This is a genomic window from Segatella copri (assembly GCF_015074785.1).
In the GTDB taxonomy this organism is placed as follows: Bacteria; Bacteroidota; Bacteroidia; order Bacteroidales; family Bacteroidaceae; genus Prevotella.
Genome location: NZ_CP042464.1, coordinates 2,797,056 through 2,854,726 on the forward strand (window position 1 = coordinate 2,797,056; position 57,671 = coordinate 2,854,726).

Annotated in this window: 49 protein-coding genes, 2 tRNA genes and 1 pseudogene (1 of these 52 only partly in view); 19 read left to right on the forward strand and 33 right to left on the reverse strand. The window is 44.1% G+C overall.

Annotated features, from left to right (window positions below; translation table 11 throughout):
* A protein-coding gene (locus FO447_RS11585) for an enoyl-ACP reductase FabI (protein ID WP_006848080.1) crosses the window boundary here: on the forward strand, positions 1 to 827 show its 3' portion. 31 nt of this gene lie to the left of the window's left edge; only the last 827 of its 858 coding nucleotides appear in the window; its start codon lies beyond the left edge, outside the window; its stop codon occupies positions 825 to 827.
* 74 nt (positions 828 to 901) lie between these two features.
* Here FO447_RS11585 and FO447_RS11590 read toward each other — a convergent pair whose 3' ends face one another.
* Positions 902 to 1,909 carry an endonuclease/exonuclease/phosphatase family protein gene (locus FO447_RS11590; protein WP_200756458.1) on the reverse strand — a complete coding sequence of 336 codons (1,008 nt, stop codon included), beginning with the start codon at positions 1,907 to 1,909 and terminating at the stop codon, positions 902 to 904.
* A gap of 56 nt (positions 1,910 to 1,965) precedes the next feature.
* Between FO447_RS11590 and FO447_RS11595 the strand changes: the two genes are divergently transcribed.
* Positions 1,966 to 2,037 (forward strand) — tRNA-Arg (locus FO447_RS11595).
* A 146-nt stretch (positions 2,038 to 2,183) separates the two neighbouring features.
* Here FO447_RS11595 and secDF read toward each other — a convergent pair.
* From secDF to FO447_RS11610, 3 genes are all read right to left on the reverse strand, one after another.
* Entirely contained in the window at positions 2,184 to 5,201 is a 3,018-nt protein-coding gene (gene secDF / locus FO447_RS11600) for a protein translocase subunit SecDF (protein ID WP_117587233.1), read from the reverse strand.
* Positions 5,202 to 5,320: 119 nt separating this feature from the next.
* Positions 5,321 to 6,418, reverse strand: a complete 1,098-nt coding sequence (locus tag FO447_RS11605; protein WP_118140406.1) for an endonuclease/exonuclease/phosphatase family protein — start codon at positions 6,416 to 6,418, stop codon at positions 5,321 to 5,323.
* 6 nt (positions 6,419 to 6,424) lie between these two features.
* Positions 6,425 to 7,363 (reverse strand): rhomboid family intramembrane serine protease, encoded by a 939-nt coding sequence (locus tag FO447_RS11610; protein WP_118064749.1) that lies wholly within the window; start codon positions 7,361 to 7,363, stop codon positions 6,425 to 6,427.
* Between the two features lie 228 nt (positions 7,364 to 7,591).
* Here FO447_RS11610 and FO447_RS11615 point away from each other — a divergent pair, with 228 nt between their 5' ends.
* Entirely contained in the window at positions 7,592 to 7,867 is a 276-nt protein-coding gene (locus FO447_RS11615) for an HU family DNA-binding protein (protein ID WP_006848085.1), read from the forward strand.
* A gap of 108 nt (positions 7,868 to 7,975) precedes the next feature.
* Here FO447_RS11615 and FO447_RS11620 read toward each other — a convergent pair whose 3' ends face one another.
* The 13 genes from FO447_RS11620 to xerA all read right to left on the reverse strand — a co-directional run bounded on the left by FO447_RS11620 (position 7,976) and on the right by xerA (position 20,848).
* Complete coding sequence (locus FO447_RS11620; protein ID WP_200756460.1) at positions 7,976 to 8,779, reverse strand: gluconate 5-dehydrogenase; 804 nt, start codon at positions 8,777 to 8,779, stop codon at positions 7,976 to 7,978.
* 168 nt (positions 8,780 to 8,947) lie between these two features.
* Positions 8,948 to 9,763, reverse strand: coding sequence for a FecR family protein (locus tag FO447_RS11625; RefSeq protein WP_200756462.1), 816 nt, complete (start codon positions 9,761 to 9,763; stop codon positions 8,948 to 8,950).
* 112 nt (positions 9,764 to 9,875) lie between these two features.
* Positions 9,876 to 11,093 (reverse strand): DUF4249 domain-containing protein, encoded by a 1,218-nt coding sequence (locus tag FO447_RS11630; RefSeq protein ID WP_200756463.1) that lies wholly within the window; start codon positions 11,091 to 11,093, stop codon positions 9,876 to 9,878.
* 22 nt (positions 11,094 to 11,115) lie between these two features.
* A complete protein-coding gene (locus FO447_RS11635; protein ID WP_234698998.1) occupies positions 11,116 to 13,866 on the reverse strand; it encodes a TonB-dependent receptor in 2,751 nt (916 codons plus the stop codon).
* A 24-nt stretch (positions 13,867 to 13,890) separates the two neighbouring features.
* Positions 13,891 to 14,412, reverse strand: coding sequence for an RNA polymerase sigma-70 factor (locus FO447_RS11640; RefSeq protein ID WP_200756464.1), 522 nt, complete (start codon positions 14,410 to 14,412; stop codon positions 13,891 to 13,893).
* 84 nt (positions 14,413 to 14,496) lie between these two features.
* Positions 14,497 to 14,567: transfer RNA gene (locus FO447_RS11645), tRNA-Gln, on the reverse strand.
* A 66-nt stretch (positions 14,568 to 14,633) separates the two neighbouring features.
* On the reverse strand, positions 14,634 to 15,935 hold the full coding sequence (gene tyrS / locus FO447_RS11650; RefSeq protein ID WP_117693279.1) for a tyrosine--tRNA ligase: 1,302 nt from the start codon (positions 15,933 to 15,935) through the stop codon (positions 14,634 to 14,636).
* A gap of 63 nt (positions 15,936 to 15,998) precedes the next feature.
* Positions 15,999 to 16,250, reverse strand: a complete 252-nt coding sequence (gene yidD, locus FO447_RS11655) for a membrane protein insertion efficiency factor YidD (protein ID WP_040553354.1) — start codon at positions 16,248 to 16,250, stop codon at positions 15,999 to 16,001.
* Positions 16,250 to 16,693: a ribonuclease P protein component gene (gene rnpA, locus FO447_RS11660; protein WP_117693277.1), complete on the reverse strand. Its 444-nt coding sequence runs from the start codon at positions 16,691 to 16,693 to the stop codon at positions 16,250 to 16,252. Before rnpA ends, yidD begins: the two co-directional genes overlap by 1 nt.
* A 21-nt stretch (positions 16,694 to 16,714) precedes the next feature.
* Positions 16,715 to 17,464 (reverse strand): uroporphyrinogen-III synthase, encoded by a 750-nt coding sequence (locus FO447_RS11665; RefSeq protein WP_117587228.1) that lies wholly within the window; start codon positions 17,462 to 17,464, stop codon positions 16,715 to 16,717.
* 6 nt (positions 17,465 to 17,470) lie between these two features.
* Positions 17,471 to 18,496: a DUF4271 domain-containing protein gene (locus tag FO447_RS11670; protein WP_118253667.1), complete on the reverse strand. Its 1,026-nt coding sequence runs from the start codon at positions 18,494 to 18,496 to the stop codon at positions 17,471 to 17,473.
* 3 nt (positions 18,497 to 18,499) lie between these two features.
* A complete protein-coding gene (gene metK, locus FO447_RS11675) occupies positions 18,500 to 19,774 on the reverse strand; it encodes a methionine adenosyltransferase (protein ID WP_200756465.1) in 1,275 nt (424 codons plus the stop codon).
* A gap of 117 nt (positions 19,775 to 19,891) precedes the next feature.
* Positions 19,892 to 20,848, reverse strand: coding sequence for a site-specific tyrosine recombinase/integron integrase (xerA, locus tag FO447_RS11680; RefSeq protein ID WP_022121521.1), 957 nt, complete (start codon positions 20,846 to 20,848; stop codon positions 19,892 to 19,894).
* Positions 20,849 to 20,972: 124 nt separating this feature from the next.
* On the opposite strand from xerA, the gene aroQ reads away from it, so the two are divergent.
* Positions 20,973 to 21,407: a type II 3-dehydroquinate dehydratase gene (aroQ, locus tag FO447_RS11685; protein WP_006848094.1), complete on the forward strand. Its 435-nt coding sequence runs from the start codon at positions 20,973 to 20,975 to the stop codon at positions 21,405 to 21,407.
* A 29-nt stretch (positions 21,408 to 21,436) separates the two neighbouring features.
* Positions 21,437 to 22,075 carry an O-methyltransferase gene (locus FO447_RS11690; protein ID WP_118079558.1) on the forward strand — a complete coding sequence of 213 codons (639 nt, stop codon included), beginning with the start codon at positions 21,437 to 21,439 and terminating at the stop codon, positions 22,073 to 22,075.
* 97 nt (positions 22,076 to 22,172) lie between these two features.
* Here FO447_RS11690 and FO447_RS11695 read toward each other — a convergent pair whose 3' ends face one another.
* The 11 genes from FO447_RS11695 to pckA all read right to left on the reverse strand — a co-directional run bounded on the left by FO447_RS11695 (position 22,173) and on the right by pckA (position 33,739).
* A complete protein-coding gene (locus FO447_RS11695; RefSeq protein WP_200756466.1) occupies positions 22,173 to 23,402 on the reverse strand; it encodes an FtsX-like permease family protein in 1,230 nt (409 codons plus the stop codon).
* Positions 23,403 to 23,488: 86 nt separating this feature from the next.
* Entirely contained in the window at positions 23,489 to 23,824 is a 336-nt protein-coding gene (rbfA, locus tag FO447_RS11700; protein ID WP_006848097.1) for a 30S ribosome-binding factor RbfA, read from the reverse strand.
* A 30-nt stretch (positions 23,825 to 23,854) separates the two neighbouring features.
* A complete protein-coding gene (gene murI, locus FO447_RS11705; protein ID WP_117693273.1) occupies positions 23,855 to 24,691 on the reverse strand; it encodes a glutamate racemase in 837 nt (278 codons plus the stop codon).
* A complete protein-coding gene (locus FO447_RS11710; RefSeq protein ID WP_006848099.1) occupies positions 24,688 to 25,242 on the reverse strand; it encodes an OmpH family outer membrane protein in 555 nt (184 codons plus the stop codon). Before FO447_RS11710 ends, murI begins: the two co-directional genes overlap by 4 nt.
* 114 nt (positions 25,243 to 25,356) lie before the next feature.
* Positions 25,357 to 25,842, reverse strand: a complete 486-nt coding sequence (locus FO447_RS11715; protein WP_006848100.1) for an OmpH family outer membrane protein — start codon at positions 25,840 to 25,842, stop codon at positions 25,357 to 25,359.
* Positions 25,843 to 25,934: 92 nt separating this feature from the next.
* Positions 25,935 to 26,447: an OmpH family outer membrane protein gene (locus FO447_RS11720; RefSeq protein ID WP_022121518.1), complete on the reverse strand. Its 513-nt coding sequence runs from the start codon at positions 26,445 to 26,447 to the stop codon at positions 25,935 to 25,937.
* An 11-nt stretch (positions 26,448 to 26,458) separates the two neighbouring features.
* Positions 26,459 to 29,095, reverse strand: a complete 2,637-nt coding sequence (locus FO447_RS11725) for a BamA/OMP85 family outer membrane protein (RefSeq protein ID WP_200756467.1) — start codon at positions 29,093 to 29,095, stop codon at positions 26,459 to 26,461.
* A 51-nt stretch (positions 29,096 to 29,146) separates the two neighbouring features.
* On the reverse strand, positions 29,147 to 29,899 hold the full coding sequence (locus tag FO447_RS11730; protein WP_181992728.1) for an isoprenyl transferase: 753 nt from the start codon (positions 29,897 to 29,899) through the stop codon (positions 29,147 to 29,149).
* Positions 29,896 to 30,612 carry a DUF6089 family protein gene (locus tag FO447_RS11735; protein ID WP_153087301.1) on the reverse strand — a complete coding sequence of 239 codons (717 nt, stop codon included), beginning with the start codon at positions 30,610 to 30,612 and terminating at the stop codon, positions 29,896 to 29,898. The genes FO447_RS11730 and FO447_RS11735 overlap by 4 nt, the downstream gene beginning before the upstream one ends.
* Positions 30,567 to 31,925 carry a DUF6242 domain-containing protein gene (locus tag FO447_RS11740; protein ID WP_200756468.1) on the reverse strand — a complete coding sequence of 453 codons (1,359 nt, stop codon included), beginning with the start codon at positions 31,923 to 31,925 and terminating at the stop codon, positions 30,567 to 30,569. The genes FO447_RS11735 and FO447_RS11740 overlap by 46 nt, the downstream gene beginning before the upstream one ends.
* 200 nt (positions 31,926 to 32,125) lie before the next feature.
* Complete coding sequence (pckA, locus tag FO447_RS11745; protein ID WP_118151705.1) at positions 32,126 to 33,739, reverse strand: phosphoenolpyruvate carboxykinase (ATP); 1,614 nt, start codon at positions 33,737 to 33,739, stop codon at positions 32,126 to 32,128.
* A 397-nt stretch (positions 33,740 to 34,136) separates the two neighbouring features.
* On the opposite strand from pckA, the gene upp reads away from it, so the two are divergent.
* Positions 34,137 to 34,796, forward strand: coding sequence for a uracil phosphoribosyltransferase (gene upp / locus FO447_RS11750; RefSeq protein ID WP_022121512.1), 660 nt, complete (start codon positions 34,137 to 34,139; stop codon positions 34,794 to 34,796).
* 585 nt (positions 34,797 to 35,381) lie between these two features.
* Here the strand turns inward: upp and FO447_RS11755 are convergent.
* Entirely contained in the window at positions 35,382 to 37,043 is a 1,662-nt protein-coding gene (locus FO447_RS11755) for a nucleoside kinase (RefSeq protein ID WP_118151711.1), read from the reverse strand.
* Positions 37,044 to 37,214: 171 nt separating this feature from the next.
* Between FO447_RS11755 and FO447_RS11760 the strand changes: the two genes are divergently transcribed.
* The 11 genes and pseudogenes from FO447_RS11760 to FO447_RS11810 all read left to right on the forward strand — a co-directional run bounded on the left by FO447_RS11760 (position 37,215) and on the right by FO447_RS11810 (position 51,817).
* Positions 37,215 to 38,924: a Na/Pi cotransporter family protein gene (locus FO447_RS11760; protein ID WP_022121509.1), complete on the forward strand. Its 1,710-nt coding sequence runs from the start codon at positions 37,215 to 37,217 to the stop codon at positions 38,922 to 38,924.
* Between the two features lie 257 nt (positions 38,925 to 39,181).
* Positions 39,182 to 40,177: an NAD-dependent epimerase/dehydratase family protein gene (locus tag FO447_RS11765; RefSeq protein WP_118079572.1), complete on the forward strand. Its 996-nt coding sequence runs from the start codon at positions 39,182 to 39,184 to the stop codon at positions 40,175 to 40,177.
* On the forward strand, positions 40,168 to 41,187 hold the full coding sequence (locus FO447_RS11770) for a phosphatase PAP2 family protein (RefSeq protein ID WP_118151713.1): 1,020 nt from the start codon (positions 40,168 to 40,170) through the stop codon (positions 41,185 to 41,187). The genes FO447_RS11765 and FO447_RS11770 overlap by 10 nt, the downstream gene beginning before the upstream one ends.
* 53 nt (positions 41,188 to 41,240) lie before the next feature.
* Positions 41,241 to 42,575 carry a tRNA (N6-isopentenyl adenosine(37)-C2)-methylthiotransferase MiaB gene (gene miaB, locus FO447_RS11775; RefSeq protein ID WP_200756470.1) on the forward strand — a complete coding sequence of 445 codons (1,335 nt, stop codon included), beginning with the start codon at positions 41,241 to 41,243 and terminating at the stop codon, positions 42,573 to 42,575.
* 86 nt (positions 42,576 to 42,661) lie between these two features.
* Positions 42,662 to 43,647, forward strand: a pseudogene (locus FO447_RS11780) (IS982 family transposase).
* A gap of 98 nt (positions 43,648 to 43,745) precedes the next feature.
* Entirely contained in the window at positions 43,746 to 45,599 is a 1,854-nt protein-coding gene (locus tag FO447_RS11785) for an ABC transporter ATP-binding protein (protein WP_200756472.1), read from the forward strand.
* A 41-nt stretch (positions 45,600 to 45,640) separates the two neighbouring features.
* Positions 45,641 to 46,567 carry a lysophospholipid acyltransferase family protein gene (locus FO447_RS11790; protein ID WP_200756474.1) on the forward strand — a complete coding sequence of 309 codons (927 nt, stop codon included), beginning with the start codon at positions 45,641 to 45,643 and terminating at the stop codon, positions 46,565 to 46,567.
* Entirely contained in the window at positions 46,564 to 47,622 is a 1,059-nt protein-coding gene (locus FO447_RS11795) for a CDP-glycerol glycerophosphotransferase family protein (protein WP_117728788.1), read from the forward strand. The genes FO447_RS11790 and FO447_RS11795 overlap by 4 nt, the downstream gene beginning before the upstream one ends.
* Before the next feature lie 4 nt (positions 47,623 to 47,626).
* A complete protein-coding gene (locus FO447_RS11800) occupies positions 47,627 to 48,700 on the forward strand; it encodes a pyridoxal-phosphate-dependent aminotransferase family protein (protein ID WP_200756476.1) in 1,074 nt (357 codons plus the stop codon).
* Between the two features lie 57 nt (positions 48,701 to 48,757).
* A complete protein-coding gene (locus tag FO447_RS11805; RefSeq protein WP_118200951.1) occupies positions 48,758 to 50,104 on the forward strand; it encodes a Gfo/Idh/MocA family oxidoreductase in 1,347 nt (448 codons plus the stop codon).
* 147 nt (positions 50,105 to 50,251) lie between these two features.
* Positions 50,252 to 51,817, forward strand: coding sequence for a DUF6056 family protein (locus tag FO447_RS11810; RefSeq protein WP_147330148.1), 1,566 nt, complete (start codon positions 50,252 to 50,254; stop codon positions 51,815 to 51,817).
* Positions 51,818 to 51,870: 53 nt separating this feature from the next.
* Here the strand turns inward: FO447_RS11810 and FO447_RS11815 are convergent, their stop codons facing one another.
* The 4 genes from FO447_RS11815 to FO447_RS11830 are packed head-to-tail and all read right to left on the reverse strand — an operon-like array spanning position 51,871 to position 56,142.
* A complete protein-coding gene (locus tag FO447_RS11815) occupies positions 51,871 to 52,671 on the reverse strand; it encodes a glycosyltransferase family 2 protein (protein WP_117728781.1) in 801 nt (266 codons plus the stop codon).
* Positions 52,672 to 52,682: 11 nt separating this feature from the next.
* Positions 52,683 to 53,471: a glycosyltransferase family 2 protein gene (locus FO447_RS11820; RefSeq protein ID WP_200756478.1), complete on the reverse strand. Its 789-nt coding sequence runs from the start codon at positions 53,469 to 53,471 to the stop codon at positions 52,683 to 52,685.
* Positions 53,468 to 54,241, reverse strand: a complete 774-nt coding sequence (locus FO447_RS11825) for a lipopolysaccharide kinase InaA family protein (RefSeq protein WP_117693243.1) — start codon at positions 54,239 to 54,241, stop codon at positions 53,468 to 53,470. The genes FO447_RS11820 and FO447_RS11825 overlap by 4 nt, the downstream gene beginning before the upstream one ends.
* A complete protein-coding gene (locus FO447_RS11830; RefSeq protein ID WP_200756480.1) occupies positions 54,238 to 56,142 on the reverse strand; it encodes an RNA-binding domain-containing protein in 1,905 nt (634 codons plus the stop codon). The genes FO447_RS11825 and FO447_RS11830 overlap by 4 nt, the downstream gene beginning before the upstream one ends.
* A 216-nt stretch (positions 56,143 to 56,358) precedes the next feature.
* On the opposite strand from FO447_RS11830, the gene FO447_RS11835 reads away from it, so the two are divergent.
* Complete coding sequence (locus tag FO447_RS11835; protein ID WP_117693239.1) at positions 56,359 to 57,345, forward strand: glycosyl transferase family 90; 987 nt, start codon at positions 56,359 to 56,361, stop codon at positions 57,343 to 57,345.
* 61 nt (positions 57,346 to 57,406) lie between these two features.
* Positions 57,407 to 57,616, forward strand: coding sequence for a hypothetical protein (locus FO447_RS11840; RefSeq protein ID WP_147329657.1), 210 nt, complete (start codon positions 57,407 to 57,409; stop codon positions 57,614 to 57,616).
* Positions 57,617 to 57,671: the final 55 nt, after the last annotated feature.

Sequence of the window (57,671 nt, forward strand, 5' to 3'; positions counted from 1 at the left end):
GCATCATCTTCGGTGCACTCAATGAGGAATCAATCGCTTGGAAAGTAGCTGTAAAGGCTGCTGAAGAGGGTGCTACTATCGCACTTAGTAATACAGCTATGGCTTTGCGTATGGGTACGCTGGATAAGCTCGCTGAACAGATCAACGCTCCTATCATCGCAGCTGATGCGACTAGCGTAGAAGACTTGGAAAAGGTATTCACAGAGGCTCAGGAGAAACTCGGTGGCAAAATCGACTTCGTGCTCCACTCTGTAGCTATGAGCCCTAACGTTCGCAAGCATCGTACATACGATGACCTCGACTACAACTTCCTGAACAAGACATTGGACATCTCTGCTATCTCTTTCCACAAGATGTTGCAGGTAGCCAAGAAGTTGGATGCTATCAACGAGTGGGGTTCTGTAGTAGCTCTCACATACGTAGCTTCTCAGCGTACATTCTTCGGTTACAACGATATGGCTGATGCCAAGAGCATGCTCGAAAGTATCGCCCGCAGCTTCGGTTACATCTATGGTCGTGAGAAGCACGTGCGTATCAACACCATCTCTCAGAGCCCTACAGCTACAACAGCAGGTAAGGGTATCAAGGATATCGAGAACATGATGGACTTCGCCGACAAGATGTCTCCACTCGGAAACGCCGTAGCAGAGGATTGCGCTAACTACTGCGTGATGATGTTCTCTGACTTCACCCGCAAGGTAACTATGCAGAACCTCTTCCACGATGGTGGTTTCTCATCAATGGGTATGAGCCTCCGTGCCATGAACCAGTATGCTAAGGATATGGCTCCTTATGAGGATGAGAACGGTAATGTTATCTACGGATAATCAGGCAGAAGAGAAAAAATCTCACTAATATACAAACAGGTATGTTCAGTAAAAATCTGAGCATACCTGTTTTTTTATTCATATCCACCCTCTATCTTAAACTTGGCAACAAGCGGAAGATGATCGCTGTATCCACCCAAATATCGTGGACCGAGATAGGTGCGGAAAGGTTTCTTTCCGCCATATTTCTCATCATCTTCTAAGAGAAATGGCAAATCTCCTATCTGACAACTCATCTTAAGCCGGGAAAGCGAAGGACTGAAGAGTATCTGGTCAAGGCTTCGCCAATCTCCATGCCAGCGATAAGTAGCCTTGGCACCATGAGAGCCTTTGACGCCAACAGATATATTAATAAGGTGATGCTGATAAAGATAACGAAGAGCCGGAGAATCGGAATAATCGTTGAAATCGCCGGCTACGATAATCCTTGCACTATCATTGAGCGCATAGATAGAATCTACAGCAGAAGCCAACTGGCTGGCTACCTGCAGGCGGTAGGGACGCGAAACCTGTTCGCCGCCACGCCGGCTAGGCGCATGCAATACAAAGACATGAAGCGTATCATCATTCATAATCCGCCCCGAAGCGTAGAGAATATCTCTCGTAGGGCGAGTATCAGGCAGCGGCTTGATGCGGATAGACCGGAACTGTATAAGCGCAAAAGAAGATGGCTGATAAAGTAAAGCCACATCTATGCCTCGTTCATCAGGCGAATCGGTCATCACATAATCATAATTCACACCGCGAAGAGCTGAACGCCGGGTTAAATCAAACAGCACACTATCGTTCTCCACTTCGCAAAGCGCCACAAAATCGGGAACATGCCAGGACTTCTCCGAGGGTCTTGAAGGATTATCTGGGGAGGCGGTACCAACAAGCGACAAATCTTCATAACCCAAAGCTACTATAGTCTTGGAAAGATTTGCCAGCTTGCGCCAATAGCGATAAGGCGTCCACTTGTAACTGCTCTGTGGCAGGAATTCATAGTCATTCTTCAGCGAATCATGCTTCGTATCGAAGAGGTTTTCGCAGTTCAACTCCACAAAAGTGAGGAAACTTGATAAGATGAGAGTGAAAAACATAACATTTTATTTTGTATTGTCAACGATTTGATGTATCTTTGCAGTCGGTTTACAATGGTCCTATAGTTTAACGGATAGAACGGAGGTTTCCTAAACCTTTGATCCGAGTTCGATTCTCGGTGGGACCACGTACTTTCCTTATCATTCCAGAGATGATAAAACAATAAAGGTCGCTCCTGACAATCAGGAAGCGACCTTTATTATTTTTATATTCTTTCCAGTATCTTTCTCTATCCGACATACATCAGACAGAGAAAGAATGAAGAGTTTCTGATTACTTAACTTCTGCAACCTCCTCAGCTGGCTCTTCCTTAATCTTACGACCAAGAACGATGTAAGCCATTGGAGATGCAATGAAGATAGATGACAATGTACCGAATACAACACCCAGGATCATTGCGAATGAGAAGCTGCGGATGCTGTCACCACCGAGGATGAAGATACAGAGCAACACGAGCAATGTAGATGTAGATGTATTGATGGTACGAGCCAATGTCTCATTGATAGATGCATTGAAGAGCTGCTGACGGTCGCCCTTAGGATGCAACTTCAAGTTCTCACGGATACGGTCGAACACAACCACCTTATCGTTGATAGAGTAACCTACCACGGTCAGGATAGCACCGATGAAGGTCTGGTCAATCTCCAATGAGAATGGAACGAGACCCCACAGGAGTGAGTAGAAACCGATTACTGTCAAGGCATCAAATGCCAAAGCTACAGTAGAACCTACAGAGAAGGCCACGTTGCGGAAACGTATCAGGATGTAGAGGAAGATAGCAATCAATGCGAAGAGCACACTATAGATAGCACCCATAGTGATATCCTTAGCTACAGAAGGACCTACCTTTGTACTACTGATGATAGAACCACCCTGACGAACATCTGGGTTCTTGAATGCCTCAACACTCTTCTGAGATACCAGGTTAGCCTTCTTCAAGGCATTGTAAAGGATAGTCTCAGCCTCATCGTCAACAGTTGGACTGTTGCTCTCAATCATATAGTTGGTAGATACACGGATAGTCTTACCGTCTGTACCGATAGCGATAGCGCCAGTAGTTGCCTTGGTGCCGTCTGCATTAACGAATGCATCACCAAGAACGGTACGAATCTGCTCAGGCTCTACAGGATTCTCGAACTGTACTACATAGTTACGACCACCAGTAAAGTCGATACTCTTACTCAAGCCACGAACAAAGAAGCTACCGATGAATACCACAGCTGCTACGATGGCAACGGTGAAGGTAGTCTTGTACATAGACATGAACTTATACTTCTTGCCCTGCATCAGGTTGTGAGAAACTGGAGTATCAAACTTGCAGTGCATCCACTTATCGTGGTTCAACTTATAATCGTAAACCAGACGAGTCAGGAACACAGCAGTGAAGAATGAAACTACGATACCGATGATCCATGTAGTAGCGAAACCACGGATAGGACCTGTACCGGTAGTCAACAGGATAACACCAGTAATCAAAGATGTCAAGTTAGAGTCGAAGATAGCAGAGAAAGCGTTGCCATAACCGGCAGCTACAGCCTGTTTCATACCCTTACCGGAGCGGAGCTCCTCCTTGATACGTTCATATATAAGCACGTTGGCATCCACGGCAGTACCCAGAGACAAGACCATACCGGCAAGACCTGGTAACGTCAGAGCTGCCTGGAAGGACGTCAGAATACCCAACGTGAAGAATACGTTGACGAGCAAAGCCAGGTTAGCCATCATACCAGGAATGACATTGTACATCATCACCATGTAAACCATCAGGAGTACGAAAGCTACAACGAATGATACAATACCCATCTGGATAGACTGTGCACCGAGTGTAGGACCTACAACCTCCTCCTGAACGATACGTGCAGGAGCTGGCATACGACCAGACTTCAATGTGTTAGCCAAGTCCTTGGTATCCTCGATAGTGAAGTTACCGGAAATCTGAGAGCTACCACCATCAATCTCGCCGTTTACACGAGGAGCAGAGTAAACTACGCCATCCAGAACGATAGCAATAGCCTTACCTACGTTAGCCTTGGTCATCTGAGCCCACTTACGTGCGCCCTCAGTATTCATCTTCATGCTAACAACAGGTGAACCCATCTGGTCGAACTCGTCCTTAGCATCGGTAATTACATCACCCTCCAGTGGAGCACGACCTGTAGTGGTAGTAACCTTCAAGGCGTGAAGCTCAAAGATATTCTTAACCTTCAGGTTATCAGCTGGCTTAGCACTCCAAAGCAGACGCAAGTCTGATGGCAAAACGCGCTTAGCCACAGCAGAGTAGATAATCTTGTTGATGGCAGCAGTATCGCGAACGCTAGCATAACCAACAGTGCTCAAACCACCACCGAGCTGCAAACGAGCCAACAATGGGTGAGCCTTGATAGCAGCAGCATTCTGAGCATCCTCGCCTACCTTGCTTGCAGCATCGTCCTTCTTCTTGATAGAGAACTTAGCCTCAGCCTTCTTAGGCTCAGCCTTAGCAACTTCCTTCTTAGCTGCTGCAGAATCTGCTGCAACTGTATCGTTCTTCTCCTCACCATTATCACCATTTGCGATACGGGTATCAAGCTGCTGGAGATAAGGAGCGATTTCCTCTGAGTTGTATGTCTCCCAGAACTCAAGGTTAGCACTACCCTGGAGCATCTTACGCATACGCTCTGGCTGGCTGATACCTGGCATTTCTACCATGATACGGCCCTGCTGACCTTCCAACTTCTGGATGTTAGGCTGTACAACACCAAACTTATCGATACGGGTGCGGACAACGTTGAAAGAGTTGTCGATAGCATCCTGTACAGAAGCGCGGATAGCCTTCTCTACCTCTGCGTCGCTGCTCTGAGGAGAAACCTTGCCCTGCAACTGCTGGGTAGCGAACACTTCTGCGAGTTTATGACCTGGTGCGCTCTTATGATAAGCGTTAATGAAAAGTGACACGAAGTCACCACCGTTAGCTTCTTCCTGAGCTCTAGCTTCCTTCATGGCATTGGTAAAACCAGCGTCGGTCTTATGATCGGCAAGGTTTTCAAGTACATCAGGTACAGAAATCTCAAGAATTACATTCATACCGCCCTTAAGGTCAAGTCCAAGACCAATCTGAGTCTCCAAGCAGTTCTGGTAAGAATAAACACCTAAGTACTTAACAGAATCCTTATAATCCTGCTGAGCAATAGGATCTTTAATCTTTGCAGCCTCGCTGTCATAGTAACGTGTGGCAAACGAGAATGACAAATAGAAGATACTTGCGAGGGTCAGTAAGACGGCTACACAAATTACAATTCCTTTGTTTTGCATTTCTATTTATTGTTATTAATTATTTGTTTCTTTTCAATTGCTTTTAGGGATTTTTTCAAAAACCTCCATAAAGTTGTGCAAAAATAAGCATTTTTTTTCTTATATAAGAATAATTTGCTCTATTTTTGCTTTTTAGGGCGCATTTTTAGCTTACAAATGATAGGATAGTGGTCTGAAACGGCGATTTTATCATCAATTTTACATTCATAAGGCTCCCAATCGTCTGAACACATGATATTGTCAATGCGAACAAAAAAGCCTCCATGATGATAGCTGATACCCGGTCCGTTACCACTTGCAATGTAGCAATCCGTCAAATCTTTAGCTATCGTACGATGAGCATAAGAGATAGGACCATCATTAAAGTCACCGCACAAAATAATACTCTGTTCTTTATGCTGCTGAATGTATTTTGCTACAGCCTCAGCCTCAGGAGCCCGTTTCTTTGTTGCCTCGGCAAGTTTTACAACGAGCAGTTTGGACGTTTCTTCTGCAGTATCAACCTGCAATTTTCCGATAACCAGATTCTTGAACTGGCGTCTGTCCTCTAAACTTAAGCCGGTTGTTTCCAAATGATTATTGATGAGAAGGACCTCTCTATCTTTCACTTTCAGACGATACGCCACACTCATATTTCCTTTCGATTCATAAGGAATTCGCTCTTTTGAAAGAATAGGGTATTTACTGAGCAACATAAGACAATTTCCACCATTTATGTGCATCGTAGTATCCTGATAAGCATACATCGGCTTGAGCATACTATCTATCTGCTCAACATTCCGGGAAGTAGGACATGCTTCCTGCAGACAAACAATATCAGCATCCTGCTCCTGCAGATAAGCAATACAGATATTAGTTCCTTCGGCATCCTCAGTCTGTGCACCAAAATTCCAGGTATTATATGATAGAACTTTGATACAACCTTTTGGAGTTTCGCCAGAAAAGTTGATTGGCATATACTTGCGGACAGGAACAAAACAGATCAAGAAGCCTAAGAATGGAATAATGGCATACTTAGACCGGAAGAGCAACCAGAAAAGCAAAAAGCCTAAGTTAACTATAAGAAAAACCGGGAAAAGTAAGCCAAGATTAGCCAATGCGGCGAACTTTTCTGGCTGAAAGAAGTCAGAAAAGCCCACCAGCAACATGATAATGATAGTTGCCACATTAGCACCAGCTACCATCTTATATGTAAATTCCTTAAATCCTTTAAACATAGTTTCCTACTTATTACTCTGATCAAAGAGCATCTGCTTTTCACTCTGAGTCAAGCTATCATAACCGCTTTTCCTTATCTTATCCAAGATCCTATCTATCTCTTCCTGAGATACGACCTTTTCATTGGTCTTACATTCAGCATCCTGTTCATAAGTCGGATTATAAGATTCATTCTTGGTATAAGTAAAATGCGTTCTACCAGCCCGACGCTTTCCGCCGAACATACCTTTCAACTTATCGAATGCATCAGCAGAATTAGACTGATAGTAACCATTACCAATCTGCTTACGCCAATAACGGATCAGGAAGAATCCAAAGACCATACCTCCCAAATGGGCAATATGAGCCACACCGTCATCAGAGAGAGAGAATGTTGAAACCAATTCAATGACAGCATAGCCTATCACGAAGAATTTAGCTTTAATAGGAACTGGCAACGGGAAAATGAAGAGACGCTCGTTTGGATAAATCATACCAAAGGCAAGCAATATGGCATAAATAGCTCCTGAAGCACCCACGGTAGTCCATAGGTTCAGATATTGCTCCATTGTTATTCTGGCTCCATTAACACTAACATAATCATAAGCTGCCATATCCTTTGCCACATAGGTAATATACTGTGCAGCTTCCTGGAACAAACCTGCTCCCACTCCACACGCTATGTAATAAAAAAGGAATTTCTTTGGTCCCCAAACTCTTTCAACCACACAGCCAAACATCCATAAGGCAAACATATTAAAGAGAATATGCTGGAAACCACCATGCATAAACATGTAGGTAACTAACTGATAAATATGGAAATCGGATGCCAGGAAGAAATGAAGCCCAAACATATCTGTCAGGCCAGAACCGCCACCCATACTCTTGTCCATCAGCATGCATGCCAGGAATGCTACTACATTCACTATCAGCAAATTCTTTGTTACAATTGGAATATTGCGCATAACTTTATTTCTATAAACAGTTTAATAATCTGAATAATATTTGTATTTTGGCGACAAAATTACGAAAAATATCCGTGAAAACACCAAAAAATAGACTTATTACACTTAAATTTCAATAATTTCATCACTTTTCTGCTTTTTTTATTTGAACTTTCACAAGAAAAAGCTATATTTGTAAACGAATTCAACTAAGAAACAACAATATTATTCATTTAATAACGAAAAATTATGAACAAGACAGAATTGATTGACAAGATTGCAGCAGGTGCTGAGATTACAAAGGCACAGGCTAAGGCCGCTCTTGAAGCTACAACAAACGCATTGAAGGAAGCCCTCATTGCAGGTGACAAGATCCAGTTGGTAGGTTTCGGTACATTCAGCATTAACGAGCGTCCTGCTCGTGAGGGTATCAATCCAGCTACTAAGGAGAAGATCCAGATTGCAGCTAAAAAGGTTGCTAAGTTCAAGGCTGGTGCTGAGCTTGCAGATGCAATCAACAAATAATTGTAAAGATTATTTTAATTATAAATATAGGGCAGTCCTTTATGGCTGCCCTATATTTTTTTTATTCTATTCAAGTTTATTCAAATTTAAATCTTCATGTTTGATCCTTTATTTTGGCTGCTTTCCGATATATGCCAAGATACCACCATCTACATAGAGAATGTGACCATTCACTGCATTAGAAGCATCTGAAGCCAAGAAAACAGCAGGACCAGTCAACTCTTCTGGTTCCAACCAGCGACCTGCAGGAGTCTTTGCACAGATAAAGCTGTCGAATGGATGACGGCTACCATCTGGCTGACGCTCACGGAGAGGTGCTGTCTGAGGAGTTGCGATGTAACCAGGGCCCAAGCCATTGCACTGGATGTTGTACTCACCATACTCTGAGCAGATGTTACGTGTCAACATCTTCAAGCCACCCTTGGCAGCTGCGTATGCAGAAACAGTCTCACGGCCCAGCTCGCTCATCATAGAGCAGATGTTGATAATCTTACCATGACCCTTCTTGATCATACCAGGGATAACTGCCTTAGATACGATGAAAGGTGCAGTGAGGTCAATGTCAATAACCTGCTTGAAGTCATCTACAGACATCTCTGTCATAGGAATACGCTTGATAATACCTGCGTTGTTTACCAAAATATCAATAACACCAAGTTCCTTCTCGATGTCAGCTACCATGTTTTTCACCTGTTCCTCGTCTGTTACATCACAGATATAACCCTTTGCCTCAATACCCTTTGCTTTGTAATCTGCAAGAGCCTGATCCATGTGGTGCTGGCTGCGGCAATTGAAAGCAATCTTAGCACCAGCTTTGGCATAAGCCTCAGCCATAGCAAACCCGATACCATAAGCGGCACCTGTAACGAGGGCTACTTTACCCTCTAATGAGAATAGTTTATTAAAGTCCATAATTTTATTTTTTATAAATTGTTTGATTTGTTACGAGGGCAAAGATACAAAATAATTTTGAATATCACCCTAAATCAATACGAAAGATGCACCCTTTTTACTTATTTTCTCATTTTATTGACTGCTTTTCCTAAGTTTGTCCCTTTTTACTATGTTTTATTCACACACTTATCTTATCTGAACACCCAATGTTTCTTCTATTACTTGGATGACCTGTTGGATGGAATTCGTATCAAAATCACCCGTCAGACGCTTGCTCTCATCAGAAGCCGTATAGCTTGTACCAGATAATTTAGAAAGTTCCTCCAATACTTCGGATAATGGAGTATTGTCGAAATGCAGGCGATGGGTAGCCCATGCCACATCATTGATATCGTAATCAGCCAACAACTCTGGCTGGGCAGCCCCTTTCAACAGACGTGCCCGCTTGCCTTTAATCAGGAAGACACCATCTTCAGAGTTACGAGCTGTGAAAAGCACCTTTCCGCTGGTTACCATCACTTCGGGAGCATCCGTTCTTTCATCCACCATAAACTGGGTACCGAGCACTCTTACGTGTCCATGCTCTCCCATCACATCGAAAGGATGCTGTTCATCATGCTTCACCTGATAATAGATGCAGCCCTTCATCTCCACCTGTCTGCAATCATCTTCCTGATAGGAAAGAGAAGAATGAGGCATCAACGAAACCTTCGTTCCATCAGGCAGATGATACGCCACTACTTCTGAATCAGCAGAAAGCGTCACCGTCTTTGGCTGCAAAAGCGTATAGGCTCCTATGGTGAAGATCACCAGAATAGATGCAGCCACAGCTATCCAGCGGATGCGACGCATGCGTAAAGATACAGTTGCAGCATGCGAAACCTCTTCATCAGCGATGCCAACCCGAGCCTTCACTTTCAGCAAAGCCTTCCTGGTATCCAGCTTGCTCGGCTGAAAATACTTCAGCACAAATTCCTGTTCATTCTTGTTGATCTTCATCATAGAATCCCTTTCTTCCTTTAAAATTGTCCTGTAATCTGTGCCTTGCCGGCAATGGCAAAGCACAAGGTACCTAAAATGATAAAAAGACTTCTTTTCATACTCCTCACCTTTTTTATTTGGTATATATTCCACCTTGATTATCCGATGGTGCCGATGGCAATGGGGCGATATACTTCGATGCTTCACAGACATTAAATCCTGCCACTACACCGAAACCACCTTTTACGTTCGAATAAGTAGGTGTCACCTGCATCAATCCAGCGTCCGCCCAACTATTGCTCTGCGCATCGTTAATGCTCTTCAAGAAGCGATAGTACTCTGGAGTAACCTTGCAAAGTTGTACATTATAAGTAAAGCCAAACAAACGGTCCCAACCATCATACGTGTGCCAATAAGAATCATTACTGTTCACTTCCAAATGCATCGTATAGGTCTGTCCATTTATCGTCCGGTCATTGAAGATATAAACATCATCAAAGTATTTGTATTCGTCAAAGCCGAAATCATAATCCAACTCTGACTTCTTGTTAATCAATGGCTCACTGGTGGTCACCATCTCAGGCCAAACAATATTTGATGCCAAACTATCAAAACACCATTCATATTCATCCTCCCTACCCAAATAATTAAGGTAATCTTGGTAATTATTAGCATAAACATCATGTTGCCATCTATTGCCTTCTTTGGGAACACCTTTCAAGTTTCCATATTTCTGCTTGCGAGTTACCTTCACAGAATAATAATCCGTGGTTGAAGCAGGGTCACTAAAAGTCGCTTCCAACTTATCTACCGAGAAATAAACATCATGATCCGACGATTTCTCTTTCAAATGGATGTCACCTATATTTACATCAACCTTCTCGGGAATGGAAGTCGAAGCAGAAACCTCGGAGAGACCATCTGCCGATACCTGGACCTCAATCTTATCTCCAGCCTTCTGCTTTCCTACGGCATAATACTGTCCTATTAGGGTAGAAAGAGACCAACTATCGGAAACTTGAGAAAAGGACTGCGCTTCCTTCATGTTTTCGATACGTTTCACCTCCTGTGGCATTCCATTTACCTTATATACGACACTTGCATCCACGGTTAAACGTGATTGGGTATCTATATCTCCTTTGAAAGAAGAAACGGGCAAGCTTTTCGTTACAACGATAAGTGTGGTATCTCCCTCCGTTGGAAAACAATAAAGTACCAATCGGGGAGTATCTTGCAGCTTCTTCACATCAAAATCATCTATGCAAGAAGAAAAGACAACGCTCATCAAACAGAAGAACAGTCCCCATCTCCAACTTACATTGATTTTTATTCTTCTATGATTTGTATTCATATCCAATGAAATTTCTTTTGTTTTAAAACTTGATAGTATAGCTAAATGAAGGTATTATTGGAATAAATCCCTTGTTTTTCGCCTCAAACTGCTGCGTAACCCCATTATAGTCCACCTTGACGTACATCGAGTTGAGATGGCAATAAGCATTATAGATGCTCAAATTCCAAATGCGCTCATGTCCATGCTTGGTGACATGACGGAAATCGAATCCCAAGTCCAAGCGATGATAAGCTGGAAGCGTCAAATTATTGGGGATGGCATAGACATAAGAGGCGGAATTCCACCAATTCCTGTAATACTTGCCTTCTTGACCTGGCAAGCTTGGCAATGCCGCCAACTGGGTTGGCACCGTGGCATGATTGCCCGTGTGATAGTTCCAGACCGCAAAGCAACTCACCTTCTTGTTAAACGCATACCGCAAGGACAGATTCAACTTATGGCGGTTGTCAAACTTGTCGTAATACCAATCCTGATAGAAGTCATCATACTTTCGCTTGTTCCAAGAGAGCGTATAAGAACCACTCAAAGTCAGATGATTGGTGCGATAAGTGGCATCAGCCTCAACGCCATAGAAGAGCCCCTTGCCATCCATCACTTGCGAATCCCAATGCTCAGCAGGCGGCTCTATGCCTACCCAACTGCTGTATTGAAGCAGATGCTTGGACAACTTGTAATACCCTTCGAACGACAGAAGCCAATGGCGGTTGGGCTGGGCATAGATTCCTGCCGCAAACTGATAAGAACGCATTGGCTTCAGATTTCGGGTAGTCGGTACCCAATAATCCGTAGGCAAGGACAAGTAGCTGTTAGAGACCTTATGCACATACTGGGTCATCTGAGTAAAGGAAGCCTTCAGCGACACCTCATTGCTCAGTTGATATTTCAGGGCAAAACGTGGGTCGATATTCAAGAAGTTCTTGTTACTGATATGAAAAAGGCCCATATTGAAGCCAACATTCATACTCCAGTTGCGGTTGATATTGATTTCATCCTCTGCGTATACCGTCCACTCATGCGCCACATGACGATTACTACTATTCATTCGGATGGTATCAACTTGGGCTGATGCATTTCCCTCATATCCAGTATAATCCAATTGCATAGCTGTCTGGGGGCGAAAGAGATGCATCGTATAGTCGCTTCCAAAACGGAAATGATGACGAGGGTTCGGACGGTAATCGAATGCCAGACGATAGCCCGCATCATAAATCGTTGAGGTATAACCATGCTCCAAGTGAGTGACAGAAGTGGCATTCTCTCCCGAAGGATTGATATAACGATCATCATCAAAGGAATACAACTTGGAACGATTATGGGAATACACCGCTGTAATGTTTGAAAAGAGCTTCGGAGAGAACAGGTAGTTCCAGTTGAGTGCAACATTAAAGTTTCCCCAATCCAGCTGCGACTTCGTCAAGTCCTTGTCATAGCTTTGGTTGGGTTGATACCCATCTGCCTTACTTTGATCAAAATCATCCTTCACATCCCAGCTGTCTTTTCCGTGATAGAGACTCAAGTCTATCTTCGAACGGTCGTTGAAACGATGGGTTACCTTGGCATTCAGGTCCATGAAGTAATAACCTATCGAGAGTTTATCGTCTGGATCAGAGAAAGCCTTGGTCAAGGGACGGGACAGCAGATCCATCCAGGAACGGCGCATACCTATATTATAAGAGGTCTTGCCTTTCCGGATAGGTCCCTCAAACTGCACACTGGCATCGAGCAGTCCGATGCGATAGGCACCATGAAACTGATTCATGTTTCCATCGGCTGTACGCACATCCACCACCGACGACAATCTTCCACCATATCGTGCAGGAAAGCCGCTCTTGTAGAAATCCACGTTTTTCACCACATCGGCATTGAAACTGGAGAAAAGCCCCAGCGCATGATTCGTATCATAAAGCGGAGTACCATCTATCAGATAAAGGTTCTCATCGCCATTGCCGCCATGCACATAGAGTCCGCTTGCCAACTCCTGTCCTTCTGCCACTCCACTCACACGCTGCAGGGTCTTCACTACATCCGGTGAAGACATCAGGGCAAACTCTGTCTTGATATCCTTGTTCGAAAAGGAGCGCTTGCCGGTTTGTGTGGTCAGAAGCGGAGAGTTCAAGTCGCCATCTACCACCACCTCAGGCAATTTACCATCAACACGGAGTGCCATATTATGATGCATATCTTTCGAGAGATTCAGCTTCTCTACCTTGTCGGCATAGCCCACATACGAAAAGCGAAGCTGGTGCTCGCCTTCAGGCAGGGTAAGCGAAAAGAAACCATATTCATTGGTAGTTGTACCGATGCCATCCGTCAGATCATAGATGGTAGCATTAATCAGCGATTCGCCACTCTCGTCACGGACGTATCCGCTGAGAGTGTGGCGACGCTGAACCTGCTGAACTTTGTGATTGATATTCGTGTAAGATGTTGATATTTGTTGTACGGGTTTTCGCTTCAATATCACATAGTTCGCATTGATATTATATAGAATATGAGTTTTCTCGAAAAGCGCCTTCAGTGCCTTCTTCACCGAAAGATGCTGAATGTCTGGTCCATTATACTTGATGTTCAATTCCCCATCAAGCGATGAATCATAGACGAAGTTGATTTTCCTGATGCGGTGCAGCCAATCCATCTGCTGACGGATGGTGGTAGAAGTCTGAGCCTCCACCATCATCTTCGGCGTGCCTGCCAACATTGGAGCTGGCAAGGCTAGAATTGAGAGCGCAAAAATAATCTCTTTACCTTTCATAACTGTACTTTTATTCATTCTTTTATTGCTATAACGCAAAAATTACAGAAAACCCCCATGGATGAAAGGTAAAATATAGAAAAAATCTGCAAGAAAATCATCTTTCTTGCCTCGTAAGGTCTTTAAAGCCTTGGAAATCTGATGCTCCACGGTCTTTTCCGACAGGTTCAGTTCTTCAGCTATCTCCCGATAAGTCATTCCGTCACGCTTGCTCATCAGGAAGATTTCCCTGCATCGTTCGGGTAATAACTCGATAGCCGTCCACAATTCTGCCTCCCGGAAAGAACTTTCCTGTGCTTGGTCATCAGAAATCACGCCACATAAATCGGTAGGAGAAATCTCCGTATCTATCGGAGACTGGCAGCGCAACCGGTCGATGCAGGCATTGCGCACAGAGATATATAAGAAAGCCTTGATGTTTTCCGGCATGATGCTTCTACTTATCAATTTCACAAAACAATCCTGCACCACGTCTTCAGCCTCATCGATATCATGCAGATAATGAGTGGCATAAAGACATAGCGGACGATAATACTGCTGAAATATCAAGTCTATCTCTTGCATAAACTTTCTCTACCTAAACTAAACTCTTATATAACAAAATAACCCTTCAAGTCTTTGCGGATTTGAAGGGTTATTTATGACCTGTTGTCCCAGGCGGATTCGAACCACCACTGACAGAACCAAAAACTGTAGTGCTACCATTACACCATAGGACAAGCAAATCGGCTACAAAGGTAGTGGATTTTTTCTCCACTACCAAATATTTTCAATACTTTTAACGATTACTTAACGGTAATCAAGAAGTAGTTCTTCTTACCTTTCTGAACCAAAAGATACTTGCCGTCAATCAGGTCTTCAGCAGTAATTACCTGGTCGAATGCATTGAGCTTCTCCTTGTTGAGTGAAACGCCACCACCCTTAACGAGCTTGCGCATCTCGCTCTTGCTTGGGAAAATCTGCATGCCCTCCTGATTGAAGAGATCTACAGCAGTTCCACCGAGCAGGTTCTTGTCGAGGTCGTAGTGAGGAACATTGGCGAATACATCGTTCAATGTTGCCTCATCGAGCTGTGCCAAGTTCTCCTTGGTAGCCTTACCGAAGAGGATGTTGCTGGCTGCGATAGCCATATCCAAATCCTCCTGAGAGTGAACCATTATGGTAACCTCCTCAGCCAGACGCTTCTGAAGTACACGGCGGCCTGGGTCCTGCTTGTGCTCCTCTACGAGAGCATCGATAGTCTCCTTGTCAAGGTCTGTGAAGATCTTGATGTACTTCTCGGCATCGTCATCGCTTACGTTCAACCAGAACTGGTAGAAAGCGTAAGGAGTAGTGCGGTTACGGTCCAACCAGATGTTACCGCTCTCTGTCTTACCGAACTTCTTGCCGTCTGCCTTGGTAATCAAAGGACAAGTGAGGCAGAAGCACTCTGCGTCGTTACCCAATGTGCGGTGAATCAGCTCAGTACCGGTAGTCATGTTACCCCACTGGTCGTTACCACCCAACTGGAGACGAACACCATACTTCTCATACTGATAGAGGAAGTCGTAGCCCTGGAGCAACTGATAGGTAAACTCAGTGAAAGACAAGCCGTCGCGAGCCTCACCGTTCAAGCGCTTCTGCACGCTATCCTTCGCCATCATGTAGTTTACAGTGATATGCTTACCAACCACACGAGCGAAATCGAGGAAGGTGAAGTCCTTCATCCAGTCGTAGTTGTTCACCAACTCCGCCTTGTTAGGCTCATTGCCATCGAAGTCGAGGAACTTAGATACCTGCTTCTTGATAGCTTCCTGGTTATGATAGAGAGTCTCTGAATCGAGAAGATTGCGCTCCTGGCTCTTGCCAGAAGGGTCGCCAATCATACCCGTGGCACCGCCGACGAGGAGATAAGGCTTATGGCCACAACGCTGCAAGTGGCGCAACATCATGATACCACAAAGGTGACCGATGTGCAGAGAGTCTGCAGTAGGGTCAGTTCCGAGATAGGCAGACACCATGTGGGTGTTGAGATATTCCTCAGTACCTGGCATTATCTGCGCCAGCATACCACGCCATTTCAATTCTTCAACAAAATTTTTTGCCATAGAATATGATTTTTTATTATATTATATAATATGTATAAGGGGCCCAACAATACAGTCGGAAACTTACGGTACGGGATCATAACCCGAACCACCCCAAGGATTGCATCTTAAGATGCGCCAAACAGCCAAAGCCAGTCCCTTAAAGGGACCATGCTTCAGGATGGCTTGTCTCGCATACTCTGAGCAAGTGGGCTGAAAGCGACAGGAAGGTGGCGTATAAGGAGTAATACACTTCTGGTAAAACAATATCGGCAGTATAAGAATCCATACCAACACCTTTCTCATGCCATGTGCAATCATAAAGAGAATCTTCATCATAAACTGCTCTCTTTCATGACTGTTTCAGATTGCATCTCCTTGATATTATCAACCAATCTATCCAAAAGTTTAGTCATTTTGGTTGAAACCAGCTTTGAAGGCTGCAATTGTTCTGTTTGCCAAACAAAAGCCACAAGCAATTGTTTTCCAACATAATTCTGCATACAAGTCTCCAGCTCTTGTTTTTGATAACGAAAAGCTTCACGTATCTGTCGCTTTACCCGATTGCGCTTTACTGCGTGCTTAAAATAACGCTTTGATACACTGATAAGAACTTGAACAGAAGGGGCTTGCTCATCTTTCTTGTCAACAAGAAGAAACACCATTCTCATAGGCCATGCCGTCATTGCTTTAGCACCACCTCCAAAGAGCTGTTCTATAAGTGTCAGTTTACATAGATGCTCTTTCTTTCCGAATGTTTTATTTCTGTCTGTTGACATATCTATTCTATTAAATATTTCCTATTTATTATGACGTTTCAGATAATCTGCCAAGGCACCTGTCATAGATGGAAAAGCTTTATTAGGAGCCTCCAGATCAAGGCGTAAGCCCTCATCTTCAACCGTTTTTGCTGTAGCAGGACCAAAAGCGCCAACAGCGATATTCCCTTGTTCAAAATTAGGGAAATTCTTCTTCAGAGCCTTTACACCTGTTGGGCTAAAGAAAAGCATCATATCATAATCGAAGTTCTTGATTTCCTCTTCTGAGAAATCATTGCTTACAGTACGATACATTACACATTCTGTATGATTGAGTTTTTTCTCATCAAGCAAGTTGGCAATATCATCATTATGAACACTGCTTAATGGTACCAGATATTTCTCGGTTTTATGGCGAGCCATCTGTCCCATCAACCCATCAATTTTACCTGTATCACCAAAGAACACCTTACGCTTGCGATACTGAACATACTTTTGGATGTAGAGAGCGATAGTCTCTATCACACAGAAATATTTCATATCTTCAGGAATTGTGATACGCATCTCCTTAGCTAATTTAAAGTAGTTGTCTACTGCATGACGAGATGTAAATACGACAGCAGTATAGTCAAGCAAATTTATTTTCTGCTGACGGAATTCTTTAGAAGAGAGCCCCTCTACCTTAAAAAATGGACGGAACACGCATTCTACTCCATATTGAGCCTGGATATCGAAGTAAGGAGACTTCTCACTTGCAGGTTTTGGCTGAGAAACTAAAATTTTCTTTATCATTTTGTCTTAAAAGTTTATTTTCAAATAATGACTGATTAACACAAGTCCACCCCAAAGAGCGAACAAGGGTATCACTTCAAGGGCACAAAAGTACAAAAATATTTGCAGAAACACGCCATTTCTTCTAAAAAAGATAATGTAAGCCTTCAAAAAAGCCAACAATTTAACTAATCCAAGGATAGTCAACGTGTATATCACTGCAATTTGCAATGGGAAATCGAAATACGACAAAAGCATCACCATTGGGAACAAGGCCACTCCTTGACATGATATTAGGAACAAGTATGCCTTGAGCCATTGTACATTTTTTTTCTTTTCAAAGAATACCCAACCAGAAATCACATAGAGGAACGCCTTCAACAAGAAATAGCCCCCCATACAACCAGCGTATATACTGATTACCTGATATTGGTCTACGATAAACGTATCGCTGATAGATGCTTTCGAATAAATGAAATACCCGATTGCCAGCAAAAGACAGGTCTGCAACACGAAGAAGAACTGGTATCTTACTTCAGAACTGGTCTCCGTCACCTCTGTTGTACCGATGCGTGGAGTACGGAAGAAGGTTTTTGCCTGGCGTATAACAAAATGCTTAGATTTAGAGAATGCTATACAAGCCAAGAGAAAACAGACCAACAGCAATGAAGTAATAAAGCTATCACCAGCTACCGTATAGGGAACAGGATCACCTGCCACCCCTAAGCGTCCACCCTTTAATTCCGGATGAAACAGAGAATCTTTTGAAAAGAATGACTCACGATAATATTGTGGCAAACTTACATCCCTAAAACTCTTACCTGCCTTATGTCCTGGCAAGTGTAATGTATCCGGCATCTCGCTCCAATGAATCTCACTGGGCTTGATATGTGCCCTAATCATGGAGTCCTGCTGAGCTGGCGTTGCATTCTTAGGCAGCCAGCTCAACACCTCTTTGGGTGTGAGCTGGCTGCTATGTTGCCTGAGCACTTGCTGTTGCGATTCAGCCTCAAGTGCGGCATCTGTCTGTATCGAATCTGCCTGTTGCACCATTCCTTAAAGTCCGAAAACTTTCTTGATTTCGTCTACCTTATCTAATTTTTCCCATGTAAAGAGTTCTACCTTCACAGTTTTAGCCTCATGATATCGGCTGGTGAAGGTTTTCTCTACTATCTCATTCTTACGTCCCATGTGTCCATATGCCGCAGTTTCCTGGAACATTGGCTGGCGCAACTTCAACTGGCGCTCGATTGCTTTAGGACGAAGATCAAACATTTCTGTAATTTTCTTTGCAATCTCGCCGTCAGTCATATTCACATGGCTTCTGCCGTAAGTATTTACATAGATACTAACCGGTTCTGCCACACCGATAGCATAACTTACCTGAACCAACATTTCATCTGCAACGCCGGCAGCAACCATATTCTTTGCAATATAACGGGCAGCATAAGCTGCAGAACGGTCAACCTTACTACTATCCTTTCCAGAGAAGGCACCACCACCATGGGCACCCTTACCTCCATAAGTATCTACAATAATCTTACGACCGGTAAGACCTGTATCTCCATGAGGACCACCAATCACAAACTTACCTGTAGGGTTTACGAAGTACTTGATGTCATCATTGAAGAGAGCCAACACCTTATCACTCAGGTGAGTCTTTACTCTTGGAATCAGGATATTGATTACATCCTCACGAATCTTTGCCAGCATAGCATCATCATCGTCCTCACCATTTGCCTTCTTGATAAAATCATCATGCTGGGTAGAAACTACGATGGTATCGATGCGCTGTGGGATATTATCGTCTGAGTATTCGATAGTTACCTGGCTCTTAGAGTCCGGACGGAGATAAGTCATCACCTTGCCCTCCTTGCGGATATCTGCAAGTACACGCATGATGAGCTGAGCCAAGTCAAGTGATACCGGCATATAATTTTCGGTTTCCGTTGTAGCATAACCGAACATCATACCCTGATCGCCTGCACCCTGATTCTCATCCTCCTCACGACTTACACCGCGGTTAATATCATCGCTCTGTTCATGGATAGCAGTAAGCACACCACAAGAGTCGCCGTCAAACTGATATTCGCTCTTGGTATAACCGATTTTCTTGATAGTCTTGCGGGCAATGGTCTGCAAATCAACATAAACGTTAGAGCGAACCTCACCCATGATTACTACCTGACCAGTAGTACAAAAGGTTTCGATGGCGCAATGAGCGTGGTCATCGTAAGCCAAAAACTGGTCAAGCAATGCATCTGAAATCTGATCAGCCACTTTATCTGGATGTCCTTCAGAAACTGATTCTGATGAAAACAAATATGCCATATTTTCTTACTTTATTTCTATTAATTATTGATATTCATTATTTTGCGGCTGCAAAGTTACTCATATTTTTTCAGATTTTGTCATATTCCTATATAAAAAACGTCAATTCCTTGTGCTTTATCTGTTATTCGGGCATCTTTTGTCTGTTTTATCTGAATCAAGCACTTGGTTTTCTTCACTATATTTGATATTTCGAGGATGATGTTCCAAGATAGCTCTGCGCAAATCTGAAGTTTCAAGATGAGTATAAATCTCTGTGGTTCCAATATCTTCATGCCCCAGCAAGGCCTGAATTACCCTCAGATCGGCTCCACCTTTCAACAAGGCTGTAGCAAAACTATGGCGTAAAGTATGAGGAGAAATGGTTTTCTTGATTCCTGCATCATAAGCCGCATTTTTTATCATGATAAGTATCATATTGCGTGTGAGATGAGCACCTCTACGATTCAAGAAGACATAGTCTTCCTCACCTGGCTTGATTGTCATCAGATTCCGGTCTATATACCAAAGATTGATTTCTTTCAGAGCTTTGCCAGAAATAGGAACGATGCGTTCCTTGTTACCTTTACCTATGACCCTAATAAACTTTTCTTCTTCAAACACATCGCTTTTCTTTAGATTCACAAGTTCCGAAACGCGAAGGCCACAGGAGAACAGGGTTTCTATAATCGCCTTATTACGCTGTCCCTCCCATTTTTCCAAATCGATAGCCGCTTCAAGCATGTCAACCTCTTCTACAGATAAATACTCCGGCAAATGCTTTCCTATTTGGGGAGAAACCAGTAATTCGGTCGGATCGTCTTTTATATAATCATCGAGCACCAGATACCGGTAGAAAGAACGGATTCCGCTCAAAATCCGAGCTTGCGAACGAGCAGAAACACCACGATCATGCAAACTTGCAGAAAAATTCTCCAAGTCTTCCAATTTCATTTCCGTCAGCACCAAATTGTTCTTATCAGCATACTCCAAGAGAAAATTCAAGTCATGGTAATAGGCATCCAACGTATTTTTGGAGAAATTACGCCCCAACTTGAGGTATCTCATATAGTTCTTTATAATTTCATTCCTCATTTTTTGTCAGTTTCCTTAATTTATTGTATCTTTGCATCGTCTTTGCATAAGACAGGAGAGTACAAAAGATCTCTGCCGCAAAGATACGAAAAAAATATGGATTACGATTAAAAATCAAGTAAATATGAAGATACAAATTATTAATGGTCCAAACTTGAACCTTCTTGGTGTAAGAGAACCGGGTATTTATGGCAGCAATTCTTTCGAGAGTTATCTGCCTAAGCTGAAAGCGAAATTCCCTGATATTGAGATAGAGTACTTTCAGAGCAACATTGAAGGCGAGTTAATCAACAAGCTGCAGGAAGTAGGTTTTTCCTATGATGGTGTAGTACTCAATGCTGGCGCCTATACTCATACCAGCATTGCCTTGCAGGATTGTATTCGCAGTTTGAAATGCCCTTGCGTTGAAGTACACATCTCTAATGTGCATAAACGTGAAGAGTTCCGCCATCATTCATATATTTCCTGTGCTTGCCTGGGCGTAATCTGCGGTTTCGGTCTGGCTTCTTACGAACTTGCCATTTCAGGAATCTTAGCACAGAAAGAAACAGAAGAGTAAGATTTCCGTTACTCTAAATCCATCAGATTATGACAGAGACTGAACTCATAGACAAATATATCTGCCAGCATATAGAGCCTGAAGGCGATTATCTGTATCGTCTTTACCGCGCCACCAATATACATACTATCCATGGACGTATGGCTAGCGGCCATATTCAGGGCAGACTTCTCAAGATGCTTGTAGAGATGATTCGCCCGAAGAATATTCTGGAAGTAGGCACATTTAGTGGCTATAGTGCTATCTGCCTGGCCCAGGGATTGCAGGAAGGTGGAAAACTCTACACTTTCGAAATCAATGATGAGATGGAAGATTTTACCCGTCCCTGGATAGAAGGTTCGAATGTTGCCGATAAGATTGACTTCCGCATCGGTGATGCCAACGTAGAAGCGCCCCAACTAGGCGTAAAATTCGATATGGCTTTTGTTGATGGCGATAAGCGTACCTATATAGAAACGTATGAAATGGTTATGAGCATCCTGAACCCTGGAGGCTACATCCTTGCAGACAATACTCTTTGGGATGGCCACGTCATCGACCCAGCCTACGACCGAGACCATCAGACTCAAGGCATTCGGGCTTTCAATGATTTAATAGCAAGAGATTCTAGGGTAGAGGTTGTTATCTTACCCCTTCGCGATGGTCTTACACTCATCAGGAAAAAATAAAAAATCAATTAGAACAAGAAATGGCATGAATCCCCCATAAAAGATTCATGCCATTTCTTTTAGTATATGCACCCAAGTATAAGAAATTCTGTAGGTTTTAACTCAACAGCCTTTTACTCAGCGCTCTTACAGGATACCATACAGCAAGCCAACCTACAGCAATTACAGTAACGAAGATAATGGCAACATCTGAGTAATGGACACTTACCGGATACGCATCAACAATAAAGGAGCCTTCAGAATCTCCCAGACGTACAAAACCATATTGCTGCTGCAAAAAGCAGAGGAGCAAGCCCAGTCCAATACCAATAACAGCACCTATCACAGCTATCATTCTACCTTCAAAAAGAAATACTCTGGTAATCTGCTTATCGTTAGCTCCAAGATTACGAAGAGTCACAACATCATTTTTCTTATCAATAATAAGCATAGAAAGCGACCCGATGATATTGAAACATGCAACAACTAAGATAAAGGTCAGGAAGATATAAGCAATCATCTTCTCTATCGACATAATTTTAAAGGTATCTTCCTGTTGTTCAAATCTGTCAAGCACTTTATATTTATTACCAGCTATCTGCTGCATCTCAGTCTTTACAGCATCCAGATCGCTACCCGGTTTCAAGCGTAATTCCAAATCAGAGAGCATACCTTGCTGACCAAAGAGATTACGGGCAAATGAGATAGAAGTGATGATGTAGTTTTTATCATACTTAGCCTGTTTGACGGCAAAAAGTACGCCAGGAGAGTTGAGCGAGTCAACAACAAAGCCATCACCTGGGTTAGTCATATCCAGCTGTCCTTCCTTTTTAGGAGCATAGATTTTCAGGAAGCCATCCCATTGTGCTCCTATGCCTAAATTCTGGGCAAGACGAATACCTACGGTTCCATATTCCAGATTGGCAGCATGCAAGGAGAAGGAGCCATCACCATATAAAATATCTGTAATATGAGAAAGTTCTGCAAAATTATCATCTACACCCTTGATTTTCACCATAGCCTGATGATCATTATAGATTGCAAGAGCTTGATCTTCTACGGTTTCTGTTGCAACATCTACCTGCGGCAAAAGACGAATCTTAGTAAGAATAGGATCATCTGCAGGTGCAGTCTTTCCCTCAACAGGCACAACCTTGAGTTGTGGGTCAAAACTCGTAAAGAGTGAAGCTACCAGGTCATGGAAGCCGTTAAAAACACTCAGAACGATGACCAGAGCCATCGTAGCTACCGCCACTCCTATTACAGAAATAGAACTGATGACGTTGATGACGTGCGTACTCTTCTTTGAGAAAAGATACCTGCGAGCTATAAAGAATGGGAAATTCATAATTCTATCTTACCTTATTTATATAACAGTATAGGGAGTCAAGAATTGCCGTCTTAACTCCCTTGTTTTTTTACTTCTTTACTCTTTTACTTTTTCAAGAGTTCATCAATGTGCTCCAAATAATCGAGACTATCATCAAGGAAGAAACGGAGTTCTGGAATAATACGTAACTGGTTTCTCACTTTTTTACCCAAGTCGAAACGGATCGTCTTCTCATTTGCATTGATATTCTTCAAAATCTCCTCACCTTTTTCAGAAGGGAACACACTCAAGTAAGCTGTACAGATACTGAGATCTGGACTTACTCTAACCTTAGTAACACTTACCATCACACCATGCATCATGCGGGTTTGTGACTGGAAGATAAGACTCAACTCCTTCTGGAGAAGTCTTGATATACGGTTTTGTCTTGTTTCTTGCATAACTATTAACTATAAATTATTAACTATAAACTATTCAAGATCTACATGTGTAACCTCCACCTGTTCATGAAGGAAAATCTGTGCAGATTCCTTGAATTTATCCTCACTCTCTGTTGTGAGATATCGGCAAGAGCCTGTTTTGGTTATCATCTGTTCCATCTGCGGATGGCGTTTCAGATAATCTTTCAGGCTGTTTGCTACATATTGTCCTTGCGGAACCACTCTTACGCCATCAGGAAGATTCTTCACAATGCTGCTCATAAGAAGCGGATAATGCGTGCAACCCAAAATAATGGTATCAATATCAGCGTCCTTCAGCATCAGCTGGTCGATGCGTTTCTTTACGAAATAATCAGCTCCAGGACTATCTGCTTCATTGGCTTCCACGATGGCAGCCCAAAGCGGACAAGCCACGCCACTCACCTGAATCTCTGGCCAAAGTTTCGAAATTTCCATATTATAACTTTGGCTTTTAATAGTACCTTCTGTAGCCAGAAGTCCCACGTGATTACTCTTGGTAATAGTACCTATTACTTCGGCAGTAGGGCGGATAATACCCAGAACTCTTCTGCTGGGATCCAACTCAGGAATATCGCGCTGCTGCAAAGAACGTAGTGCCTTAGCCGAAGCCGTATTACATCCCAGGATAACGAGATGACACCCCATAGAGAAAAGTTTAAGCACAGCCTGGCGTGTGAACTTATAAACCACCTCAAACGAACGCGAGCCATAAGGAGCACGAGCATTATCACCCAAGTACATATAATCATACTGAGGCATCATCTGGCGCAACCCATGCAGGATGGTCAGTCCGCCATAACCAGAATCAAAGACACCGATTGGTCCGGGATTAGAAGGCAACATCATTTCAAAGTCTCCTCCAGCAAAGCTGTAATATCCTCCCCCATCTCTTCGTTGAGATAAGGAGCTGCATTATTGTCTGTATTGATGATAAAGGCAAACCCCTTCTGCTTGCCAATCTTTTTGGCTTCCTCGTTTATTTTTGCTTTGAGCGGAGCATAAGCATCATTCTCTGCTTGCTGCAACAGGCGGGTAGCCTCAGCCTTAAAGGCAATATTCTTCTCCATCAATTCACGCAATTCAGCCTGACGTTTCTCCAGAATTGTCTTGGCATAAGTGCGCTGTCCATCAAGAAATTCCTCATACTTAGCATTAAACTCAGTTTCTACACGTTTCGTTTCTGCATCGTATTTCTCACGGAGTTCATCCATATTATGCTTGGCTATAGCGTAACCAGGCATAGTATGAAAAACCTTATCAAAACTAAAGTAGCCAAAATGCAAAGGAGCAGATACAGCAATCTGTTGTTGCTGAACCTTTGCTGCAGGCGTTGTATGCTGGGCTGAAACAGTCAAAGAGATGAGAGCAAAAGCCAGAAATAAGAGATTCTTTTTCATGATGAGTGATACCGTTTATGATGAATACCTTATAAATACCTCGTTATTGAAAATGAGAAATAAGGGCAAGCACTTCTGCCTGCCCTCAATCTATATTCTTTTTATTTGCCTTGATTACTTAATCTTAGCCTGTACTTCCTTAGTAACGTCTACTACGTTAGTACCTGTATATACAGCAGCACCATCCTCGAAGATGAAGGTGTAGTTGCCAGCCTTGCCTACAGCCTCGATAGCTGTACGTACCTTTGCTACGATAGGCTGCATGAGTTCGCTGCTCTTCTTCTGCAACTCCTGCTGACCATCCTGGTAAGCCTGCTGAATTTTCTGCTGGAGAGTCTGCAACTCAGTTTCCTTCTGCTGCTTTGCTGTAGCGTTCATTGTGCTGGAACCCTTCTGATACTCGTCAGCCTTACGCTGGAACTCATCCTGCATAGACTTCAAGTCATTTTCCTTCTGCTTCTGGAGAGCTTCCATCTCGCCATTAGCCTTAGCTACATCTGGCAAAGACTGCATAATCTGCTGAGTATTTACTTTACCAAACTTCTGAGCCATCATAGTCATTGGTGCACAGAGCATCAACATTAAAATAAGCTTTTTCATTGTTCTATTCTTTTTAATTATTAATTTCTAAATGAAGTTTTCATGCCGCCAACCATTGGCACATGCACTTACCGGCTGCAAATATACAATTATTATTTGGAATAACCTAATTTTTGGAGCACTTCGTTGCTAATATCTATCTTAGGAGAGCCAAAGATGATGCCGCTGTTGCTAGCTCTATCGAGAACAAGCGAATATCCGCGCAGATCTGAAATCTCTTTTACGGCTGTATAAATCTCTTCCTGAATAGGTCCCATCAATGCCTCACGCATCTTATAAAGGTCGCCTTCTGCACCAAAATATTTTTTCTTCAAATCGCTAGCCTCCTTCTCTTTCTGCATGATGGCATCCTGCTTAGCCTTCTTCTGCTCCTGGGAAAGGAACACTACCTCGTTCTGATAGTTCTTATACATGGTGCTTGCCTCTGTGTTAAGAGCTTCTACCTCAGCCTGCCATTTGCGGCTTACCTGATTCAGCTGCTCGTTGGCACGCTCATAAGCGGGTACATTCTTCAAGATGTACTCCATATCTATCAATGCATATTTCTGTGCATGTGCTGAGATGGCTGCTACAGCCATCATCAGCATCAATACTATTTTCTTCATAAAACCCATTTTTAGAATTCCTGACCTAAAATGAAGTGGAACTGGCTTCCACCCTTCTTATATGAGCTACCATTCCATACAGTATCGAAACCGTAGGCCCAGTCAATACCCATCAGACCAACCATAGGCAAGAAGATACGTACACCGACACCGGCACTACGTTTCATGCTGAATGGGTTGAACTTCTTGGTTTCATACCAGGCGTTACCAGCCTCTACGAAGGTCAAACCGTAAATGGTTGTGTTACCTAAGAGGAATGGATAGCGAAGCTCCAATGAGAAGCGGTCGTATGCATAAGCATAGTAACCGGTTGTAGGACTGTAAGATACAGAACCATTCTCATAACCGCGGAGTCCGATTGTTTCCTCACCATAATATGATGAGTATCCACTCATACCGTCACCACCCACATAGTAGGTCTCGAACGGACTCTTCTTATACTTGTTATAAGAACCGAGCAAACCGAGTTCTACACGGGTCATCAATACGAAGCATTTCTGACCCTCTGTGAGTGCAGTATAAGTCTTTGCCTTGAACTTCCACTTATGGTATTCAATCCATCTGTACTTCTCCTGCTGCTCAGCAGAATAGGTTGGCGACTTAGAATCGTTGGCAAGATTCTTGTAGTCCTTGTTGTCGAACGCACTCCATGGTGGAGTAAGGTTGACACTTGCCTCAACCTCAGAACCACGACGTGGGAAGAGTTGGTTATCGGTTGATGTTCGGTTCAATGCGATGGTCAAGTTCAAGTTGTTCGCATTACCGTTGGTCATCAACATATAGCTCCAGTTCTTCATCATGTAGCGCTGGTAAGCCAACTGTACAGACAAGGTGAAGTAATCATCCGGCCAACGGAGGCGCTTACCCCAACCGAGGCTTACACCCACCATCTGGATATACTTGTCTGGATCGTAATAATTCTCGTAGTTGTTATAGTAACTAGAACCATAGCCATATAAGTAACTCTGATAGTTGTACATGGCTGCACTATTGTAATAGTTGCTTGACACGTCGGTACTCTTACTGTAGTATGCACCTACGCTGAACTGGATAGGGCGCTTACCGCCAAACCAGTTGGTAGAGTAGCTTACGTTATAGCTCTGGTAGTAGGTACCATTGGTCTGTGCACCGATACTCAGCACCTCACCATCACCGATAGGCATGATACCACGATGCTCCTTGTTCTTGTTGAAGAGGTTTGCCATAGAGAAGTTGTTGAGTTTCAAGCCCACACGTCCGATGACACCCGTCTGACCCCAACCGAGCGAGAACTCAATCTGGTCGTTACTCTTCTGCTCCAGGTTCCAGTTTACATCAACCGTACCATCTTCAGGATTAGGCTTTACATCCGGGTTAACCTTCTCAGGATCAAAGTGTCCCATAGAAGCAAGCTCACGAGCCGAACGCATCAGAGCATCCTTAGAGAAAAGGTCGCCTGGCTTGGTACGAAGCTCACGACGCACTACGTTTTCGTAAAGACGGGTATTACCATTGATACGTACATGGCTCAGATAAGCCTGAGGTCCCTCTGTTACGCGCATCTCCAAGTCGATAGAGTCGCCATCAATATTGATTTCAGTCGGTTCGATACGAGAGAACACATAACCATTATTATAGTAGAGGTTAGAAACAGCGTCATCATCTTCATTCAGGCGCTTACCCAATATCTTCTGGTTATATACATCGCCCTTCTTCATACCGAGCAATGCTTCGAGATAAGCTGAAGAGTAAACGGTATTACCAGCCCAGGAGATGTTACGGATATAGTATTTCTTACCTTCATCTACCTTGATGTAGATATTAACGTGCTTCTCATCGAAGTTGCTCACGCTATCTTCCAGAATCTGAGCATCACGGAAACCATACTCATTATATTTGTCGATGAGTTTCTGCTTATCTTCCTTCCAACGCTCAGGAGTAAACTTCTTCGACTTGAAGAAAGAAGCGAATTTACCAGCCTCATGCGTCTTGGCAAAAGCACCCTTCGAGAAGACTCCACCCTTAATCTTGCGGTCAGAAAGCTGTTCGTTTCCATCAATAGTTATCTGATGTACCTTGATTTTTTCTTTCTTGTCAACAACAACATCCAGGATTACCTGTCCCTTGTTGGCAACATCATCGCGCTGGTTAATCTGGATTTCAGCGTTCTTGAAGCCCTTATCATCGAAATACTTCTTGGCGAGGATCTTGGCACGGTCGAGCATATTCGGAGTTACCTGAGTACCCTTTACCATACCCAACTTCTGCTCCATATCTTCACGCTCGCTCTTCTTCAAACCAACATAGTTGATATTAGAGATACGTGGACGAACCGCAAGATAGATATGAAGATAAAGCTTCTCACCTACGATAGAGTCGGCAGCGATAGCCACCTTTGAGAAGAGTCCATGTTTCCAGTAGCGCTTTACGGCATTGGTAATCTCGTCGCCAGGCACAGTAATCTCGTCGCCCACACTGAGGCCTGAGATACCTGTGAGAACATAGTCTTCGTAGCCCTCAACACCCGAAACATTGATACCACCAATCTTAAGGGTACGAGGTGTACCTGCATACGAGATGTCAGGATTTACGATTTTATCTTGTGCCTGAATCTGCATGCATGCCATTACGCCGAACAGCAGGATGAAAATCTTTTTAAATCTATTCATTTATACCTTATTATATATAATATGATTTTTCTATGCTTGTATGAGGTTTGCCTATTTCTCCTCCTCTTCCACCTGTGCCTCGGTTTTTCCAAATCGACGTTGGCGGTTCTGATAACTTGCTATTGCCTTATGCAGATCTTCTTCATTGAAGTCTGGCCAGAAGGTATCACAGAAATACAACTCTGAATAAGCTATCTGCCAAAGAAGATAGTTGCTGATACGGAGTTCACCTCCTGTACGTATCAGAAGTTCTGGATCTGGCATGAAACTGGTCTCAAGATGCTTTTCGAAGTTCTCCTCTGTCAGTTTATCCTCTATCTGCTCATAGGTTGAACCTGACTCCAATGCTTCTTTTACCATTTTCTTTGTAGCATTCAGGATTTCCCAACGTGAAGAATAGCTCAATGCTACAACCATAGTCATAGCATCGTTCTTCGCAGTATGGTCCATGGTCTCCTGAAGCTTGTCCTGCACCTGTTGTGGCAGGCGTTTCAAATCGCCTATCACACGGAAGCGGACATTATTCTTCATGAAGATTTCATCTTCGAGCGAAGTCAGTACCAGTCCCATCAAGGCAGCAACCTCATCGGCCGGACGGTTCCAATTCTCTGTAGAGAAAGTATAGAGGGTGAGATATTTTACCCCCAACCTGGTACACTCCGATGTAATTCGGCGCACGGTTTCTACTCCAGCCTGATGGCCGTAGCTACGCTCCTTGCCCCGTTCTGTTGCCCAGCGACCATTGCCATCCATAATGATAGCGATGTGCTCAGGAATCCTGTTCATATCTAAGTTGTCCATCATTCTTCTTTATTACAAGTTTTACATTTTGCACTGAAACTATAGGTCACCGAAACGGCTATGGTAGAATAGCAGTCGGTATTCTTGAAAATGCCACTGCTCTTTACCCAGTAAGGGTCTTTCACGCCATCCAGTTCATCGCTAAGCGAGAAATGGAAAGTCCAGGCCAGTCCCAAGTTCAACCTTTCGTTTACTTTATATTTTGCGCCGATGCCTAAAGGCACGTTTGCTGTAAATACATTTTTTTCGTTACCTTTTACATAGGTTGCTCCCAGGCCACCCAGTATATAAGGAACCAGGCGCTGGGCTCCGCGATAGTCTCTGCCTGTTCCGTAGGGCCAGAAGTTGTACTCGAACACCAGATTCATATCCACCAGCGTATGATTGAAACTATAGGGATTCTCCGCATAATCAGGATAGAAAGTATCCACATTCGCCGAAGAACCTTTTATTTTTCCAAAGCCCACGCTCAGTTTCAAATCCTTGTAGGGGTCGAAATTGTATCTTCCCACCAGGAAACCGGCAGGTTGCATGTCGCCAAGCACATTTCCGTTAAAGTCGCCTTCATAGGTCATCACCCCCACACCGGCACCTATCTCCATGCGATATTGCGGATCGTCCTGTGCACGAACCGCAATACAGCCCAAAGTTAAGAAGGCAAGCAGGATGATTAATCTTCCTTGCTCCAGCCATCTATATTGAAACGTCCTCTCCATACGTATCCGTTTCTGATAATCCAATAATAATGTTGCTTGTCACGGCAGAAAGCAAAACGGGCAGCAGTACTAAACTCACCAGGCAAAGCCACCTTCTTGTCATGAGTCCAAGTCAAGCCGGCATCCTGGCTCTTATACCATTTGCCGTTACTGCCTAAAGCAACGAAGCCTGTATCGGCAGCACAGGTAATTACCTGATCCAGCCAAGGCATCTTTCCACTTTTATTTTTTTCGATTTCCAGATAGTTCCACTGTCCGTCTTCATTTGCATAGTCAACCGTGCGCAGCCATGTGGTGGCAACCGTATCATTCAAAGCCTTGTCGCGAGTACCCAGCAGCATTACGTTCTCTACATCCTTAGCAGAGAGTACGCCAGCCACATTCATTGAGATATTCTGTGTTGGCAAATAGTCAGCATCTTTATCAAGTTTCTCTGCCTCCCAGCTGGCACCCTTATCTTTTGAAACAGAGATACCTGTAGCTGTATAAGCATAGAGATACTTGCTGCTTGCACCAATGAGCTGCTTGACATCTGCATTTCCAGGAACCAATGTCCATGTTTCAGCATCGGCAGAAGCATAAACTTTGCCGCCATCTGAGATATAGAGTTCGCCATCCAGCGCTACTGCACTCTGGTAAGCGTCACTACTTAAGCTTACGTTCATCATAATAGATGACCAGGCGCTGCCATCATTGATGGCTGACTTCAGCACCTTAGTACCCTCGGCAGTCTTGCCGAATACATAGATGTCATCACCACAAGCTACAGCCTTCAAATCAGAGAATGCTGCCAACTGACTGTTGTTCTGAGCCAGCTCATGCCACTTAAACTCATAAGGCAACTCCTTATGTACGTTTACGGTAACCTTATACTCGGCATAGGCAGAGTAGTCACCGCTGTAAACTCTAATAAAGCGAGGCTTTGAGAAGTTGATGGAATCAGAGCTTGAATAGTATGCTGCGACAGAATCAGTCTTGTTGATATCCATCAGGAGAATAGGGCTGCTATTCTTGCTGCTGATAGTAGCCAATATGGCAGTATCCCTCACCCCGCAAGGCAAGGAATCTACATTATAAATCAAGCGTTGTGCCTGATCTATGTAAAATTTATAGTCAGAGCCCGTCACATTAGCCTTGAGCAAGGTATCTTTACCTGCCTTCGTTTTGGTATATCTGTCAAGACTACCCAACGAGAAAGCCGTGATGGCTGTATCATGTGTATATTCTACTGTTGTTTCATCGCTGCTCAAGCAAGAAGAGAGCGAGAGCGTAGCTGTAATCAGCGCTATGAAAGCAAAAAACTTCCTTTTCATTCTATCCTATTTTATTTTTAGCTGCAAATTTACTGAGAATTCTTTAAAAACTCGACCTTTTCTCCTTATTATTATGCAAATTATTCATTTTAGGCGCATTTTTTAAGTTTTTTAGTGATTTCGAGGCGTAAAAACGAAGAAATCCCGCTTCTCTTGCGAGAAACGGGATTCCATATTTAGTATAAATTCGAAATGTCGAATTAGAGCTGTGGACCAGCAGCAACGAGAGCCTTACCTGCCTCGTTTGTCTCATACTTCTTGAAGTTCTTGATGAAACGAGCAGCCAAATCCTTAGCCTTCTCCTCCCACTGAGAAGCATCAGCGTATGTATCACGTGGATCGAGAATCTTAGGATCTACGCCTTCCAACTGTGTAGGAACTACGAAGTTGAAGAATGGGATAGTCTTTGTAGGAGCTGCGTCGATTGAGTGGTCGAGGATAGCGTCGATGATACCACGTGTATCGCGGATAGAGATACGCTTGCCTGTACCGTTCCAACCTGTGTTAACCAAGTATGCCTTAGCACCAGACTTCTGCATCTTCTTTACCAACTCCTCAGCGTACTTAGTTGGGTGCAACTCCAAGAATGCCTGACCGAAGCAAGCAGAGAATGTTGGAGTAGGCTCGGTGATACCGCGCTCTGTACCAGCCAACTTAGCTGTGAAGCCAGAGAGGAAGTAATACTTAGTCTGCTCAGCGTTCAAGATAGATACTGGTGGCAATACACCGAATGCATCTGCTGAGAGGAAGATAACCTGCTTAGCAGCTGGACCCTGAGAGAATGGACGCTGGATGTTCTTGATGTGGTAGATAGGATAAGATACACGAGTATTCTCGGTAACAGTCTTATCTGCGAAGTCAATCTTACCATCCTTAGCTACAGTTACGTTCTCGAGGAGAGCGTCACGTGTGATAGCACCGTAGATATCTGGCTCAGACTCCTTGTCAAGGTTGATAACCTTAGCGTAGCAACCACCTTCGAAGTTGAACACACCCTCGTCGTCCCATCCGTGCTCATCGTCACCGATCAACTTACGCTTAGGGTCTGTTGACAATGTAGTCTTACCTGTACCAGAAAGACCGAAGAAGATAGCAGTGTTCTCACCGTTCATATCTGTGTTGGCAGAGCAGTGCATAGAAGCCATACCCTTCAATGGCAAGAAGTAGTTCATCATAGAGAACATACCCTTCTTCATCTCACCACCATACCATGTGTTGATGATAACCTGCTCCTTAGAAGTTACGTTGAATACAACGGCTGTCTCTGAGTGGAGACCCAACTCCTTCCAGTTCTCAACCTTTGCCTTAGAAGCATTGTAAACGATGAAGTCTGGCTCCTGATCGAACTCAGCCTCGTTCTGAGGACGGATGAACATATTTGTTACGAAGTGTGCCTGCCATGCTACCTCAACGATGAAACGTACCTTCATACGTGTATCCTTGTGTGTACCGCAGAAACCATCTACTACGAACAACTTCTTGTTAGAAAGCTCCTTCTTAGCGATCTCCTTAACGGCGTTCCATGCCTCTGGAGTTGCCTTGTGGTTATCGTTGTGATACTCCTCAGAATCCCACCATACTGTGTCGTGAGATGTAGCATCGTCAACGATGAACTTGTCTTTAGGAGAACGACCAGTGTAAATACCAGTCATTACGTTAACTGCACCGAGCTCAGTCTCCTGACCAACCTCAAAACCCTCGAGACCTTCCTTAGTCTCCTCATTGAACAATACCTCATAAGAAGGATTGTAGAGAACCTCAGTTGTACCTGTGATTCCGTACTTTGCTAAAACTGACTTATCAAACTTTGCCATTTTATTTTAAATGTATTTAAGTTGTGAATAATTTCTCTTTACCTTATTTATCTTGGTTGACAGAAGAAATCATCATTCTCCCAAAACCGCCGCAAAGTTACGAAAAATATGTTTTATAGCAAAGATTCTTAGGTATTATTCTTTCTTTTTAAAAGCTTTTTAGGTTAAAGAACTTAAAAAAAGCCGATTCGACCGACAATTGCCACGTTGACTTTGCAAAAAATCTCTGCTTAGAGAAAAACAAGCAGAGATTTACACCTATTTTATATATAAGAGTATATTTGAAGGAAAAATAAGATAGTAACATGTTCTTTCATTCCTCCAGAGAGAAAATAATTGCCCAAACATTTTGCCGTTTCCGAGATTTATTATATCTTTGCAGAAAAACTACAACTATATGAAGATAAATAATCTGAGCGAGCACAATTGCATCATCAACCGCTATCTGGCAGAGATGCGTGACTGCGATTATCAAAAGAACCGATTGCTCTTCCGCAACAACATTATGAGAATCGGTGAGTATGAGGCCTTTGAAATATCAAAGACTCTTAATTACGAAAAGACTGAGGTGACTACACCACTCGGTGTGGCCCAGGTCAATCTTCCTACCGAAAAGATTGTCATCGGTACTATATTCCGTGCCGGACTTCCTTTCCACGAAGGTTTCCTCAATATTTTCGACCACTCTGGCAATGCCTTTGTGAGTGCTTATCGCGAGTATACCAACAAGGAGCATACTGAGGTGGGCGTACATATCGAATACCTCGCCACACCTGATCTTACTGATAAGGTGCTCATCATTGCCGACCCTATGCTTGCCACAGGTATCAGCATGGAGATGGGTATGAAGGCTTTCCTCACCAAGGGCAATCCTAAACATATCCACATTGCCTGTGTTCTCGCTGCACCTGAGGGCATTGAGCACATCAAGAAGACTTTCCCTGAGGACAAGACTACTATTTGGTGTGCCTCTATTGATGAGGGCTTGAACGAGCATAAATATATCGTGCCAGGATTCGGCGATGCCGGCGACTTGTGCTATGGCAGCAAGCTCTAAGCCGCAGGCTTTATAAATTCGTACGCTTTATAAAAAGTATAGCAACTCTACTCTGAAATACTCTTCACTCTTCACCTTTCGGCCCGAAACCCCTGTGTTTATCGGCATTCCGAGGGGTGAAGAGTTATTTTTATCTCTTCACCCACTCTTCACCACTCTTCACCGACAGACATAAAAAAGACTGAACTTTCGCATGCGGTTCAAGTACGGGCTGAAGGTCCAAAAGCTCCTAGCCCAGGGCGTGTGGGGCAAAACTTACGAAAGTTCAATTAAAAAGAGGTACAAGACCGCTGCAACAGAAGGTGAAGAGTGGTGAAGAGTGGGTGAAGAGTGCCTGAACACTCTTCACCCCTCGGAATGCCCATAAACACTAGGGATTCGGAGCATTTGGTGAAGAGTGAAGAGTTTTTCGTCTATCGCATAAAAAAGAAAATCAGACGTCTAAAAGGAAATCAGACAAACCCATTTCCGAGGACTGTTAAAGACAAACAGCCGACTAGCGGATAAGGCGCTAGTCGGCTGTCCGGCTTCTGCCAGTTGGCTGTCCTACTCAAACAGCCAACTTATCTCCGAAAGATAAAACCTTTAATAATGGAACGAGCTTCCACCCAGGAACTCTCGCAGAAGCGAAGTAGGCGGCAGATTATTATAAGGTATACCCTTGAAGTATTTCAGGAACTTAAGCAACCGGTAAGCCTCAGCATATTCCTCGCAATTCTCCGGAACCTGCTGCAGCAGCGGCTCTGCCTGCATCTTGATTACAGCCAGCTCATAAAGCATCGCCGTATTGAGCATCGCATCGGCATTCTCCTGGAACGGGAATATCCACTTGTTCTCACCCGCCCTTACCGAAGGCCAGCGATGAATGGTTTCCTGGGCAGAGACACCACGATATTTGTTATCGCGGATGATACGGCGGAGCAAACGGTTGTCTGTTGTCGGGATATAATTGTGATTATCCAGAAGAATCGTGGTCAGTGCCGAAGCATATACTCTGAAGATCTGCTCCTGCGGGATGTGGGCCGTCAGCTCTGGGTTCAATGCATGAATGCCCTCTACCACCAGCACATTGTTATCGTTCATTTTCAACCTGTTACCGCTCTTTTTACTCTTTCCGCTCTGGAAATCATACTTCGGCAATTCCACCTCCTCACCACGGAAGAGGGCGTTGAACTGCTCGTTGATCAGGTCAAGATCCAGGGCATAGATGCTCTCATAATCATATTCGCCCGAAGCATCCTTCGGCGTTTTCTCCCTATCCACGAAATAATCATCGAGCGAAATCTGGAGCGGTTTCAATCCGTTTACGGCAAGCTGTATGCTCAGGCGCTTGCACGAAGTGGTCTTGCCTGAAGAAGAAGGACCTGCCAGCAGCACCAGTTTCACGCCCTTGCGGCTGGCAATCTCCTCAGCAATCTTGGCAATCTTCTTCTCCTGCAGCGCCTCGCTGATATTGATGATGTCGGTAGCATGATTGGCATCTATCGCCTGGTTAAAATCGCCTACAGTCCTGATGCCCAGGATACTCTGCCAGCGATGATGCTCCTTGAATATCTCAAACATCTTGTCCTGTCGGGTCATTTCGCCCAGCACATCCGGGTTCTTGAGCGAAGGAATGCGCAGGAGCATGCCATCATAATATTTCTCCAGCCCGAAGAGATAGAGCTGCGAGGTATTGGTGAGCAGCGTGCCGTAGTAATAATCTACATAATCACCTATTTTATAATAAGTAGTATAGATAGAGCCCGATGTCTTGAGCAGTTTCACCTTCTCAACATCCCCTTTCTCCTGGAACAGCGCAACTGCCTCTTCGGTAGGCACGGTGAAGCGGCGTATCGGCATTCTGGCATCGATAATCTCCTGCATGCGACGGCGGATGATGTTCACATCTTCATCTACAACAGGTCTGCCCAGGCGGATATCTACGTAGAAACCATTCGATACGGGGATATCAATCACCACATCTGTAGCAGGATAAATGTCCTGTACCGCCTTGCAGAGAACAAAGAAGAGGGTACGGGTATATGCACGCGAACCGGATGAAGAAGTCATATCAAGGAATTCTACATCTTTAGAATTATAAACACGATAATGCATGCCTTCAACCTTGTTATTTACCCTTGCCGACACCGGTCCGTGGGTCATTTTGAGGTCAAATGCAGAAAAAATATCAAAAAGTGTGCTTCCGATTTCTACTTTCTGAGATTTTTTATTATTTTTGCAACGGATTTGAATTACTTGTTTCATTTGTATTAAAACTATGTTACAAAATTAAACTAATCTACCCGCTCTCGAAGCCCCCGAAGGTGCTTTTTGAGCATCGGCTTACTCTTTTTAGAAGAGAGACGCCTACAGAGTGTAAAGTTACGAAGAAATTCGGAAACTTGATGTATTTGACAACATTAATTAAGTTATTATATGTCGATTTGGATATTTTTTAAGCTTATTGGAGCACTCGCCCTACTGATGTTCGGTATGAAGTCCATGAGCGACAGTTTGCAGAAGATGGCAGGACCACAGCTCCGCCATGTGTTAGGAACAATGACCACCAACCGTTTGACGGGCATCCTCTCGGGTACGCTCATCACCGCAGCGGTGCAGTCTTCTACAGCCACAACGGTGATGACCGTATCATTCGTGAATGCTGGTCTCCTTACCCTAGCCCAGGCTATCTCCGTTATCATGGGCGCCAACATCGGAACCACGCTCACCGCATGGATCATGAGTGCCGGTTTCTCGTTTAACATCACAGATTTTGTATGGCCGGCGTTCTTCATCGCCATCATCCTGATTTACAGCAAGAAGCGCAAGATTATCGGCGACTTCATCTTCGGTATATCCTTTATGTTTCTCGGTTTGGGTACTTTACGACAAACCGGTATCGACATGGATCTGGCTCATAATCAGCCGGTTCTTGAATTCTTTGCAAGTTTCGATCCTCACAGTTTCCAGACTACCATCACCTTCCTTATTATTGGTAGTATACTCACTATGTGCGTGCAGAGTTCGGCAGCCGTCATGGCGATTACGATGATTCTCTGCTCTACCGGCGTATTGCCTATCTATCAGGGTATTGCGCTTGTGATGGGTGAGAATATCGGAACAACCGTAACCTCCAATGTAGCAGCGCTCACCGCCAACACCCAGGCCCGGAGAGCGGCGATGGCGCACATGGTATTCAACATCTTCGGTGTGCTTTGGATACTCTGCATATTCCACCCGTTCATCCATCTGGTTTGCGGCTGGGTAGGTTTCGACGATGCCATGGAGAAGACTGATCCTCATTTCGTAGCCAATGCAACCAAGCTATCCTTTGTGCTTGCCGCCTTCCATACCACCTTCAACCTCGCCAATACCTTTATCCTGGTATGGTTCATTCCACAGATAGAGAAGCTGGTATGCAAGATTATCCGTCCTAAGAAGAATACCGATGAGGACGACTTCCGCCTGCGCTTTATCCAGAGCGGTATCATGAAGACACCGGAAATCTCTGTCTTGGAGGCACAGAAAGAGATTCATTGCTTTGCCGAGCGCATCCAGCGCATGTTCGGCATGGTGAAGACGCTTCTTGGCGAGACCAATGAAGAAAAGTTTGTAAAACTCTATAGCCGCATCGAGAAATACGAGGGTATCTCTGACAACATGGAGATAGAGATTGCCAAGTATCTCGACCAGGTGAGCGATTCTCATCTTTCTGACGAGACCAAGGCAAAAATCCGCGCCATGCTCCGTGAGATTTCTGAGATAGAGAGTATCGGTGACAGCTGCTTCAACATCGCACGCACGCTGAACCGCCGTTTCAAGGGCAAGGAAGACTTCATCACTTCACAGTATGAGCACATGCACCAGATGATGGAACTTACCGACAATGCCCTTACCCAAATGAACATCACCCTCGTAGGTCATAAGGGAGACAACGATGCCAACCTCTCTTTCAACATCGAGAACGAAATCAACAACTATCGCAATCAGTTGAAGAGCCAGAACATCAACGATGTAAACAACCATCTCTATACCTACGCCATCGGTACCATGTATATGGATATCATCCAGGAATGCGAGAAGCTCGGCGACTATGTAGTAAACGTAGTAGAGGCCCGCATGGGTGTAAGACAGCATGAAGCTTAGAGAGAGTTTAAAGTTTATAGTTAACAGTTTATAGGGCATGAAGTTCATTAGTGGGCTTCATGCCCTATCTTTATTTTCTACCTATATTAAATAGGACAAACAGATATGTTTTAAGCAAGATACTTGATTCACAACAGCAAAGTTGCCATAAAGAAGTGATTTCACAAAGAAAAAGAAAGAATTTTGGCATAACATAGAGGATAACTCGATTTTTTGTTGTAATTTTGCAGCCGAAATTGCAATTTTATAAATAATTAATGAAGATTCTAGTAACGGGTGCGTCGGGCTTTATCGGCAGCTACATCGTGGAAGAGGCCTTGAGACAGGGCATGGAAACCTGGGCGGCAGTACGCCCTACCAGTTCCAGAAAGTATCTGCAAGACGAGCGCATCCATTTTATCAATCTCAATCTTTCTTCAGAGGAAGAGTTGGAGAAAGAACTCGCCCCGCACGAGTTCGACTATATAGTGCATGCAGCCGGCGCAACGAAGTGCCTGCATGCAGAGGAATTTTATAAGGTAAACACAGAGGGAACCAAACATCTGGTGAACGTCCTTCTGCGCCTCCAGATGCCTATCAGGCGATTTGTCTTTGTCAGTTCGCTCAGCATCTTTGGAGCCATCCGCGAAGAGCAGCCTTATCAGGAAATCTCAGAACATGATACTCCTAAGCCAAATACTGCATACGGAAAGAGTAAGCTGGAGGCAGAACGCTATCTGGACAGCATCGGCAATAACTTTCCTTATATCATCCTCCGCCCTACAGGAGTTTACGGTCCTAGGGAGAAAGATTATTTTCTCATGGCACAGAGCATCAAGCAACATGTTGACTTTGCTGTAGGATTCAAGCGCCAGGACATTACCTTCGTGTATGTACAGGATGTGGTGCAGGCTGTATTCCTGGCTCTGGATCATGGAATGAACGGCAGGAAATACTTCCTCAGCGATGGAGAAGTATATCAGTCGGCTGCCTTCAGCGACCTGATAAAAAAGGAGTTAGGCAATCCTTGGATGCTACGCATCAAGGCACCTGTCTGGGTGTTGCGCATCGTAACCTTCTTCGGAGAGTATCTCGGAAGGATGACGGGCAAGATGTCGGCTCTGAACAATGATAAGTACAACATTCTGAAACAGCGCAACTGGCGATGTGATATTGAGCCAGCCATGGATGAACTGGGCTATCATCCTCATTATCCACTGGAAAGAGGTGTGAAGCTCGCCATCAAGTGGTACAAGGATAACGGATGGCTGTAAATTATAAACTAATAAGAAGCGTGATAAAAGATTATTTCAAGATAGACAAGAACCCGAAGAAGGGACTGATGACACTGGAATGGGTCATGCTGGGATATATGGCAATCACCATTATCACCATGCTCTTTACCTACACCAAACTCGTAAACCCGGAAGCTATGCTCTGGGGACGACTGAGAGCGCTCGTCATGACCATCGCTCTTTGGGCAGTATACCGCATGATACCTTGCCGCATCACCAAGATGGTGCGCATCATTGCCCAGATGGCTTTGCTTGCCTGGTGGTATCCCGACACCTACGAAATCAACCGTATGTTCCCCAACCTCGACCATATCTTTGCAGGTTGGGAGCAGAATCTTTTCGGATGTCAGCCCGCCCTGCTCTTTGCCAAAGCCCTGCCTTGGGCTGTAGTAAGCGAACTGATGTCGATGGGCTACTTTATGTATTATCCGATGATTGCATTGGTTTCATTCTATTATTTCTTCTGCAGATATTATGAGGCTGAAAGAGCTGCATTCGTCATGCTCACCAGTTTCTTTATCTACTATCTCATCTACATCTATGTACCGGTAGTGGGCCCGACCTTCTACTTTGATGCAGTAGGGATATCAGAAATAACCAAGGGCATCTTCCCGGCTTTGGGCGATTACTTCAACACCCATACCAACTGCCTGCCGACACCGGGTTACACCGATGGAATCTTCTACCAGCTTGTAGAAGACGCCAAGAACGCCGGCGAGCGTCCTACAGCAGCTTTCCCAAGTTCGCATGTGGGCGTGAGCACCATCTGCATGCTCCTGGTCTGGCATACCGGCAACAGAAAACAGCTATACGTGATGCTGCCATTCTACATCTTCCTGTGTCTGGCTACCGTATATATTCAGGCGCATTATCTCATCGATGCCATCGCCGGCCTCATCTCTGCCGTCGTCATCTATTTTGTATTGATGGCAGTATCGAAGGGAATGACAGAGCACCATACTCCTTCTTCGCGACTGAGATTCAGATAGTTACATATTTTAATTACAATAACATTATAAACGAATAGAATTCATCTAGAACAATGAAGAAACTATTTATTGAGACTTATGGCTGCCAGATGAACGTGGCAGACAGTGAGGTAGTTGCCTCTGTAATGCAGATGGCTGGCTACGAAATTTGTGAGAAAGAAGAAGAGGCTGATGCCATCTTCCTGAACACCTGCAGTATCCGCGAGAATGCAGAGAACAAGATTTATCATCGCCTCGACACCCTGCATGCAGAGCAGAAGAAGGGAAGAAAGGTGATTCTCGGCGTTTTGGGCTGTATGGCTGAGCGCGTGAAGGATGACCTCATCCAGAACCACTATGCCAACCTGGTTTGCGGACCAGACAGCTATCTCAACCTGCCGGATATGATTGCGCAGTGCGAGATAGGTACCAATGCCATCAACATAGAACTTTCTAAGACCGAGACTTACCGTGACATCGTACCTCAGCGCATCGGTGGCAACAGAGTGAGCGGTTTCGTAAGCATCATGCGTGGTTGCAACAACTTTTGCCACTACTGCATCGTGCCTTATACCCGTGGACGTGAGCGCAGCCGCGATGCTGAGAGCATCCTGCGTGAGGTTCGCGATTTGCAGCAGCGTGGCTTCAAGGAAGTTACCCTGCTTGGACAGAATGTAAACAGTTATGGTCTCTCGCCATCGGGCAAACGCGAAGAAGGCAGTCTTTCCTTTGCCGAGCTCCTCCACATGGTAGCCCAGGCTGTACCGGATATGCGAGTACGCTTCACCACCTCTAACCCAGAGGATATGACCGAGGACATCCTCCACGCCATCGCCGAAGAGCCAAACCTCTGCAAACACATCCACTTCCCTGCACAGAGCGGAAGCAACAAGATTTTGAAGCTGATGAACCGCAAATACACCCGTGAGGAGTATCTGCAGCGCATCGCCGACATCAAGCGCATCATCCCGGGCTGCGGCATCACCACCGACATCTTCGTGGGTTATCACGACGAGACCGAGGAAGACCATCAGGAAACCCTCTCGCTGGTGAAGGAAGTAGGCTTCGACAGCGCCTTCATGTTCAAGTATTCAGAGCGCCCGGGCACCTATGCCGCCAAGCATCTGCCAGACAACGTTTCTGAGGAAACCAAGATAGCCCGCCTCAACGAACTTATCAAACTGCAGACCGAGGTGAGTGCCGAGCAGAACAAGAAGGATGAAGGCAAGGTATTCACCATCCTCATCGAGAACTTCAGCAAGCGTAGCCGCGAGCAGATGATGGGTCGAACAGAACAGAACAAGGCGGTTGTCATCGATAAGGGCAACCACCATATCGGAGAGTTAGTGAAGGTTCGCATCACCGGTTCTACCTCTGCTACTCTCTTCGGAGAAGAAGTAAAGGAGTAAACCCAAACTCTTCAGAACAGCTTTTTCTGAATAAAAAGACTCTTCTAAACCTGTTGGCGGAATTAAAAAACCGCCTGAAAATTAGTATATTTTTATGGAGAAAAAAGTTGTGCATCTCGTTGATTTTTAGTAACTTTGTAGTGTCCAATTATAAAGTTATATATTTCACGCTATGCACAACTTGTATGCAAATTTCGTAAAAATTCTTGAGATATGCAAGGATTTCTCCAAAAATTTAGTTAATGAGCTAGGAAATATTCCTCGCCCAGGAGTCGTACCACGTTTTTCAGACCTCGAAGTTGTTGCTTTGAGCTTGACAGCCGAGCATCTTAGCATCGACAGTGAAAACAACTTGTTCGATAGGCTGAAGGAGTATAAGGCAGATATGCCAAATCTGATTTCTCGACGCCAGTTCAATGACAGGCGAAAGTTCACTGCGGAACTATGTGAGAAGATTCGTAAGCGCATAGCGTCAAAGATGGATGGTGCAGAAGAATATTTCTGCATAGATTCCAAACCAATAGAGGTGTGTCGCTTGTCCAGAGGCTTGCGTTGCAAGATGAAAGGAACAGACGTAACAAACTCTCCTGCATTTGGCTATTGCGCTACTCAGAAGATATACTACTTTGGGTATAAACTCCACGCTGTCTGTGGGTTAAGTGGAGTTATCCACTCGTATGACCTGAGTCCAGCTAATGTTCATGACATTCATTTTCTTAAAGATGTAAAGTTTCAATTCCATGACTGTTGCATCCTTGGCGATCGAGCTTACCTCAGTGCGGAACTACAGCAAGACTTGTTTTCTTCTGTAGGCATCAAGTTGGAAGTTCCATATCGCTTGAACATGAAGAATTGGCGACCAACATTTAAGCCTTATGCTAAGGCGAGGAAGAGAATCGAGACAAATTTCTCTCAACTTTGTGATCACTTCATGCTCTTCCGAAACTATGCTAAGCAAACACTAGGACTGTTTACCCGAATCATCGGGAAAATCAGCGCATTTACAGTCTTGCAATATATTAATTATGTAAACAACAGACCGGTTGGCAGGGTTAAGTATGCGCTAAATTAATTCCGCCAACGGGTTCTTCTAAAAGAAAAAACAGAATATAAACAAGAAAAACCGCCAAAAGTTTGGCGGTTTTCTTAAAAAGCACTATATTTGCACCTATGAAGGAATTCTTGCAAATTTTACGCCGGTTCGTCCCTCCATACAAGAAGTATCTGGGACTGTCAATCCTGTTCAATATCCTGTCTGCGGTATTGAACATCTTTTCGTTTGCAGCCTTGATACCAATCCTGCAAATCCTGTTCCAAGTAGATGGTGGTATCCGTGTCAACGAGTATATGCACTGGAATGGAGATTGGGGTAGCATCAAGGAGGTTGCAACCAATAACCTGTATTATTATATTCAGGAGTTTATTGTTGTCCATAGTGCATCAACTGCCCTTTTGGTCATCGGCATATTCCTAGCCTTCATGACATTCCTCAAGACGGGAGCCTATTTCCTCTCGTCAGCCACCATCATACCTATCCGTACAGGTATTGTAAGAGACATCCGCAACCAGATTTACCAGAAGATAAACAGTCTCTCGCTCGGTTTCTTCAGCGAGGAGCGCAAGGGAGATATCATTGCCCGCATGAGCGGTGATGTGCAGGAAGTGGAGAACAGCATCATGTCGTCGCTCGACATGCTCTTCAAGAACCCTATTCTGATCCTCTTCTATTTCGTTACGCTGATCTGCATCAGTTGGCAGCTCACCCTCTTCACCATCCTCTTTGTGCCACCTTTCGGCTGGTTCATGGGAATAGTGGGCAAGAAACTGAAGGCACACAGTATCGAGGCACAGGCACTTTGGAGCGATACGATGAGTATGGTAGAAGAAACCCTGGGCGGCTTGCGCATCATCAAGGCGTTCTGTGCAGAAGAAAAGATGAACAAGCGTTTCAATCAGGTTAACAGCAGCTACCGCGACAACATCATGCGTGTAAATATCCGCCAGCAGATGGCACACCCGATGAGTGAGTTTCTGGGAACTATCCTCATCGTAGTGGTATTGTGGTTTGGCGGTATCCTGGTTCTGGATTACGGCAGAATCGACGGTCCTACCATCATCTTCTATCTCGTGATGCTCTACAGCATCATCAACCCGCTGAAGGAATTCTCCAAAGCGAGTTACAATATTCCAAAGGGATTGGCAAGTATGGAGCGTATCGACAAGATTCTGCAGGCTGAGGTGGAAATCAAGGACAAGGAGAACCCTGAGCATATCAGCAGCTTCGAACATCAGATAGAGTTCCGCCACGTTTCCTTCGCCTATACCGACCGAAAGAGCGCCGAACTGGTTTATGTATTAAAGGATATCAATCTCGTGATACCAAAAGGCAAGACTGTTGCACTTGTTGGTCAGAGCGGTAGCGGTAAGAGTACGATGGTAGATTTGATTCCACGTTACTATGATGTACAGGAAGGCGAGGTGCTGATTGACGGCATTAATGTGAAAGACCTTGCCGTACATGACCTTCGCATGCTGATAGGAAATGTAAACCAGGAGGCTATCCTCTTCAATGCAAGTTTCAAGGACAATATCCGATTCGGCAAGACCGATGCTACAGACGAGGAAATAGCCAATGCAGCTAAGATAGCCAATGCTTACGAGTTCATTACCAAGTCGGAGCATGGTTTCGATACAAATATCGGAGACCGAGGCGGCAGACTTTCCGGTGGCCAGCGCCAGCGTGTCAGCATCGCCCGTGCCATCCTCAAGAATCCTCCTATCCTCATCCTCGATGAGGCAACATCAGCCCTCGATACCGAGAGCGAGCGCCTGGTTCAGGATGCCTTGGAGAAACTGATGAAAACCCGTACCACCGTGGCTGTGGCTCACCGATTGAGTACCATCAAGCATGCCGATGAAATCTGCGTATTGCACGAGGGTAAGATTGTGGAGCGCGGTACCCACGATGAACTGATTAGAAAAGACGGATATTACAAAAAGTTGCACGATATGCAGCAGGTGTAATATAACTGAGAATTAATAATTAACAATAAATAGTTTTGTTGATGGTTAAGATTGTTTATGCGTTCTTTTATGCAATATCGCTGCTGCCATTCTGGTTGCTCTATTGCATCGCCGATTTCGAGTACTTCATGATGTATTACGTCATCAAGTACCGCAGAGGCATTGTGCGTAAGAATCTCACCACCTCCTTCCCTGAGAAATCAGAAGAAGAGATTGTTGACATCGAGAAGAAATTCTACCGCTGGTTCAGCGATTACTTCTTCGAGGCGGTTAAACTTCTGAGCATCAGCGATAAGAAACTTCGCCGCCGATTCAAGGTATATAACAGCGAAGAAGTGGAACAATGTTTCCAGGAAGGTCAGGATGTGGCAGCCATCCTCGGGCATTACTGCAACTGGGAGTGGCTCTCATGTGTGGGCATCGAACTGCCCAAGTCACGCAAGATGGGTCTCATCTATCATCCTCTGCGCAACCAAGCCTTCGACGAACTCTTCAAGCGCATCCGTTCTCACGAGGAGAATGGCGTAGTGGTGCCCAAGAAAGACATCCTCCGCTACTTGGTGGATTACAAGCGCAAGGGCATCATGAGCATCTTCGGCTACATCAGCGACCAGGGGCCCAAGTGGGAGAACATCCACCTGTGGCTTCCTTTCCTCAATCATCCCGAAACCCCAGTGTTTACTGGCGGCGAGAGAATCATGAGAAAGATGAACGATGCCGTGTTCTATGTAGAGATGTCCCGCCCTAAGCGCGGCTACTATACAGCAACATACAAACTCATCACCCGCAATCCGAACTCCCTGCCGGAGCACGAGATTACCCGTCGTTTCTTCCAGATGCTGGAAGAAACCATCCGCCGGAATCCACCTTATTATTTATGGACGCATAACAGATGGAAGCGAACCAGGGAGGAGTTTGATAAGCGATATGAAATCAAAAATGGTAAAGTAATTCCTAAAGAATCATGAGAATAGTTCTTTTCTGTGAAAACAAGTATGCCATAGACATACTTAATCCAATACAAGAACATGTGACAAAGCAACATTTGCCACACGAGATATTGTGGTATATCCACAAACCAAAGATAGACAGTTTTCCATATGCCGACCAGGTGAAATGGACCAACTCTATTCAAGAAGTCTATGACTTCCAGCCAGAGGCTATCTATGTGCCAGGCAACATTGTGCCTTACTATCTGCCAGGCGTCAAGATACAAGTATTCCACGGCTATGCCGCAGAGAAGAAAGACCACTGGATTATCCGCCGTTACTTTGACACCTATTTCACCCAAGGTCCTTACTTCACTTCCCACTTCGAGGCTCTGGCCAAGAGATATGGAGATTTCGAGGTGTTGGAAACGGGATGGCCTAAGCAGGATTGGATCAAGGAAAACCTGCATAAATATGATGCCGACCGAGAGAAACTGCTCAGGGAAAGCGGCAAGGAGACCTTGATCCTTTACGCTCCTACCTTCTCGCCAAAACTCACTTCGCTTCCTTACATCAAGGAAGAGCTGGGCAAGCTGGCTAAGGAGCGCAATGCCCTGATAGTAATGAAGTTCCATCCGCTTACCCGTCAGGAATGGGTAGATGAATACCGTGAATGGGCTGCAACCAAGAAGGATGTTCTCTTCATCGACAAGGGAGAGAACGTAACCAAATATCAGCTGATGGCAGATACGCTCATCAGCGATACCTCTTCTACCATCTATGAGTTCCTGCTGCTCTCTCGCCCAGTAATCACCCTCGGCACCATATCCAAGGATATCTACTGGGAAAACATCACGGAACCTGATCAACTGATTGCCGCCTACGACCATGCCCTCACAGACCCTGAGGCGATAGCCAAGAGACAGTGGATAGTAGACAACTACGATCCATATTTGGACGGCAACGTATGCCAGCGCATGCTCGACGGAGCCGAAGACTACATCCGCCGTCATGGTGTGCCGAAGAAGAGAAAGCTGAATCTCTGGCGTAAATATACCAGCATCAAGACATTTGGAAGAATCAAAAAAGGATAAAGATATGCTTAATTTTACAGTAGGACCTGTGATGGCAAGCGATGAGGTTAGAGCCATCGGCGCTGAGCAGGTGCCTTATTTCAGAACAGCAGAGTTCTCCGCCATCATGAAGGAGAACGAACAATTGATGAAGCAGTTTGCCAAGGCATCAGACGATGCCCGCACAGTTTTTATCACAGGTTCGGGCACAGCCTCTATGGAAGCCGTGGTCATGAATGTATTCACTCCTGCCGACAAAGTACTGGTAGTGAATGGCGGTAGCTTTGGTCACCGATTCGTACAACTCTGTGAAATTCATGAGATTCCACATACAGAAATCAAGCTTGAGATGGGGACTCCACTCACGGCAGAAGACCTCAAGCCATACGAGGGACAAGGCTACACCGGCTTCCTCGTCAATCTACATGAGACTTCTACCGGCGTACTCTACGACATCCAGATGATCAGCGACTTCTGTCATCGCAACCATATTTTCCTGGCAGTAGATTCCATCAGTTCTTTCCTCGCGGACCCATTCAACATGAAGGAGTTGGGCGTAAACGTGATGATTACAGGTTCACAGAAGGCATTGGCGTGTCCTCCAGGCATTTCTGTCATCATTCTCGATACAGAAGCCATCAAACGAGTAGAGGCAAACAAGGTGAAGTCAATGTACTTCGACCTGAAGGATGCCTTGAAGAATGGTGAGCGTGGACAGACTCCTTTCACTCCAGCCGTAGGAACCTTACTGCAGATTCATGCCCGCCTGAAGGAGATAGAGCGCAATGGCGGTGTGGAGAGCGAGAACCAGCGCATGAAAATGCTTGCAGAAGATTTCAGAAGCAAGATCAAGGACCTGCCATTCACCATCGTTTCCCAATCGATGTCAAATGCCGTTACTCCTCTGCATCCACAGAACACCTCAGCCTACGACATCTTCCTAAAGCTGAAAGACGAATATGGCATCTGGGTATGTCCTAATGGTGGCGACATGGCAGAAAAGATATTCCGTGTAGGTCATCTCGGCAACCTGAGTCCAAAAGACAACACCACTCTCGTTGATGCACTGAAGGATATGCAGGCTAAGGGACTGCTATAAAGGGGCTGCTATAATATATATAATAAGGTATAGAGAACTTTCAAGATAGAGAAACTTATGGTTAAAGTCATCACATACGGTACTTACGACCTGCTTCATTATGGTCACATCCGTCTCCTGGAGCGCGCCAAGGCTTTGGGCGACTACCTCATCGTGGGCGTAACCTCGGATACCTTCGACCGTGAACGTGGCAAAATTAATGTACAACAATCCCTCATGGAACGAGTGGAAGCCGTGCGTGCCACTGGCATTGCCGATGAAATCATCATCGAGGAATACGAGGGACAGAAGATTGACGACATCAAGCGACTGGACGTAGATATCTTTACCGTAGGTTCTGACTGGAGAGGCAAGTTTGACTATCTCAACGCCTATTGCAAGGTGGTTTATCTAGACCGCACTCAGGGCGTATCGAGCACGGAGATCAGAAGCGAGCAGCAGGTGGTTCGCCTCGGACTGGTTGGCGAATCGCCTATCCTCAACAAGATAGAGCGGGAAAGCCAATATGTCAATGGGCTAGAGGCAGGAAAGGTTTTCTCCCTCAACCACCAATATCTCTCAGAGAATCTGCAGGCAGCGGAAAAGCAGGCAGCCAGTTTTCAGGAACTCCTGGATGAAAGCGATGCGCTCTATGTCATCTCTGCCCCAAGCAAGCACTATGCTCAAATAAAGGAGGCATTAGAAGCTGGCAAACACGTATTGTGCGAATCGCCTATCACTCTTCAGCCTCAGCAATGGAAAGAACTCAAGGAAATAGCAAAAAATAAGAAGGTAGTCTTGATGGATTCTATCAAGACCGCCTATTCCGTAGCCTATTACCGACTCTTACTCTTGGCTAAGGGCGGTATCATCGGTGATATCATGTCGGTGGATGCAACCTGCACCAGTCTCGTAGACTTTGACCCGACCCAGGATTCACAGAAGAGTCTTTACGAATGGAACAGTATCTGCGCCTGGGGACCGACGGCACTCCTGCCTATCTTCCAGCTTCTAGGCACAGAATACAGCAACAAACAGATAGCCACTCACTTCTTGGACGAAGCAAAGCGCTATGATGCCTTTACCAAGATATCCTTCCTCTATCCTCATGCCGTAGCTTCGCTGAAGGTTGGTCAAGGCGTGAAGTCGGAAGGCGAATTGATTATCTCGGGCACCAAGGGATACATCTACGTACCAGCCCCATGGTGGAAGACCGATTACTTCGAGGTGAGATACGAGAATCCGCAGAACAACAAGCGCTACTTCTACCAGCTGGATGGAGAAGGGTTGCGCTATATGCTCCTCTCCTTCCTCAAAGCCATCCGCACCGGCAAGGACTTCTCGTATGTATCCGATGACATATCAGAAGAAATCGTCAAGACTATCGCCAATTTCGAGGCAAGAAAAGACATGGTCATCATATAGGTTCGTCTACATGATGTCCATTTCCTTTCTTGAAAGCTTTTTCCTTTTAGTCTTAACGGCATTTATATAATTTAACAACTATTAGTGCAAGAAAGCACAAGTTTCTCTGTTATTATACATATAAAAATAAGCAAAAACAATAATACGATGAATCAGAAATTGTTAAAAAGCCATACGATATTGGCGATTTGTATTCTAATCTTATCCGTCATCCCTGTTGTGGCAATAGGTCCCTATCTCCATCAGTTTGCAGATGACTATGTATTCGGAGCTCCTGTCTACAAGGCTTGGACTGCCACCCATTCATTTGGGGCATGTATTCAGGCGGCCTGGGCTGAATCCATGCATATCTACCAGACATGGCAGGGTACCTATTCGGCATGTTTCCTGATGGCATTACAACCTGGAATTTTTGGCAAATACTGGCTTGTACCGATTATTCTATTGGGAAGTCTAATTCTTTCCACCTATACACTGGGATACACAATATTACGCAGATTGCTACATATCAGCAAATTGGAATACACTTTCATTTCTACTCTATTTGTATTAATGACCGTACAGTTCGTATGGTCGTTCTACGATGCATTCTGCTGGTATAACGGAGCGATGTACTATACCTTATATTATAGTATTTCTTTGTTTCTTGCCTCCCTACTCATCGAATTCCATCTTACAAAATCTATCATAGCGAAAATCATCATCACGCTGGTTTCCGCAGCACTCGCCATATTCATTGCCGGCGGCAACTTTGTTACCGGTCTGGGTATGCCAGCCATTCTCTTTATGGCAATCGTATGGATGTGGGTGGAGAGGAAGAAGACTCCTTTCTTCTTGCTTTCTATCCTTATCATTTATGCCTGCGCTTTTGCTTTCAGTGTATTTGCACCAGGCAATACTGTCCGCCAATCCACAGTCACCAGTCAACCGAATGTGGTTTCAGCCTTCTTTATTGCGATAGCAAAGGGCATAGAATTTCTCGCTGATGCCATTAAAATCACAGAAATACTCATGTTTACCATTCTCATACCTTTCCTTGCAAGATTAGCCAAGGCATCCCACTTTAGGTTTTCTCATCCATGGCTTTATCTGCTCATCTCTTTCCTACTTTATTGCGCCTTCTTTTTTCCAAACAGCTATGCCATGGGAACCAAAGGAGCAGACAGAACACAGAATGTATACTTCTATGTGCATCTGTGGATGATTTGCTTCAATATCTACTATCTTTCTGGTGCTCTTCAGCGCAGAGCGGCTAATCTGGAACCAATAAGCGTTGCTATTGTAAACTTGACAGAGGCAATCAGACTGAAATATAATAAATACTTCAGATGGCTACCGGTATATTACTGGCTTGTGTTGGTACTTTCTATCACAGCAAAGCCAACTACTACCAACAGAACACTCTCCTTGCTGCGTAGAGGAACAGCACAGAAGTTTGACCTAGAAATGCAGCAGCGCGAAATTGCCGTAAAGCAAAGCAAGGCAGATCATCTGGTATTAAATCCGCTTACCGTAAAGATGCCATCCGATGCCTTCCATGATATCACTATTTATCCAGGTTATTGGATTAACCGAGGTATGGCAAACTATTATGGCAAGAAAACGGTAGTAGCATTACCTTTCGATGATGGCGAAGAAACGCCAGCCAAATTGTTAAAACGCTGCCGTGATGAAGTAGGTCCAGGCGGAATGACCTTTATCGAAGGAAAATAAATCAGAAATAACAATACCATTCATTAAACAAAAAAGGTAAGTAGCCCAAACTACTACTTACCTTTTTTATGTTTCAAGCGATCTTCTATAATCTTGCTGACAGCAACAAACTGATAGATGCCTTCATAGCAGGCACATACAAATCCTTCCTTACCATCACGGAAGCCACCCTTCTGAATATAAGCACGGAAGAAACGCACCAACGGACGATAGAACAAAGCTGCCATTCCATAATTGCGATCTTTCTTCTTTTCTATCTCGTTAGCTGTATACTGGTTGATCTTTCCCATCCTGCTGGCAATACTGTCATCTGCCAGATGAACAAGTGCCATATCAGCATGAGCCGCCGGTATCTTTTCTATTCTGCCCTTGATAACAGGATCGGCATGAATGATGGCTGGCCATACGGTATCCTTCCTGATAAAGAAACGCAACTGGTAGTCGGGATAGAAACAGTGCATGAATCGTCCCATAAAGCGACTCTTGCGTGGAACATACAAACCCTGTGGAGCATTCTCCTTCTCTATCAGGGAATAAAGATATTCCTTCAGTTCTGGAGTTACCAGTTCATCAGCATCAACCACCAATACCCACTTGCAGGAAGCAGCATCTATGGCAGTCTGACGTGCCGGTTCACAAATCTGATAGTTTCCTCTAGGAAAGACAACTATCTTGCAACCATTACGCTTTGCTATATCCAAGGTGTCGTCAGTACTTTCCATGTCGCAGACAACCACCTCGTCAAAGCCCTTCACTGTATCCAGCACCTGCTGAAGATGGCAGGAGGCATTATAGGTATTAATAACCACCGAGATGCCATTTCCCTGCTCTTGTTCTACACTTGTCTTATCCATATATCTATGCTCTATAAATATTGATCGATACCATTTGTGCAACGAACCAAACGCTCCTTCTTCACCTGGTTCAAAACATCTTTATGCATGTTCTCTTGGGCTTTAGACGCCTCCTTGTGATAAAGATGGTACATGATTCCTCCCATCTTCAGCGCCTTCTTCCGAACGCCAGCAAAATGCAGGCGATAGGCAAACTCGGCATCCTCATGTCCCCATTCCAACAGATCCTCATTGTAACCATTTACCTTGATGGCATCCTCTTTCCAATAAGCCATGTTGCAACCTCTGAGATGGTCGATTCTACGGGCATAGCGAAAAGCCAGCAATCTGCGGAACACATGAGAACGGAAGCTGTTGCTTACATAACTGAAAGGCATGTTCCAAAGATTCACATTGACTACCTTTGTATCCAAAATTTTTTTGGAAATCTGGGCAGACAGCAGCACTCTACTTCCACAGACGAAACATCCTTTCTGAGCCATTTCTATATGGTCTTCTACAAAATGAGAACTCAAAACAACATCTCCATCAACTTGGATGATATAATCACCCATAGCCTTTGCTATTGCCTTATTCAAAATGGAAGTTCTTCTGAATCCCTTATCTTCCTGCCAAACCCAAATTACCGGTACTGGCATTTTATCAGCATAACGGTCTATCAGTTTTTTAGTCTCTTCGGTAGAACCATCGTCAGCAATAACAACTTCATCAGGCATAACATGCTGATGCAACACGCTATACAACACGAGTTCTAAGGCTTTAGGCCAATTGTAAGTCGTAATCAATAATGTTGTTTTCATAAACCTAACTTTTTACGTTTAAAATAATGCAAGATACTTTTGCGATGTACCCATCGCCAATCGTGTATCTTCTTTGCTCCTATTATTTTTTGTAATATTTTCTCATCCATTCCCCGCAGTTTCACATACTCTCGTGCCACACACTCGAAGACATCCATTCTTCCGGTAAACCTCGTCAGGTTTTCCACACATTCCTTCATCGGCGGATAGCCTGAGTAAAACCTCATACGATTGATATCGATAAGCGAGAACGTATAATGACCATCAGCCTGAAGCTGATACAGCACATTGCCGGCATTCAAGTCAATATCGATGATGCCTTTCTGGTGCAATCGATTCACAAAGTGCGCATAATCTGCCGCCATCACCCTGTTGAATTCCTCTGGGGAGTTCAACTGATCGTTGATAGGCATACTGTTATCAATATCAGAGATAAAGTAGCAATAGTCAATAAGTCCCTTTACCCTCGTTTCAATATATCCAAAGCCTTCGGGAGTGGCAAAGCCATCTGCCATCAGCCTAAGGGCATTCTCATAGGCACGGAAAGCCTTGGTAGAGCGGAAGAAGCTATATCCTATCTTCTGAATGAAATTAGGCTGCTTGTATCTCTTCACCACAACTTCTTTCTCTTTTCCATCAAACTTTACATGAAAAGCCTTGATAACATTTCGTCCTTCAAAGATACAACGTCCCTCCTGCTCGAACACATCCGGGATGCGTTCGATGAAACTTCTCATCTCTTCGTATTTTGGGTTTATCTTTATCTTCATTTGTTTACAGTACTTTTATATTTTTGCCTAGGATGGTTAGGAACGCCAGGGAATAGCATTTCCAGACTATTATCTTCTAACATCTTAGGAATTATAAAATTTCTCAAATAAATTTTGTCTCGCCTTACAATTGCCGATAATTCATCTAAAGATATCCACTCAGAACAAACAGTACAAATCATAGCCTTTAAGCTTTGATAAGGCATTCTTTGTTTTACACGAGTACTTGCAATATTAGGCTCGGAACTTGCAATATTAGCCCCAGGACTTGCAATATTAGGCTCGGAACTTGCAATATTAGCCCCAGGACTTGCAATATTAGGCTCGGAACTTGCAATGTTAGGCTCGGAACTTGCAATATTAGGTTCGGAGCTTGCAATATTACCAGTCATAGGCAACCGATACTTGGTTCCTCTACCATATCCCTCTTGAACCAGCAATTTATGCTTACACATATCTTTCAACAAATCGGCAACTTCTGCCTTATGCTGGTTAAGGACAACCCTTAAGCTCTCATTTGTAATATATCCATCTGTACAAGTTGCATTAAGAGTCAACAGGCGTTCATGTCCCAAAGAAAAAACTTCTGTTCCAAATATCAGAACCAATCTTTCCTTTGTTCCTTCATCTATCATCGACTCCATCATCATTGTGAGTTCCACTAAGTCAGGCTGACTTAATGTTCTCAACATAGGTGCTCTCCAATTTGCAAATCGCCAACCAGCCAATATCTTATCAACTCCACTTCCCGCTTTTTCAGCAGAGCCAATCAACATAAACATCTTTTGAAGAGTCTTGTTACGACATACGCTAGCACTTTCTCCATAATATTGCATTTTAGAAACCAACAGTGTTCCTGGGTTAGTAAAAACAATTTTATTGCTATACAATCGCACTACCATTGTTGCATTTTCCGAATAATCGGTATGAATACAAAAATTCACCAGAGCTTCGCGAACAGCCACATGCGCAGGAGTTTCATCACGACGAATATTGCCCTCCAAGATGAAAGGTTTTGGCAAGACCGCTGATAATCTTGGAAGAACACGAAGATAGAATTGGAATAAATTTGCCTCCCAAGTTCCATCAGGACAAATACGATTGGTCCATCGTATCTCAGGATTATCTGACAGCTTTTCTTGGTAATCAGGAAAGAAGTCGGGGCAACATTCATTATCAGTAATGGCATCTTCTTTACCAAACATCAAAACACCTGCCACAGTAAAACCTTCTTCTTTCGTTCCACGATCAGTACGATAAGCACCTATCTTTTTAAGAAATTCAAAATCAGACAAAACAGACCAAGGATGATCTGGCTTGGCTAACTTAAATAATTGCCGATATTGAGCAACAGACTCCATATCTAAATCATCCAATGAATAATTTCTCAAAATGCGGCTATCAGCGGGATTAGAAACATTCGCATCTGAAAACATACGCTGCACTTCTCGCTCCGTACATTTATAATCACCTTCATGATTGCGCTTAAAAGTACCATTATAGGGCTGGGATGTTCTATAAACAGGACGCTGTTCTCTGGATGCACGAGGAATAAAGAATAACATAAGTTTGTGACCATTGTAATCTTCTACCACGACATCTTCTGTTTTTAACAGGTTGCAACTAACCGTAGCTCGATTATTCACATTATTCCAAAAGTCCTTGGTATATTTCTCTATCTGTTCATCAGATAGATTATCTATATAGAACTTACCTTTTCTTTCTATAACTCCAAGCACGATAACTCCTCCTTCGCTATTGGCGAAAGCTGAATAGGTATCCCAAAAGCTACCAGGAAATCCACCGGCAGCACTTTTAAACTCCAAGTCATCACTCTCTACGCTATTCAAGAGTGAATCCAGATAATCCTCGAAGTTTAATCTATCACGTACTTCTAACATACAATTCTTTTATATTCTTTAACAAGATACCTTCCTAGTATCTCATAGGTTGCAAAGATACGAAAAACTATCAGAAACGCCAAATTTTAGGAAGATTATCTTTCTTCCTTCATTGATACTTGCTTTTTTTATCCATTTTCTTGCAAGATTAAAGTATATTTCGTATTTTTGTACCCAATAACATCATCATCGTTTTCATAAACAAAAAGAAATCCTATGAATATTCAAAAATTGAAATATAAATTCCATAGCGGAAAAAACAGCAAACCCTGGTATTACATCAAGGAATACGCTCGTCTGTATACACCTGCCTGCATCTTGATATGGAGGGGGCAGCATTTACTTGACAAAGCCAAGAAACGCAAAGACTACGATTATATCCTGAACCGGGTAAACTACTACAACAAGCTTACAGAAGATAATATCCTTCTCAACAAAGATTTATGGGACAAAGAAGCTGTTAAAGTTGCAGAACAGCCGATGACCCGCCAGAAGGTATATTATCTGGATACTTTGGAATATGCCCGCTGTTTTGACGGCAATAACAAATGGAATCTCCTCCCTGGTGACATCACGTATGTGGAAGATATTCCTACCATTGTAAAAAGCCGCCCAATTCATGGAGAAAACCAGAACTCCGTATTGCTCAAGATGGACAAGGTACGCCATTTCATCTTCGTGAAGGATAAGCTTTCGTTTGCTGAAAAAAAAGACCAGGCTATCTTCAGAGGAAAAATAGCCTGCAAGGACATCCGTGTGCAATTCGTAGAGAAGTTTTTCGGAAATCCTCGCTTCGATATCGGAACCATAGATCTGATTAAGCCAGAATGGAAGAGCGACAAGATTTCCATCTACGACCATCTGAAATACAAATACGTGATGGCGCTGGAGGGAAATGACGTGGCAAGCAATCTGAAATGGATTATGTCTTCCAATTCCATCGCCGTGATGCCTAAGCCATATTATGAAACTTGGTTTATGGAAGGAACTCTGAAGCCAGACTATCATTATATAGAAGTAAAGCCTGATTTCTCTGATCTTGAGGAAAAGATGGACTATTATACTGCTCATCCAGATGAAGCGCAAGCTATCATCAACCACGCTCATGAATATGTAGAGCAATTCAAGGATAAGCAGCGTGAGGATATCATCTCGCTGATGGTTCTGGATAAGTATTTTTCTCTGTTAAAATCTAAGGATTAATGTCTAGAAAGGATTCTATCTATTATGAAAGAACAGTCCTGCCGATTATTCGATGGGCAGAATGATGACAGATAAGACGCCTAGACTGTGGCATGTAGTAGGCAGCAATCTGAACTATGCCTTCATCATCAACAACGACACCATTCTGGAGAAGACTGCCGATGGTGCCCTGGATGTTTATGATGCCCACATGAATCCAGTGAAGAACTACCACCTGCCAGCCAAGCAGTTCGACCAGGCCATCAAACAGCTTAACAGGTTCTTTAAATAAGAAAAGGTAAATCCCCGAAAAGCCCCTTCCGCATTCCAGGTTTTCATATACCCGG

What these genes read in the sequence shown, in the direction of transcription:
- xerA (WP_022121521.1), bottom strand. Translation starts at nt 20,848, where the DNA reads ATGAGGAATGAAATTATAAAGAACTATATGAGATACCTCAAGTTGGGG.
- murI (WP_117693273.1), bottom strand. Translation starts at nt 24,691, where the DNA reads ATGATGTTGCCTTCTAATCCCGGACCAATCGGTGTCTTTGATTCTGGT.
- FO447_RS11690 (WP_118079558.1), top strand. Translation starts at nt 21,437, where the DNA reads ATGACAGAGACTGAACTCATAGACAAATATATCTGCCAGCATATAGAG.
- FO447_RS11620 (WP_200756460.1), bottom strand. Translation starts at nt 8,779, where the DNA reads ATGGACTTTAATAAACTATTCTCATTAGAGGGTAAAGTAGCCCTCGTT.
- tyrS (WP_117693279.1), bottom strand. Translation starts at nt 15,935, where the DNA reads ATGGCAAAAAATTTTGTTGAAGAATTGAAATGGCGTGGTATGCTGGCG.
- FO447_RS11810 (WP_147330148.1), top strand. Translation starts at nt 50,252, where the DNA reads ATGAATCAGAAATTGTTAAAAAGCCATACGATATTGGCGATTTGTATT.
- FO447_RS11635 (WP_234698998.1), bottom strand. Translation starts at nt 13,866, where the DNA reads ATGAATAAAAGTACAGTTATGAAAGGTAAAGAGATTATTTTTGCGCTC.
- miaB (WP_200756470.1), top strand. Translation starts at nt 41,241, where the DNA reads ATGAAGAAACTATTTATTGAGACTTATGGCTGCCAGATGAACGTGGCA.
- FO447_RS11835 (WP_117693239.1), top strand. Translation starts at nt 56,359, where the DNA reads ATGAATATTCAAAAATTGAAATATAAATTCCATAGCGGAAAAAACAGC.
- upp (WP_022121512.1), top strand. Translation starts at nt 34,137, where the DNA reads ATGAAGATAAATAATCTGAGCGAGCACAATTGCATCATCAACCGCTAT.
- yidD (WP_040553354.1), bottom strand. Translation starts at nt 16,250, where the DNA reads ATGAAGATTCTCTTTATGATTGCACATGGCATGAGAAAGGTGTTGGTA.
- FO447_RS11785 (WP_200756472.1), top strand. Translation starts at nt 43,746, where the DNA reads ATGAAGGAATTCTTGCAAATTTTACGCCGGTTCGTCCCTCCATACAAG.
- pckA (WP_118151705.1), bottom strand. Translation starts at nt 33,739, where the DNA reads ATGGCAAAGTTTGATAAGTCAGTTTTAGCAAAGTACGGAATCACAGGT.
- FO447_RS11710 (WP_006848099.1), bottom strand. Translation starts at nt 25,242, where the DNA reads ATGAAAAAGAATCTCTTATTTCTGGCTTTTGCTCTCATCTCTTTGACT.
- FO447_RS11840 (WP_147329657.1), top strand. Translation starts at nt 57,407, where the DNA reads ATGATGACAGATAAGACGCCTAGACTGTGGCATGTAGTAGGCAGCAAT.
- FO447_RS11695 (WP_200756466.1), bottom strand. Translation starts at nt 23,402, where the DNA reads ATGAATTTCCCATTCTTTATAGCTCGCAGGTATCTTTTCTCAAAGAAG.
- FO447_RS11830 (WP_200756480.1), bottom strand. Translation starts at nt 56,142, where the DNA reads ATGTTAGAAGTACGTGATAGATTAAACTTCGAGGATTATCTGGATTCA.
- FO447_RS11765 (WP_118079572.1), top strand. Translation starts at nt 39,182, where the DNA reads ATGAAGATTCTAGTAACGGGTGCGTCGGGCTTTATCGGCAGCTACATC.
- FO447_RS11610 (WP_118064749.1), bottom strand. Translation starts at nt 7,363, where the DNA reads ATGCGCAATATTCCAATTGTAACAAAGAATTTGCTGATAGTGAATGTA.
- FO447_RS11625 (WP_200756462.1), bottom strand. Translation starts at nt 9,763, where the DNA reads ATGATGAAGATCAACAAGAATGAACAGGAATTTGTGCTGAAGTATTTT.
- FO447_RS11665 (WP_117587228.1), bottom strand. Translation starts at nt 17,464, where the DNA reads ATGATAAAGAAAATTTTAGTTTCTCAGCCAAAACCTGCAAGTGAGAAG.
- FO447_RS11640 (WP_200756464.1), bottom strand. Translation starts at nt 14,412, where the DNA reads ATGCAAGAGATAGACTTGATATTTCAGCAGTATTATCGTCCGCTATGT.
- FO447_RS11670 (WP_118253667.1), bottom strand. Translation starts at nt 18,496, where the DNA reads ATGGTGCAACAGGCAGATTCGATACAGACAGATGCCGCACTTGAGGCT.
- FO447_RS11735 (WP_153087301.1), bottom strand. Translation starts at nt 30,612, where the DNA reads ATGGAGAGGACGTTTCAATATAGATGGCTGGAGCAAGGAAGATTAATC.
- metK (WP_200756465.1), bottom strand. Translation starts at nt 19,774, where the DNA reads ATGGCATATTTGTTTTCATCAGAATCAGTTTCTGAAGGACATCCAGAT.
- FO447_RS11755 (WP_118151711.1), bottom strand. Translation starts at nt 37,043, where the DNA reads ATGAAACAAGTAATTCAAATCCGTTGCAAAAATAATAAAAAATCTCAG.
- FO447_RS11630 (WP_200756463.1), bottom strand. Translation starts at nt 11,093, where the DNA reads ATGAATACAAATCATAGAAGAATAAAAATCAATGTAAGTTGGAGATGG.
- FO447_RS11825 (WP_117693243.1), bottom strand. Translation starts at nt 54,241, where the DNA reads ATGAAGATAAAGATAAACCCAAAATACGAAGAGATGAGAAGTTTCATC.
- FO447_RS11805 (WP_118200951.1), top strand. Translation starts at nt 48,758, where the DNA reads ATGGTTAAAGTCATCACATACGGTACTTACGACCTGCTTCATTATGGT.
- FO447_RS11820 (WP_200756478.1), bottom strand. Translation starts at nt 53,471, where the DNA reads ATGAAAACAACATTATTGATTACGACTTACAATTGGCCTAAAGCCTTA.
- rnpA (WP_117693277.1), bottom strand. Translation starts at nt 16,693, where the DNA reads ATGTCAACAGACAGAAATAAAACATTCGGAAAGAAAGAGCATCTATGT.
- FO447_RS11740 (WP_200756468.1), bottom strand. Translation starts at nt 31,925, where the DNA reads ATGAAAAGGAAGTTTTTTGCTTTCATAGCGCTGATTACAGCTACGCTC.
- FO447_RS11730 (WP_181992728.1), bottom strand. Translation starts at nt 29,899, where the DNA reads ATGATGGACAACTTAGATATGAACAGGATTCCTGAGCACATCGCTATC.
- FO447_RS11800 (WP_200756476.1), top strand. Translation starts at nt 47,627, where the DNA reads ATGCTTAATTTTACAGTAGGACCTGTGATGGCAAGCGATGAGGTTAGA.
- FO447_RS11715 (WP_006848100.1), bottom strand. Translation starts at nt 25,842, where the DNA reads ATGAAAAAGCTTATTTTAATGTTGATGCTCTGTGCACCAATGACTATG.
- aroQ (WP_006848094.1), top strand. Translation starts at nt 20,973, where the DNA reads ATGAAGATACAAATTATTAATGGTCCAAACTTGAACCTTCTTGGTGTA.
- FO447_RS11815 (WP_117728781.1), bottom strand. Translation starts at nt 52,671, where the DNA reads ATGGATAAGACAAGTGTAGAACAAGAGCAGGGAAATGGCATCTCGGTG.
- secDF (WP_117587233.1), bottom strand. Translation starts at nt 5,201, where the DNA reads ATGCAAAACAAAGGAATTGTAATTTGTGTAGCCGTCTTACTGACCCTC.
- FO447_RS11770 (WP_118151713.1), top strand. Translation starts at nt 40,168, where the DNA reads ATGGCTGTAAATTATAAACTAATAAGAAGCGTGATAAAAGATTATTTC.
- FO447_RS11720 (WP_022121518.1), bottom strand. Translation starts at nt 26,447, where the DNA reads ATGAAGAAAATAGTATTGATGCTGATGATGGCTGTAGCAGCCATCTCA.
- FO447_RS11795 (WP_117728788.1), top strand. Translation starts at nt 46,564, where the DNA reads ATGAGAATAGTTCTTTTCTGTGAAAACAAGTATGCCATAGACATACTT.
- FO447_RS11590 (WP_200756458.1), bottom strand. Translation starts at nt 1,909, where the DNA reads ATGTTTTTCACTCTCATCTTATCAAGTTTCCTCACTTTTGTGGAGTTG.
- FO447_RS11615 (WP_006848085.1), top strand. Translation starts at nt 7,592, where the DNA reads ATGAACAAGACAGAATTGATTGACAAGATTGCAGCAGGTGCTGAGATT.
- rbfA (WP_006848097.1), bottom strand. Translation starts at nt 23,824, where the DNA reads ATGCAAGAAACAAGACAAAACCGTATATCAAGACTTCTCCAGAAGGAG.
- FO447_RS11760 (WP_022121509.1), top strand. Translation starts at nt 37,215, where the DNA reads ATGTCGATTTGGATATTTTTTAAGCTTATTGGAGCACTCGCCCTACTG.
- FO447_RS11790 (WP_200756474.1), top strand. Translation starts at nt 45,641, where the DNA reads ATGGTTAAGATTGTTTATGCGTTCTTTTATGCAATATCGCTGCTGCCA.
- FO447_RS11725 (WP_200756467.1), bottom strand. Translation starts at nt 29,095, where the DNA reads ATGAATAGATTTAAAAAGATTTTCATCCTGCTGTTCGGCGTAATGGCA.
- FO447_RS11605 (WP_118140406.1), bottom strand. Translation starts at nt 6,418, where the DNA reads ATGTTTAAAGGATTTAAGGAATTTACATATAAGATGGTAGCTGGTGCT.